The following is a 57,186-nucleotide window of genomic DNA, read 5'->3' as shown; positions in this document are numbered from 1 at the left end:
TGGTCGTAGTCCGCCTTGACCGCCGCGAGATCGTCCGGATGCACGCCGGCGTCCAGGGTCTGGGCGAGCCGCGACCCATGGCCCTCGTCGAGAACCTCGAGGGGGTAGCCGAGAAACTCGCGAAGCTGCTGGCTGCGGTAGACCGGTTCCCCATCCGGGGCGGCGCAGTCGATCATCGCAGGCAACGTTTCGACGAGCTGCCAGAGGAACTTCTCGCGTTCACGAAGCGCCTGGTGGGCCGTCGTCAGCTCATCGACATCGTGGCACACGCCGTACCATTGGACGATCGCGCCCATGGCGTCGAAAAGCGGCTCGGCGCGGCTGGACATCCAGTGGTAGGCGCCGTCGTGCCGGCGCATCCGGTACCGCAGCGAAAATGGTTCGCCCGTCGCCAGGCTGTCGCCGAGACCTTCTCGGAATGCCTGCCGGTCGTCGGGATGGACGGCGGCGATCAAGCCCTCCAGTCCTCCCGCGGTCAGCGCCTCTCCATCGCCGGCGCGGCCCAGATAGTCCGCCATCCGCTTGTTGAAGAAGGTGGGCTCGCCGGCGGGCGTCAGCCGCCAGACGTGGCTCGGGACGAGATCGACGAGCTGCGACAACTCCTGTTCGCGGGCCCGCAGCGCCTCCTCGTTCTTCTTGTAGACGTCGGTGGTGATCGACGTCCCGTACCAGCCCGCGATGCGCCCTTGTCGGTCCCGGATCGGCTGGGCGACGCTGCGGTTCCAAGCGTAGCCATACGCAAGCCTGACCCGGTGTTCGTAGAAGAACTTGTCGCCGGTCGCGAGGCAGTGGCGCCAGGCTGCGGCCAGGCCGTCGTAGTCATCGGGGTGAGTGTGGGGCTTCCAGACCGTGTGGCCGGCGTCCGCCGCCGCGTTCACGTCCCCGATCGTCTGATCGATGTTCACCTGGGAGAAGGTGGTGAGATAGGTCACCTTGCCGCGAGGATCGATGGCCCAGGCGTTGCCGAAGAGACCCTCGATCACCTGGATCGCCCGGGCCGCTTCGGCCTCGGTGTCGAAGGACGCGGTGAGCGCCCGGGTTCCAAAGGGGCTGGGTCCCGGCCCTGACTCGGGCGGGTCGATCGGGACGCTGTCGCCCTTCCATTGAAGGCGGCCGTCGGACGCGTACCGGGGCGGTTCCAGCGTAACCTCCGCCCAGTGGAAGTCCCCCTCGGGCTCGCGGAGACGCAGGGCGGCGGGCTGTGGCCGGCCGGTCCAGAAGGCGTGGGTGATGCCGTGCAGGGCGCCGCTGCGGTCGTCGGGGTGGACGAGCGTGAGGGCCGACGGCGTGTCGCCTGCCGGGTCGTCACGATCCGCCCTCACGGCGGCCGGCTCCGCCGCCCCCGGCGCAGCGCTCCGCTCCAGCACCGTCCCGTACCAGCCGAGGATGCGGCCGCGCGTATCGCGCACAGGCTGGCCGGAGCACCGGCTCCAACGGTAGCTCCCGTCCGCGTCGCGCAGGCGATGGGCCACATGATAATGCTCGCCCGTCCGCAGGCAGCGGCGCCAGGCCGCGGCGGCGTCGGGGTAGTCGTCGGGATGCGTCAGTCGCTCCCAGCCGGCGGCGGGATCGTCGGACGGCGGGTTGAGGTCGTCCTGCGCGACGCCCAAGAGGTCCAGCACGCTCGGGGTGACATACACGAACCGGCCTCCGGCGTCGGTCGCCCAGGCGTTGCCGACCACCTGTTCGACGACCTTCGCCGCTCGAACGACCGCCGATGGTTCGGCGTCAGTCGCGATGGCCGACATGGCTCTGCCCTCCCGTCGGAGTCGCAATCCGCCGCCACGACCCTGTCGCCAATCTAGCATTCCTTCCGACAGGGCGTGTCCCGGTCGGCCGCAGACTAGAGCCCGCCGCGCCGAGCGGCATCCTATGGAAACCCATCGGTCGCCGACGCCGTCCCACCCCCCGCGCGCCGGGGCGCAGCGCGCCGGCCGCCGGTGCGCGCGAACCTTGCGCGGACCTGTGCGCGATCCGCTCAGGCCGCCGCGACGGAGGTGCGCAGCCAGTCGGCGAGCGTGATCGTTCCGAGACGTGCGCCAGGGCCCGGGGTCAGGGAGCGTTCCTCGAGCACCGCCCCGAAATAGGGCGCCTGCGGATCGGCGACGACGCGGCGCGGATCCGACGTCGCGGCGAGGTACGCCTCGGCGAACGCATTGATGGGCATGGCCTCGGGGCCGCCGATCTCGATCGTGCCGTTCAGCGGCGCGCCGACGGCGACGGCGGCCAGGGCCTCCACCACGTCGTCGGGGTGGATGGGCTGCATCAGGGCCGTCGACAGACGGATCCGGCCGTCGACCTGGGCCGACGCGATGATCCCCTCAATGAAGGGGAGGAACTGCGTGGACCGCACCAGGCTGTACGGGATCCCGCTGGCCTTGATCAGGGTCTCCTGCGCCACCTTGGCGCGCAGGTAGCCGCTGTCGGGGAGCCGGTCGGCGCCGACGATGGACAGGGCGATGTGATGGCGCACGCCCGCAGCCGCCTCGGCGGCGAGCAGGTTGCGGCCGGCGGTCTGGAAGAACGCCATCACCGCGTCGTCGGCGAACGAGGGGGAATTGGCGAGATCGACCACGACGTCGGCGCCGGCCAGGACTTCGGCGAGACCCTCGCCGGTCACGGTGTTGACGCCGGTTTCCGGCGCGGCGGGGACGGCCTCGTGGCCGAGATGGTTCAGGCTGGCGACAAGGCGCGATCCGATCCGGCCGGTGCCGCCGATGATGACGTACTTCATCCTGCTTCTCCTCGGTGAAGGGCGGGTGTGTTGAGACCGCCGCATGCTAGGCCGACGCCAGGCGCCCGCGTATCGACCGAAGGGTTAGGCCAAGGCCTGCGTGGGTGGCCGAAGGCGCTGCAGAGCCTCGCCCAGGGTCGAGGCCCCGGGTCGAGGCGCCTCGATCTCAGTCGCCATACCGAACGGCGCGCGCGTCGGCGCTCGACCTACGGCGGAGATGACCTGGACCCCGGGCGTGGCGCCGCGCCGCCCATGGGTGATGGTCGCCATGCCGCCGCGCCCCGCACTCTGGGCTGGTCATCGCAACGCCCCCGAAGGACACGCCCATGAGCCCGCGCTTCAATGCATTCAAGGTCGCTCCCGACCTGATCAAGGCCCTGATGGCCGTCGAGACCGTCCTCGCCGACAGTGGCCTGGACCACGGACTGCTCGAGCTGGTGCGGCTGCGCGCCTCCCAGATCAACGGCTGCGCCTTCTGCATCCACATGCACGCCGTCGACGCCACGACGCACGGCGAGCCGCCCCTGCGGATGATCATGCTGAGCGGCTGGCGCGAGTCGCCGCTGTTCACCGACCGCGAGCGGGCCGCTCTGGGCTGGACCGAGGCCCTGACCCGCATCGCCGAAACCCACGCCCCGGACGCCGAGTTCGAGATGGTGAAAACCCATTTCGATGAACGCGAGATCGTCGCCCTGTCGGTGCTGATCGGCCAGATCAACGCCTGGAACCGGCTGCAGATCGCCGCGCGTGTCACCCATCCCGTCGCGGCGAGCAAAGCCGCCTGACGGTCCGTTCCGGAGCCCCTCCCCCGGCCAGGAACGGCGAAGACGCCCTCTCTCCCCCCGCCCCGACCCGGGAGAGAGGCGTCTTCGGATCGGCAGGGGCCCCGGCCCCAAGCCCCGAAGGATACCGCCATGCTGAAGTCCGCCTGCCTCGGCCTCGCGCTGCTGCTCTCGTTCGCCGCCGGCGCCAATGGCGCGTTCATGCTGATCTCGCCCGGCGGCTGGTACGCCGCCGTCCCCGGGGTCACCACGACGGGGCCGTTCAACCAGCATTTCATCCGCGACATCGGGCTGATCTTCCTGCTTCTCGGCCTGACCCTGTCGATCGGCGTGAAGCGGCCTGAGGTGCGGACCATATTCTGGACGGTCCCGGCGGTCTGGCTCTGCGGCCATGCGCTCTTTCACCTGTGGGAGGTCGCGGTCGGTATCTGTTCGGCCTCGGCGCTGTCGCGCGACTTCCCCGCCGTCAGCCTTCCCGCGATTCTGACCGGCCTCTTGGCGCTGTGGTCGTGGCGCCAGGATCGCCGCGCCTGACCTGCGCGCCGTGGGTCCGCTCTCGCGGATCGGCGACCCGCGGCCGGCGCGTCTGCGCCGGCCGCGAGGCTGTTCACGTCCCGACGTCAGATCCGCGGGGGCAGGAAGTCGTCGGCGTCGTCCGCCCGCGGAAACGCCACCACGGTCTCGCCCGCGACCTGCCAACCCTTGGGATCCTTGCGCAACCGCAGCTCATAGAGCGCCGGCGGCCTGGCGGGACTCATGCGCCGATAGAGCAGGGCTGTGGCGTGGTCGCCCTGCTGCTCGACGTGGAGCACGCGATGCTCGGTGGACAGCGGCGGATCGCCGGCCGCCCCGCGCGCCGCGAACTCCGCCATCATGGCCGCGCGTGGGACACGCTCGACCCGCCCTTCGCCGCTGACGAACAGGATCGACTGGTCGGGCGCGTAGAGGGGCTCCATCTGATCCATCCGGTAGTGGCTACCGTGCTCGACGACGCGCCGGATGAAGGCGTCGATGGCGGGGTCATATGTGTCGGTCATTGGGAATACTCCTGGGATCAATGGGGGTCAGGCCAGGGTCGCGCCGCCATCGACGGCGATGTCGACGCCCGTGACGAAGGCGCTGTCCGTGGAGGCGAGGAACACCGCGGCCTGGGCCAGCTCCTCGGCCTCGGCCAGGCGTCCGAAGGGGATCGCGCGCGCCATTTCGACGTCGAAGGCCGCCCGGCGATCCCCCTCCACGCCGAGCTTGCCGATGATCGGCGTGTCCGTCGGACCGGGTCTGAGGACGTTCACGCGGATGCGGCGATCCTTCAGCTCCAACGCCCAACTGCGCGCGAAGGCCTCGATCGCCGCCTTGCTTCCGGCATAGACCGCATGCCCCTCGAGCACCTTCCGCGCCGCGATCGAGCTGACGAGCAGGATCGAACCGCCGTCGCGCAGCCGCGGGACGATCTTCTGAACGCCGAAGAACGTTCCGCGCGTGTTGGTGAGGAACTGCCGATCGTAGTCCGCCGGGGTGACGTCGGCGCTGTGCTGGATGTCGATGACGCCCGCGTTCGCCACATAGATGTCGGCGGCGCCGAACCGCTGCGACACGACGTCGGCCACCTTGTCATGGGTTGCGAGATCCGCCACGTCGCCCACGACCCCGGTCGCCGAGGCGCCCAGCGCCGCCACGGCGGCCTCCACGGCTTCGGCGCGGCGGCCGACCAGGACGACCTGGGCGCCCTGCGCGATGAAGGCGCGGGCGGTGGCGAAGCCGATGCCGCTATTGCCGCCGGTGATCACCGCCACCTTGTTTGAAAGTCTTGTCATTGGATGCCTCCTTGGGGATGGCCTCCAATTGATGGGCGCCGGTCTGGCCTTACAGGCCTTCGCCTGGCGCATCATTCATTCCGAGATGTCCGCAATGCAGGCCCTGAACATCTTCATTCGCGTCGTTGAGGCCGGGTCGTTTACCGGCGCCGCCCGGGCGATCGGCACGACGCCGTCCGCGGTGTCCAAGAGCATGGCGCGGCTGGAGCGCCGACTGGGCGCGCGGCTGTTCGTGCGATCGACGCGGGCCTTCGCCCTGACGCCGGAAGGCGAGGCCTATTTCGAGCGCATTGCGCCCTTGGTGCGGGCCGTCGAAGAGGCGACGGAAGTGCTCCACCCGACGGGCGCGGCCACTGGCCGCCTGCGGCTCAGCATGCCGGCCGATTTCGGCCGCGTGCTCGTCGACGCCCTGACGACGCGCTTTCACCAGGCGCATCCAGGCCTTCAGCTCGACGTGACCATGACTGACCGGCGGGTCGATCTCATCCGTGAAGGCTACGACGCGGTGATCCGGGTCGGCCGCGTCCCCGACACCGGCTTGATCGCCCGGCCGCTCGGCGCGCTCTCCATGGTCCTGGTGGCCTCCCCGCGCTACCTGGTCGTTCGCGGCGCACCCCGCAGCGTCGAAGCGCTCGCCGATCACACCCACGTCCGCTACCTGCTTGGCGGCCGGCCCTACCCGATCAGCATCGAAGGGCGTGAGGTCACGCCGCCGCCGGGTCCGTTCGACGCCGACAGCGGCGAGGCGATGCGAATCGCCGCGCGCAACGGGCTCGGCGTCGCCCAATTGCTGCGGGCCTCGGTCGCGGACGAGTTGGCGTCGGGCGAACTGGTCGTCGTCCTGCCCGATCATCCGCTCCCGCCAGCGCCGGTTCAGATCCTGCACGCCTTCGGGCGCGCCGTCCCGTCGCGGGCGCAGGCGTTGTTCGGATTTCTCGAGGCCGAGATGCCGCGCTGGCGCTAAGGCCCCATTCAGCGTCTTGCCGCCGACATGGCGCCATCCGTCTCGCCGTAAGGCGAGAGCGGCCACGCCCCGAGGATAGATGATCGCCCCGCGACCGGGCCCTAGGTTCGCATGGCCCTTCAAGCAGCCCTCGAGCGGAACATGACTCTCAGCGTCGTCGCGCGGATCCGGGACGCGGTCCTTCCCAACCGCCCATCGGCAGCCGAGACCGCCGTCCAGGTCAGCGGCCTGGACGTGGACGCATATGGCGCGCCGGTCACCTTCGGCCCGGCGCGCTGGCTGGTCTGCTTCGTGCCGGGACTTCGCCACCAGGCCTGGCATCGCCTGGTTCATCGCACCCACAAGCACGTGCTGATGCTGCGGCGGAACGCCGACGACACCTGGACGCTGTTCGAGCCGTGGTGGACCCGGTTGCTTGTGCGGTCGATCCGCGCCGACCAGGCGGTGAAGTACCTGCGCTGGGCCGCCTTGGGGGACGCGCTCCTCGTCGAGGAGGACGTGCCGGGCCACGGCAGCCAGCTCCGCGGCTGGGCCAACTGCGCCAGTCTCGCGGCCTTTGTCCTCGGCCGACCCTATCGGGTCTGGTCGCCGAACGGCCTGTTCCGGCGCCTGCTCGCCGAAGAGGGCGTGAAGCGGGTGGACGTCCGGGCGATGCTTGGCCGCCTGACCGCTCCAGAGTCGCAAGATGGTCGCCGCCGGGCGCCGGGGCCTGACCTGACGTCCAGCGGTCCTACCTCCTGGGGATAGGACGTCCTGCGCCCCGGGCCGGATCGTCACTCGGAGGCGAGGTTCCTAGGTCTGGATGGAGCTTCCGACAGCCGCGCGTGAAGCCCCAGCAGAATGGAATCACCATGACCTCTCCCAAGACCCAGACCTCAAGGCGCGGGGTGATGACCGCCAGCCTCGGGATCGCCGCCGTCGGCGCCGCGACCGCCGCCACAACACAGGGCGCCAGCGCCGCCCCCGGTCGTCCGGCGACCCGCGGAAGCAACATCCTGGCGGTGCGCGACGGCACGCAGATCTTCTACAAGGACTGGGGCCCCTCTTCCGCCCAGCCTGTCGTGTTCCACCACGGATGGCCGCTCAGCGCCGACGACTGGGACAACCAGATGCTCTTCTTCCTGGAGAAGGGCTATCGGGTCATCGCCCACGACCGGCGCGGGCATGGTCGCTCGACCCAGACCGACACCGGCAACGACATGGACACCTATGTCGCCGACCTGTTCGACCTCACCGATCATCTGGACCTGAGGAACGCCATCCACGTGGGGCACTCCACCGGCGGCGGCGAGGCGGCCCACTACGCCGCGCGCGCGAAGCCGGGGCGCGTGGCCAAGGTGGCTCTGCTCGGAGCGGTGCCGCCGATCATGGTGAAGTCCGCGAAGAACCCCGGCGGCCTGCCGCTGGAGGTGTTCGACGGCTTCCGCGCCGGCCTGGCGGCCAACCGGGCCCAGAACTACCGCGAGATCGCCTCGGGACCGTTCTACGGTTTCAACCGCCCCGGCGCGAAGGTCGTTCCCGCCATGGTCGACAACTGGTGGCGCCAGGGGATGATGGGCGGCGCCAAGGCGCAGTACGACTGCATCAAGGCGTTCTCGGAGACCGACTTCACCGACGACCTGAAGGCGATCGAGGTCCCGGTGCTGCTGATGCACGGCGACGACGATCAGGTCGTGCCGATCGCCGACGCCGCCCTGATCGGCATCAAGCTCCTCAAGCACGGGACGCTGAAGGTCTACCCGGGCCTGCCGCACGGCATGGCGACGACCCACGCCGACATCATCAACGCGGACCTGCTGGCCTTCTTCAAGGCCTGAGGTCCGCGCGCAAGCGCCGCGGGCGCATTTCCGGCCGCGCCGACCTCGCCCCTGGAGGCGGCCCTGTCGGAGCCGAACCTCGAACCCCCGGCGCTTGCGCCGGGGGCTTGTCTGTCGACTCGGCCGTGACGCCGATCGGCCGGCAAGACGGCAGGGCAGGCCCCTCGTCGGTCTCGCCGCATCCCGTCCGACAGGTCGACCTTCCGAAACTTCAGGCGGGCCTCGCCCCCAGGATGGGTCGCGCACGGCGCGACGATCTCCGTAACCTGGGCCGGTCGGCAATCCCGGTCCTTGGGGCCGACCTTCACCCGAGGTGGCAACATGCAAACTGGCTTCAAGCCTGAGCCGACGGACGCGCCAAGCGATGGGTTACGCGGCGAACGGGACGCCCTGCGCCGCGAAGCGCTTGGGCTGATGACCGCCGGAATGACGCACGATCTGGATCAGATGATGCGGGTGCTCTCCAGCGCGACGCGCGTCCTCGACGGACAATCCGAACCGCGAAACATGGAAAGCCATCAACCGCTCGTGGCCGCCGCCCTCCGATCGCTGGACCGCGCGGCGGCGCTGATCGGACTCTTCGCTGGCGCGCGCCGGACGGATGGCGCAGGCGTCGAAGACCTGGATGTCGCGCTCTGCCTGGCGGCTCTGGAACCGCTCCTGCAATGGATGGCCGGAGAGACGATCCGCGTGGACCTGCGGGTCAGCCCGGCCTGCGCTCGGGTCGCCTGTCGCCGCCGCGATTTCGAGACCGCGCTGCTCCATCTGGTTCTCAACGCCCGGGACGCCATGCCGGACGGCGGAATCCTGACGATCGAGGCCGCGGATCGGGATGGCGCCGGAGCGTCGAGACGGGTCGTCCTGAGCATCACCGACACCGGCTCGGGCATGGACGCTGCAACCTTGTCGTGCGCGTTCGAGCCCTTCTTCACCACAAAGGGCGGCGACCGCGGCGAAGGTCTCGGCCTTGCGATGGTGCGTCGCTTCGCCCAGGCCGCGGGCGGCGGTGCGACCGCTTGCAGCGCCCCGCGCAAGGGAACCAAGGTTACGCTGAGCCTGCCCGGGACGACATGACCGTACGCCTCCCAATGAGCCGGCCGGCCAGGCGCCTCCCGCGCCAGGTCCGAAGCGGCTTCGCCGTTTGCGCCCCGGCGATCGGCCCGCCCGCCTACAGGTCGGCTCGCCATGCCTATGCGCACGTATGGCCCGTTCTGGTCCTGAGACCAGTCGAACCTCGCCGCGGCCGGACACTAGATTCCCGCCTGCCGCGTCTGAAGCGGTGACCGGAAGGACAAAGACCATGAAACTCGACGATATCTCGCGCGCCCTGGGCGCTCATGCCGACGAGCTGGTCCCGTCGCGCTACGCGCTCAAGATCGGCGACATCGACGTCCTGGTGGTCAGCGACGGGGTTCTCCCGCTGCCCACCAGCACGATGTCCACCAACGTCGATCCGGCCACACGTACGGCCTGGTTCAAGGACCAATTCCTCGGCCCCGACAAGTTCGACTGGGCCCTGAACGTCATGGTCGTCCGGAGCGGCGACCAGACCATCCTCATCGACGCCGGTCTGGGCGGACAGTTCTCCGGCTTCCCGCGCGCCGGCCAGTTCCCCCAACGCCTGGAAGCGGGCGGGATCGATCTCGGATCGATCACTGACGTCGTCGTGACCCACATGCACATGGACCACGTCGGCGGCCTGCTCGTGGACGACGTCAAATCCCGCCTGCGCCCGAACGTGCGAATCCATGTCGCCGCGGCCGAGGTCGAGTTCTGGAAGGCGCCCGACTTCACCCATGCCGTCATGCCGGAGCCCATCCCCGACGTGCTCCGCTCGACGGCAGCGCGGTTCGTGGAGCTGTACGGCGACAACCTCCTCACCTTCGATGAGACCTTCGAGGTGGCGCCGGGCGTGACCGTGCAGCGCACGGGCGGCCACACGCCGGGCCACAGTATTGTCCACGTCCTGTCCGGCGATCAGCGCCTGATCTTCGCCGGCGACGCCCTTTTCCCCGTCGCCTTCGACCACCCGGACTGGCAGAACGGCTTCGAGCACGACCCGGAGGAGGCTACCCAGGTTCGCATCCGCCTCATGAAGGACGCCGCAGCGAGCGGCGATCTGCTCGTCGCCAGCCATCTGCCGTTCCCGTCCGTCGGCCGCATCGCCGCCATTGGCGACCACTTCCGCTGGATCGCCGGCTTCTGGGACTACTGATCGGGACATGTTCTGCACCTGACCAATGAGCTGGCTCATCGGCAAAATGAGCCAGCTCTCCGGCGCCCAAAGCCGTGACAGTTCGGGCCAGGAGCGGAAGTTGGGACCATGCCGGCAAGCGGACCTTGAATCGGCCTTCCCGGCGACGCCCGCGCCGCCTGTCCTGCCGCGCGTCAGGCTGCGATCTTCAGGCGTCCTGCGAGAACACCTCGTCGTACGCACACGGGATGCGGCGCCAATCGGCGCGCAGCGCCTCGGCGGCTGCGCGCTCGGTCACGGACATCCGGGCGGCCAGATCGTCGGCGCGCGCGGCGGCTTCCGCGTGGCCGTTCGCACCCGCCAGCGCGAACCAGGCCTGCGCCTGCGACAGGTCCTGATTGGCGGCGACCGTGCGCATCAGTTTCCGGCCCCGCGAAGGCGAACGCGGGTTCTCGCCAGCATAGATGCGGCCGAGCTCGTATTGCGCGGCGGGATGACCTTGCCGCGCCGCGCGGCAGAGCCATTCGGTCGCCATCTGCGTAGACGACTCCGCTCCCGTCAGACAGCAGTACGAAAGCCCAAGCCGGTACTGCGCGTCGGCGTCGCCGCTCACGGCCGTCGGCAGAAGCTCGGCGCGCTCTGACGCGCGCGCTGCGTATGTCGCGCCGCTGAGTGTTGCGCCGACGCAGCCCGACAGTCCGACGACGAGCGCCGCCGATAGAAGGCGCCTTGCGCGCCGCCATTCCGTTCGCATCTTTTTTCGCTTTGTTGATCGCGTCGCTCGACGCCACTGCACGCGACCGACGATCGCCGCCGTCGCGCCCTTCCATCCGCTCGCCGTCAGTCCAGCACGGCGATCTCGCTTTGACTGTCCCGCGTCAGCAGGAGGTAGAGGCAAGGCACGATGACGAGCGAAAGCAGTGTCGAGGCGACCAGCCCGAAGATGATGGCGTAGCACAGGGGCGCGTACATCGAGCTGCCCGTCGCCAGCGGGATGAGGCCGACCACCGTCGTGATCGAGGTGGTCAGGATCGGCCGGAGCCGCGCGGCGGCGCCGTCGGCGGCCGCTTCGGTGATCGTCGCGCCTTCCTGCAGGCGCTCGTTCATGGTCGCGACCATGACGATGCCGTTGTTGGCGACAATGCCGATCAGCGAGATGACGCCCACCATAGCAAAGAAGCTGAGCGACATGCCGGTGATCCAGAAGCCCAGGAATGTGCCGACGAGCGCCAGCGGCATGGTCGTCATCAGGATCACCGCCTGGCTGAAGGAGCCGAACACGATGACCAACACGGCGAACACCATGACCAGCGCGACCACGAGCATGACGCCGGCCGAGCCGAAGGTCTGGGCGGTCTCGTCGGACTCGCCGCCGATCGACCAGGCGTAGCCCGCCGGCCAATCGGCGCTGGCGGCTTCAAGCCGCGTCCTCAACTCCGAGTCCACATCGCCGACATTGGCGCCGCTGACCTTGGACAGGACCGTGATGGCGCGTTCGCCGTCACGATGCAGGATGGAGGACGGCGCTTCCGAAAGTTGCGGATCCACCAGCGACAGCAGCCCGACCGTGTATCCGCCCGGGATGAAGGCGCGCACCAGGGCCAGGTCCTGCATCCGGGTGGGTCCGCCCGCCTCGCCGCCGCGTCCCTCCCAGTCGAGCCCGAGATGGATGTCGAGATCCTTCTGCGGGCCACCGGTGGCGAACACGCCGACCTTGTCGTTCGACAGGGCGTAGCGGATCTGCGCGGCGAGATCCTTCTGGGTCAGACCGAAGAAATCGGCCGCCTCGCGCCTGGGATGCAGCGAGAGCTCGGCTTTGACGCTGCCGAGATTGTCCCGGACGTCGGTGGCGCCGGCGATGCCGCCCAGGATGTCCTGAACCTGCGCGGAAAGCCGTTGCAACTCGCCCATGTCGTCACCCGTGATGTCGACGGAGATCGGATCGTCTGTGGACGGCCCGCCGCTTTCGCTGGTGACCAGCAGCCGCGCGCCCGCGACATTGGCGTCGAGCCAGCGCCTCAGGTCCTCGCGGATCTCGCCTTCAAGGGCGTAGCTCGGCTTGGTCCGGTCGCCGCGTTCGACCAGCGTTATGGAAAGCCCGATGAAGTTCTCCGCGTCCGAGGGCTCCAGCGCCGACAGGATCGAGCCGGACGCGAAGGGGCTCTTTCGGCCGACCAGCTTGCTGACGCGTTCGACATATGGCTGCTTGCGCAGCATCTCTCCGACATCGTCGGCGACGCGCTGCGAGGCGCTCAGCGTCGTCGACGGCGGCAGTTCGATATTTACGCCGACATTGATCCCGTCCTTGGGCGGATACATCGTGACGGGGACCTGGGTGGCGGCGACCAGCGAGATCAGGAACACGCCCAGCGCGCCGGCGGTCCAGAGCATCGCGCGCCGCTTGCTCGCCAGCGTAGCGGCCAGACTCCAGGCTTTCAGCCGCGCCGACATCGCGCCCATGATCCGGTCGGCCTTGGTCTCCTTCACCTCGGCGCCCTGCTTGGCGACGCGGCCGAGCAAATGGCGCGAGAGCGGCACGCTGACCAACAGCGCGGCGACGAACGCCACCGTCAGACAGGCGATCGCCGTGACCGGCAGAACGCGTATGAACTTGCCGGAGATGCCTGCGATCGCCATCAGCGGGGCCAGCGCCAGCACCGTGGTCAGCTGACCGGCGAACGCCGGCATGCCGTATCGTTTGATGGTGGCCAGCGCCGCCTGACCGAAGGTCTTCCGGTTTGCGTAGATCTCCTCGTGGATGCCTTCCATCATGAGGATGAACACGTCCACCAGCAGGCCGAGCGCGAGCACCATGCCGATGATCACGAGCTCATTGAGGCTGTAACCCAGAAGCCAGATGATGATCAGCGCGCCGCTGAAGGACAGCGGGATCGACAGGCCCGCGATCAGCCCTTCCCGCCAGGTCAGGATCAGGAAGAGGATGACGAACACGATGATCATGGCCTGAAGGCCGTTCACGAAGACGCCGGAAAGCGACTCCCAGATCTGCTCCGACTCATCCTGCGTGACGGTGTATTCGGCGCCCTTCGGCCAGATCGGGGTCTGCCGCCATTCTTCCAGGTCGGCCTTGATCTCCGCGATCAGCTTGACCGTGTCGGCGCCGGGCGTCTTCTTGATCGAGATTTCGATGGAACGGCCGAACGGAGCGCCGTCCTCGCTGAAGAACGCGCGCGTCGTCTCGGTTTCGAACTTGCGCTCCACGCTCGCCAGTTCGCCCAGGCGCATGGAATGTTCGTTGAGCGCGCCCCCGCGGTGGACGATCGGCAGATCGCGCAAGTCCTCGACGCTTTGGAACCGGCCCTCAAGCCGCGCGACGGCATTGATCTCCTCGCTTTCGATGTCCCCGAACGGCTGGTCGAGATTGGCGGCGGAGATCGCCTGGGTGACCTGTGTGGGCGGCACGCCAAGGGCCAGGAGCCGTTCCGGCGCCAACAGCACCTGGATGATCTCATCGCGCGCGCCGCCCAGTTCGGCGGCCTTGACGCCGCCGATGGTCGCGATGCGCGCCTGCAGTTCTTCGGCGAGCTGGTTCAGCTCGGCTTCGGACTCCGCGCCGGTCAGCGCGATGGTCATGATCGGACGGTCGTCGACCGACACCTGCTGGATATCCGGGGCGTCGGCGTCGCCGGGCAACTCGGCCTCGGCGTCGGCGACCGCGTCCCGCAGCCGCCGCATCGCCTCGCCGCTGTCCGACTCGGCGGTGAATTCGACGGCGATGACCGAAAAGGAATCGAAGGAGGCGCTCGAATACGCCTTCAAGCCCGGCAGGGTCGCGATCTCGTCCTCGACGCGCCGCGTCACCTGGTCTTCGATGGTCTGCGGATCGGCGCCGGGCCACGCGGTCGTCACGATGGCGCTCGGAATGTCGAGATCGGGCAGCGACTCCTTGGTCAGGCCCAGATAGGCGAAGACGCCGCCCACCAGGAACAGCAGGGCCAGGAGCGTCGCGAACGTGGTCTTGAGGAACAGGAAGCGCGCCAGCGGATGCGCATTGGCGACTTCCTCCGTCTCGCGCGGCGTGTCGCCGCGCGGTTCATCCTTGCGGTTGATTTCGGACATCGGGGTCTTTCGATCTATTCGATGGGCTGCGGCGCGGCGCCGATGAGGCGGACGGCATCACCGTCGGCGAGGCGGGAACGTCCGTCGGTGACGACGACGTCGCCAGGCTTGAGACCCGCGAGCACTTCAAAGCCGCTCGGGCCCTCCAATCCGGTCCGGATCGCCGCCTTCGAGACCCTGTTCGCGCTGCGATCCAAGCGGAACACGAAGGGCTTGGAGTTCTCGTACCGAAGCGCGTTGATCGGCACGACGACCGCGTCTTCGGCCACGGGGCCGGCGATCCAGACCGTCATGAACTCACCGTCCTGGATCTGCTTGGCGCCCTGGACGGTGCGGATCCGGACCGCGAACGTGCGCGTCTCGGGATCGATCGAAGGGCTGACCGCGTAGACGCGGCCCCCGATCGCCGCAGCCGGGGGCGGGCCGCCTTCCCGGGCCGACCCTGTGGAACCGGCCTGCGCCATCAGCACGTCGGCGCCGGCTCCGACGCGTCCGAAGGCGTACGACGGCAAGTTGACCCGCACCTCGTACTGGGCCGGGTTGACGATGACGACGGGAACGGTGCTCAGCGCCGCCCCCTCGTTCGCCGTCTGCACCTGCTGCGGGGAGAAGTAGTACCCCTGCTCGATGTTCAGGCGCGCCACCACGCCGTCGATGGGCGCGACGATGCGCGACTCAGCGGCCGACAGAGACGCGTTCTCGTATTGCACGCGCGCCCGCTTCAGCTGGGCCTGGGCTTCGTCGTACTCCTGCTGTGAGGCGGACCCCAGTTCGAGCAGGCGCTCGAAGCGGTCGAAGGTCCTTTGCGCCAGCTCGAGGTTGGCTTGCGCCTCGCGGACGGCCACGTGGGAAAGGCCGGAGGGCTGATCGTCCGCTCGAACGTTCTTGGCCTGATACGCGATAAGCTGGCCCTTCCGGACGCGATCGCCTTCCTTGAGGGACGGGTTGAGGTACGCGATGCGCCCGGGGCTTTCGAAGCTCAGGAATTCGCGCTGAACCGCCCGCGCGGTGCCTTCGCCGAAGATCCAACGTTGCACCTCGCCCCGCTGGATCGCGGCGACGCGGACGCTCACCTTCGCTTGGGACGCTTGCGACTTGGCCGCCGTGTCCGTCTTGGCCGTGCATCCGGCCGTGAGGCACACGACGAGCGCCGGCGCCAACAGCTTCAATTTGCTGCGCATGTTCTACTCCGAGGATGGGCTTGCCGCCGCGCCCGGGTTCGAAGCGTCGAACCCGCCGCCGAGGGCGAGATGAAGGTCAATTCTGTTCTCCAGCCGCTGACGGCGGGCGGCGATGTAGGCGCTGCGCGTGTCGAGCGCGCGCTGCTGCGACTCGAGCACCGTCAGGAACGGCGCCACCCCTTGCGCATAGCGGTGGTAGGCGATGCGTTCGGCCTCGGTGGCGGCCTTGGACGCCGTCGCGAGGGACGCCTCGCGCGCGGCGAGGAGCGCCTCCCTGGCCAGCGCCGACTCCACTTCCGCGAAGGCCGTGAGCGTCGCTTCGGCGTAGGCTTCCACCGCTTCGCGCTGACGCGCGTCCGACAGCACGACGTTGGCCCGCAGGCGGCCGCCCTGGAAGATCGGCTGCACGGCCTGATGCGCGATCGACCAGACCGAGAAGTCGCCATCCAGCAGATCCGAAAGATCGCTGGATAGCCGCCCCGCCGATCCGGTCAGGCTGATCGAGGGCAGAAGGGCGCGCTGCGCGGCGTAGGTCCGCAAGCCCGCGGCGCGCACCGCCTTTTCGGCGGCGATGAGGTCGGGGCGGCGGGCCAAGAGATCGGCCGGCGCGCCGGCGGGCGGCGGCGGCGGCGCGTCGGGCAGAACGTCGGGCGTCGCGATCTGGCCCGCCGGGTAGTCCCCGAGGAGGACCTCCAGCTGGCGGGCGGACTGCTGGTAGGCGTCCGAGCGTTGGCGCAGGCCGGCGCGCGCTGTTTCGAGGTTGGCGATCGCCAGGAACTTGTCGGTCGGCGACGCAACACCGGCGTCGGCGCGGTCGCCGACCTGGCGCGCCGTCTCCTCCAGCGCGGCGACCGTGCGCTGGGCGAACTCAAGCTGTTCCCGAGCCTCGATCGTGGCGAAATAGAGCTTGGCCGTCTGCGCCGCCATCGATTGGCGGGCCGCCCGAAGGTTCTCCGCCGAAGCGAGGAAGTCCTCTTGCGCCGCGCCGTCCAAAGCGGCGATCCGCCCCCAGAGGTCGGCCTCCCACACAACATTGAGCGAGATCCCGACGTTGTGCGTTTCCACGGATGTCGCTCGGCCGCCGGCGTCAACCAGGGGAAATCCGGCGAGCGATTGCTGTTGCTTGGCCGCGCCGAGCCCCGCCGAGAGCTGCGGCCAACGGGCCGCCCCGGCGATGCGCGCCTGGGCCTGCGCCTGATCGGCGCGGGCGGCGGCCCGCAGGACCCGCGGATTTTCCATCTGCACTTCCGCGATCAGCGCGTTCAGCCGAGCGTCGCCGAAGCTTTCCCACCAGTGATCGTCAATGGGAGCGACGGGGGTTGGCGTCCCCCATTCCTGTGCGCCGCTGTAGACGTCCACGTGTGGCGGCGCGCCGGATGCGCAGGCCGTCACGGCGAGCGCGGAGGCGATCGTCAAGACGTGCAGGCGGCGTTTCATGCGATGTTTCACCTAGAAGTTCGTCGCCGCGTCGTCGTGGTGCGGCGATGGAGCTTCTAGGGCGCGCCCATGGCGCGGATGTCCCACTCAGGAAGAGAATTGTCGCAAAGTGCATCAGTGGAAATGCAGCGCCCGCGACGCCCAGAACAGGGTGGGGTCAGATGTGAACATCTGACCGCTGAGTTGTGCTCTAGATTCCAAAGTGTGGAGCGCGTTCGAGCGGCGAAGCCGCCCACACTTTCGCCTAACGCGCTCTAGCGGTCGGCCTATTCCACCGCCGTCAAAGGCATTCTCAGCATGGCGCGCGCGCCGCCTTCAGGGCGGTTCTTGAGCGTGATTTCGCCGCCGTGACTGCGCGCGATGGTGCGGGCGATCGCCAGTCCCAGGCCGAGCCCGCCCGTCTCGCGATTGCGCGAATCCTCCAGGCGCACGAACGGCTCGAACACGGCCTCCTGCTGGGGATCGGGCACGCCCGCGCCATCGTCGTCGATCTCGACCACAACGTCTTCCCTGAGCACGCGAAGGCGAACTCTCGCGCGCTGGCCGTACTTGAGCGCGTTCTCGATCAGGTTTCGCAGCGCGCGCGAGATCTGGGCCGATCGGATGAAGACGGCGAGCTTGGCTTCTTCGCTCTCGAACACGACGTCCTGTCCGAGATCCCGATAGTCGGCGCAAAGAGCGTCAACCAGGGCTGGCAGATCGACCTTGCGGGTCTGTTCGGGCGCGACGCCTTCGCGCACGAACGACAGGACGGCGTCGATCGTGCTTTGCGCCTCTTCGACGACGGCGATCGTGCGATCGCGATTCTCGGGATCTTCGATCATCTCGGCGCGAAGGCGCAGCGTGGTGAGCGGCGTGCGCAGGTCGTGCCCGATGGCGCCGATCATGCGCCTCTGCAGGTCGATCAGCCGTGCGCGCCCGTCGTTCAACGCGTTGAACGCCGCGATCATGTGGCGCACGTCACTGGGGCCTTCCTCGGGAATGGGCGCGACCTCGCGGCCGACCCGCAAATCCTCGCATGCGTGGGCCAGACTGCGCAGCGGACGTGAGATCAGCCACGCCAACCAGAGCGTCACCGCGATCGCGGCGGTCAGCAGGAGCGCCGTGCCCGCCAGCACCCGCCCGCCCAGCTCGTGGGCGATCTGCGGCGTGCGCAGCACCGAATTGAGCCAACGCCCGTCCGGGAGCGGCGCGGAAATCACCGTCAGCTGGAACTGCGCCTTGTCGTTGGCGCCCGGCGCTTCACGCAGCGCGGCGCCGAGCCCGAGTTCGCCCAGGACCATCCCGGACTGGGTGACCACGCGGGACATCTGCGTCGAGTTCACCACATAGGTCCGCGCCGCGGCGCGGTCTGCGGCAGCCTCCAGGCCGGCGCTCCGCAGGCGGCGGTCAAGCACGCGCTGGAACTGGCGCGGTTGGTCGCCGTCGGGAAAGCGGGCGACGGCGGAAAGCTTACCGACGTCGAAGAACTGCAGTTGACCCTGATCGTTGACCACCAGGGGCGCGGCCGACCCGCCGTGATGCAGCGCCTCGGCGCGCTGCACGAATTGGCCGATCGCCGCGGAATGCTGGGCCAGCGCGAAGGACAGCCGCCGTTCGCCGACGATCAGCGCGACATTCGCGCATTGCGCAATGAGGAGGGTCGCCGCGACCGCTACCGCCATGCGCATTGCGAGGCTGTCGAGCGGGCGCTTCACTTGCGGCGCTCGACGTCGCCGACGAACTGATAGCCGCCGCCCCACACCGTCTTGATGAAACGCGGATTGGCGGGGTCTTCTTCGATCTTCTTGCGCAGGCGCGAGACCTGATTGTCGATGCTGCGGTCGAACGCCTCTGCGTCGCGCCCCTGGGTGATGTCGAGCAGCTGCTCGCGCGACAGCACCAGACGCGGCCGCTCCAGGAAACTCACGAGCAGGCGGAACTCGCCGGTCGACAAGGGCACGACCACGCCGTCGGCGCCCACGAGCTCGCGCTGACCCACCTGCAGCGTCCAGGGGCCGAACAGGACGCGCTCGCCAAGCTTGGCGGCTTCAGGCCTCTGCGCCCCTTCGAGCCGGCGCAGCACGGCGCGAATGCGAGCCAGCAATTCCCGTGGATTGAAGGGCTTGGGGAGGTAGTCATCGGCACCCAGTTCGAGGCCGACGATCCGATCGGCGTCGTCGCTGCGCGCCGTCAGCAGTATGACCGGCGGCCCGTCGGTTTCGCGCAGGTGGCGGCAAAGGGACAGGCCGTCCTCGCCGGGCATCATCACGTCGAGGACGATGAGATCGACGCGCTCGACGCCCAGAAGGCGACGCGCCGCCGCGGCGCTCTCGGCCAGCGTCACGCGCAGGTCTGCGCCCTTGAGGTATTCGCCGACCAGGCGGCGAATCTCGTGCTCGTCGTCGACAACCAGGATGTGGGGCGGACGCGACTCGGGTTCGCTCATGTTCAAAGTCTCCCTGGCCTTGGGCGACAAATCTGCGTCCGTCGCGAGAGTCGCTTGGGCGCCACCTGCGCGCGCCTGGACCGACCTTCTAGGCCCAAAATGTCCCCCATAGACGGCGGTGGAAGCCTGAATTGTCGCAAATTGTATCGATCAGGCGCGCGGACCTCCGGCCCGCGACGGCGCATGAAGCCCAGATGGCGCGCCGACCGGCCAGCGATCGGACGCCCTGCGCGCAAAGCCGCCGACCCTGCGCCATGCGGCTGAAGGGTCGGCGGCATCCGCCGGCGGGAGGGGGGAGGTGCGCCGGCGGTGGTGGCCACGCGCGGCTGGCGCCGGACGCGGCGAGCCTTGGATCAGCGCCTCGACGCCAACCTGGCGCGCGCCTGCGCGCGCATTTCGTCTTCCATCGTGTTCAGCTCGGCGAGCTGGGTGGGCGTCAGCACGCCGTCGAGGTCGCGCATCATGCGCTCCGTCTCGCCTTGAAGCGCGCTGCGCAGCGACCGCGCCTCGCGCATGCTGATCGAACCGTCGGCCCGCGCCTTTTCGACGAGCGCCTGGCGGCGTTGGAAGCTGGCGCGCATGATGGGTTCGGCGCGCGTGCGCTGTTCGGCGGTGAGGTGAAGGCGCTCGACGGCGCCCTCAAGGCGTTGAGTCACCTCCGCCCGATCCGGCGGCGAAGCCGGCTGCGCGCTTGCGCCGCCGATGGAGACGAGGGTCGCCGCGGCGGCGACGGCCATTAGAGTGCTGATCGTTGTGGTGTTCATGGGGTTGGTTCCAAAGCAATGAAGGCCGCGGCGTCGCGCGGCGGTGTGTGGCTTTGTGAAGCGCACCTGTGCCGGGGATGTCCCCGCGAACAGGAAAGTTGTCGCAATTGGCGCCAACGCTCACGCGCCCAGCTCGGTGTCGGGGAAGAGACACCATTCGTAGCCAACTCGGGCGGGACCGTCGCCGTCCTTCCTCGTCACATCTCAAGCGCCCCGTGTGTCGCCCCTGCGCCACCTCCGGTCCTTCTCCTTCCCAAGCGACCTCCCGCGCATCTGCGCGTTCGCCAACTTCAGCTGTCTCGCGAGCGCCAGCAGCTCCGTATCCGGCGCCGGCAGGGTCCCCACGAACCGCTTCACCTGCGCGCCGAGCTCGCGATCGCCGGCGTCCCCCGACGCCTGCAGGAGCTTCGCCTGCGCCAGATAGAGTCGGCGGATCGCGGCCTGTCGCCTGGCGATCTGTCGGTCCCACGCCGTCGCCTCCACCCCGCCGCCGAACGCGGCCCGCGCGGCGTCCCGAAGCTTGCCGGCCGCGACACAGCCCATCCGTCCGCGACCCTGCGCGTGGCGCTCGCGCAGCCGCCGGATCGCGCCGCGCTCGGCGCGGCGGGTGACCCCGCGCGCCCGTCGCGGGGTGGCCTCGGCCTCCACGCCCCGCTCGCGGAGCGCCCGCGCGAAGCCCTGCCGCCAGGTTTCGAGGTCGGCCTTCTTCGGCGAAAGGCGGGTCCCGTCGTCCGCGAGCGCCCGGACCGTCAGGTGCGCATGCGGATGCGGCGTGTCGGTGTGCAGCACGAGCAGATACTCGTGGCGCCCCGCGAACGTCTCCCCCGCGAAGGCCCGCGCCGCGTCGTAGAACGCCAGCGGGTCCGTCCCCGCCGGCATGGAGAGGATCAGGCTCACGCTGAAGGGCGAGGTCGCGCGCCGGCGGCTGTCCAGGAGCGCCGCCGCCGACCAGTCGCGCGCCAGGTCCGAGAGCTCGCGCCGGCCCTCGATCGGCCAGCCGTCGCGATCCTCGGCGCGCAGCTGTCCGTTGCGGGTGACGTAGCTCAGGTGCGCCGCCAGATGCGCCGGATCGCGGGTCCGCCCCGTCACCTTCACCATCACCTCCGGCGCGCGGCCCGCCACGCGCCGGAGGCGGTCCCGGACCGCCCGGCCCGCGTCCAACCCGGCCAGGACGGACTCCGGGCGGCGCACGCGCGGGCGCACGGGCGGCCGCCACACCTCCTCGAACCCGGCGACCGTCCGGAACGCGCTCACAGGTCCGCCGCCCAGTAGGCCAGGTTGCCGGCGAAGGCCTCGCCCAGGCCGGCGATGTGGGCGGCCAGCTCGCCGCGCAGGTCGTCGACGGCGCCCAGTTCCAGCTCGAGCACGCGACCCTCCATCACCGCCGTGTTCAGGGCGCGGGCGATCTGGTTGACGTTGACCCCGATGCGCCGGACCTCGCCATGGATGGCGATCAGCGCGAGCTCGTCGGGCCGGGCGAAGCGCGGCGCCCCGGACGCGTGGCGCCGGACGAGGGCCGCCACCCACGCCGCCCGCGGCAGGCTGAGGGCCGCGGCCTGGTCGCGCACGTGGCGCGCCTCGGGCGCGGCCAGCCGCACCATCAGGCGCATGGCGTCCCGTCGCCCAGGCGCCGTCGGCGAGGCGGCCGGCGGGCCGGCGCCCGCGGCCGACTCGACGAGCCGCCGCAGCAGGGCCGAGCGCCCGCCCACGGGCGCCGCCGCGGCGTCGAAGCGCGCCGCCAGGTCGCGCGTCACACGGGCGCTGAGCACGGGGATGACGGGGACTCCTGTCTACAAAGCTGCCGGCAAGGCTATCCTGCCCTAGACCGCCGCGAGGCAGCTTGGCCCCTCCCCTCGGCCGCCACGAGGGCGCAAGCCCCTCCCCCATGCGCGAGGCCGGCTGGCGACAAGCCGGCGCCGCCCGACCGCTCAGCCGAATTCGACGACGAGCTTGCCGGTCGCATGGCCCCGCTGGCTGACGATCTGGGCCGCGATCGCCTGGTCGAACGGGAACCGCCGGTCGATGTGCATCGCGAACGCGCCCCGCGCGCACAGCCCGGCCATGGCGGCCAGCAGCCCGGCCGGGTCGACCGGCGGCCCATGGCAGAACCTCGCCCCGTACCGTTCGGCGGAGACATCGGCGACCGAGAGCACCCGCGAGGGCCGGCCGACGATCGCGATCAGTTCGGGAATGATCCCCGAGCCCGCCACGTCGATGGCCGCGTCCACCCCGCCGGGCGCCAGCCCGCGGACCCGCGCCGCCAGCCCGGGCCCATAGGCGGTGGGGACGGCGCCGAGCGCGCGGAGATAGTCGTGGTTGGCCGGGCTCGCCGTGCCGATCACCGCGATCTCGCGCAACCGCGCCAGCTGCAGGATCGCGCTGCCGACGCCGCCGGCGGCGCCGCTCACCAGAAGCGTCTGGCCGGGTTCGACGCCGACCTGGTCGAGCGCCCGCGTGGCGGTGTCGCAGACCACGGGCAGCGCGGCGGCGCCCGCGAACGACAGCGCCTCGGGCTTCCGCGCCCAAAGGGTGAGGATCGCCTGCCCGGCCATGGTGGCCTCGCCGAACCCGAACACGGCGTCGCCGACCGCGACGTCCGTCACGCCGGGTCCCAGTTGGTCGACGACGCCGGCCCCCTCCACCCCGAGGCCGGCGGGGAAACGGACGTCCTCGAACGCGCGGTATCGCCCCTCGCGACGTTTCCAGTCGGAGGGGTTCACGCCGGCGGCGCGAACCACGATCCGCACCTCGCCGGGGCCGGCGCGGGGCGGGTCGACCTCCACGATCTGGAGAACCTCGGGGCCGCCGTGTTCGTCGTATCGGATCGCCTTCATCACTGCGCTCCAGCCGTGACGCCCTGGGCGGCCGCCGCGGTCCCACGAGCCCCAAGGGCTGGTGGTGGTTGTCTTGGAGACGCTGATCGGGCCCCGCCCTCCGCGGGGGCCGACGTGTGCTCGACCGACCGGAACCGACGCGCGGCCTGGTCGATCGCTTTTCGCGACGGCGGCCCTATAGCCCGGACGGTCGCGCGACGCCATCGTCGTGACGCGGCCGCGCCGACGCCCCAGGGTCGCGCGGCCTCGAAAGGCGGGCGGCGGCTCCCCGGAAGGAGCCGCCGCCCGGGGGCTCAGTGGGTGGTGGCCCGGTTGCGGGACCAGACCAGGGCGTAGCCGTCGTCCGCGTCCACCAGGTTGGCGTAGATCGGGGCCGGGAAGCTGGGATCGTCGAGCTTGACCGAGAGATAGTCGCGGTTCTCGCGCGAGGTCTTCTTCCAGGCCGCCCCGAACTCGGTGCCGCCCGCGAAGATCCGGTAGTCGGGGGCGTTCTCGCTCTCCCGGTCGACGGGCCGCAGCTGCGCCTGCTTGACGTTGAGGCTGAGGGTGCGGATCGAGCCCGCGTAGGAGCCGTCGCCGCTCTTGGTGAAGGTGCCGATGGTCGCCATGGGAAGTCTCCTGTTCGATCGGGCCGCGCCTGCCGCGGCCTCGATGGCGCGCGAGAGTCGAGGTCCGCCAAGGCCCGCCGCAGCCGCCAGGCCCGCAGCGCGAGCGGAGGACGGCGAGGCGCGGGCTTTCCTGCCCCGCGAGGAATGGGCGAAGCCCAGGGGACGAAAGCCCAAGCCGCCGTTGCGGCGGGACGAGGACCTTGACCCCCTCACGCCAGGAGAGGCCGCGCGGGCGCCGGCCGGACCCGGAGACCCCCACGCCCTGGCCGACCGCGCCTCGCCCGCGGCGCCCGACGCTCCGCCGAACCCCCCGCCGCCGCATCGCCGGGCCGGCGCCCGTCCGCACGACGACGCCGCGACCGCTCCCGCCGAAACGCTACGCACGCACGCCGACCCGGCCTGAAGGATCTCCCGCCCGGGCGCCGCGGCGCCATCGGCTCGAGCGCGGCCGGGACCGGCCAAGCGGCGACCGCTGCGCCGTCCTGCGCTCCGCTGCGGACCAAGGCTCCCGCCCGGCCGTCCGGCCCGGACCGAAACGTTCGATGGTGAAACGAGGCGCCTGCCCGAAGCCCGCGCCGACAGGCCGCGGCGCTCGACGCCCTGTGGGCGGGCTCGCGGCGCCGATGGCGTTCCGCGCGCGCGGACGTCGGACGCCTAGCTCTGCCAGCTCTTGACCCGGTCCGCGTCGGCGTGGCGCCGCGCGTACAGCTTGCGGGGGCCTTCCTCCCTCCACCCGTGGGCGAGGTCGCGGCCGAGGAGGCCCGCCAGCACATTGTCCTCGTCGCCCCGCAGATAGCCGTCGGGGACGTGGTGACGGTCCTCCTGCGGCTGGATGTACTCCCGGCAGAAGAAGGCGGCCAGGTTGACCCGCAGGCCGGGGACCTTGCGCGGGAACGAGCCGTGCCAGGTGTTCCCGTGGAACACCACGGCGGTTCCGGCCGGCACCTCGATGGCAATCGCGTGCGGATTTCGCGCGTTTCCGTCGAGCCCCTTCTCCCAATCCGTCGTCTGGCGCGCGTGCCGGTGGCTGCCCGGCACCATCGCCAGCGCGCCGGCGGCCTCGGTGTAGTCGGTCATGGCGTAGTTGACGTTGGCGACCTGGGAATAGGGCGGGAACGGGTCGGGAAAGCCGTTGCCCATGTCCGAGTGAAGCAGCAGGCCCGGGCCGCCGGGCCCCTTCACGTGGCTGCCCAGGCTGGACAGGATGCAGCGTTTGCCGAGCAGATAGCGGACCAGGGCGAGCGGCCGCGGATTGACGACCGCGTCCTTGAACATCGGATCCTCGAACAGCAGGTACTGGGCGTACTTGGTCTCCTGGTGCGCGGTCTCGTTGGCGAGGTCCAGGGAGCGTCCGAGCCGCTTCTCCGAGAGCTCGACGATCCGGTCGCGCATCGCCCCCGTCTGCTCGGGCGTCAGGGCGTTCTCGACGATCGTGTAGCCGAAGGCCTCGAGCTCCGCGAGGTTCCGCTCGAGCCCCAGTTCGCGGATCTCCCGATAGACGTCCACCAGGTCGGGGCACGCCGTCCAGTCGCCGATTTCCATCCCGCCTCTCCTTGTTGTGGCTCGATCCGATCAGAAAATGTCACTGAGTGTCAAGTGACTTCCGGTGGCATATTTTACGCACGCATTGATCCGGATCAATTCCGTTGACAAGCGCCACAGGTGCGCTTTTGCTACTCAGTGACATAAGCGCCCAAGCGCCACAAATGGGGAGGACGACGGATGCAGGACATTCCTGAGCAAAGGCGCGTGCTTGCCGCGCTTCTGTGCGGCGGCGCGGCGCTCGCCTTCGGGCCGCCGGCCCTCGCCCAGGCTGTTCCGCAGGCCGCCGACCTCGACGAGGTGGTGGTGACCGCCCGGCGGGTCGAGGAGGACATCCAGAAGGTCCCCGTGGCGGTCACCGCGATCGGCGCCGAGGCGATCAAGGAGCGGGGCATCGTCACGACCACGGACGTGATGTTCGCGGCGCCCTCGGTGCAGATGACCACCACCTTCGGCCGCCTGTCCGGCGGCTTCTCCATCCGCGGCCTCGCGGGGGGCACCCAGGTCTATTTCGCCGAAACGCCGGGCGGACCCACCGAGAGCGCCGCGCCCTTCTACGACATCGCCTCGGTCCAGGTGCTGAACGGCCCGCAGGGGACGCTCTTCGGCCGCGCCAACACGGCCGGCGCCGTGCTCGTCGAGCCGGCCAAGCCGACGTTCGACGCGCTGTACGGCTCGGCCGAGGCCGCCTACGGCAACCTCGGCCTGCTGCGGGCCACGGCGATCCTCAACCTCCCGGTCGTCGACGACATGCTCGCCGTGCGCCTGGCGGTGCACAAGGACCATCGCGACGGATACGTCCATGTCATCGGGACCGGCGAGCGCCTGTCGGAGGACAACAGCGAGGAAGGTCGCTTCAGCGTCAACTTCAAGGCGCTGGACGGGCGGCTGACCAACTACGCCGTCCTCGACTACTACAACGTCCACCAGGCCTCGTCGGGGGCCACGGTGGGCGCGATCAACACCAACCTCGCGATCCTCAACCTGCCGGTCAGCATCGACGCGCCGGACGGGCTGGCGGTCGGGACGCAGCGGTTCGGCGCGGTCTGCGGCCAGGCGGTCGCCGCCGGGCTCTCGCCCGACCTCAACGCCTGCATCGACCAGCGCCTGAGGATCGCCGCCACGCTGAGGCCGGCGCTGGAGGCGGAATACGCCCGCCTGCAGGCCGGCGGCCACGACGCCATCCGCTACACGCCCGCCGACACCCTGCTCGACCAGCGCGAGACCCTGCGCAAGTGGACCTTCGTCAACCAGACGGAGCTCGATTTCGGCAAGCTCTTCGACGTCACCACCCTGCAGGTGCGCAACATCTTCGGCTATCAGGCCGCCAGGGGCGTCACCGGATGGGACGTGGACGGTCTCGGCGGGCTGATCCAGTCGTCCGTCTCGGTCAGCCAGACCTCGTCCTACGCCTTCTCGGTGGCGGCCCAGCAGTCGGGCAATCGCCCGATCCTGGGAACCGGGCCGTATCAGAAGGTCTACACCAACGAGACCCAGGTCCGCGGCGTGGTCGGCGACGACCGCCTGGTCTGGAGCGTCGGCGGCTACTACCAGAAGAACCCCAACCCCGTGAGCCTCGGCGGGATCCGCAACCTCAGCCGGGTCAACTCGGGCGTGACCCTGGCCACTTTGGGCTACAACCCGTCCTTCCCGTTCTCGGACGGCGGCGACACCACCCAGAAGGCCCTCTACGGGCAGGGGACCCTCGACATCTCCTTCGCGGCCCCGTTCATCGAGGCCCTGCACGCCACCTACGGCTACCGCAAGTCGTGGGACCGTTCGGAGATCTTCACCCGCGGCGTCACCACCGACCTGAGCACCGGCATGTACGTGCCGACCGCGACGCGCACCCGCAGCTTCACCAAGAGCGACGGGTCCAACACCACCCTGTCCCTGGACGCCCAGGTCACGCCCGACCTGCTGGTCTACGGCGCCACGCGCAAGGGCTACCGGCCCGGCGGCCTGAACCTGGTGCTGAACTCGACGGGCTTGCCGAACTTCCGGCCGGTCTACGATCCCGAGACCGTGCGCGACTACGAGCTCGGCGCGAAATGGGACCTGCGGCTGGGCGAGGCCCGCGCGCGGCTGAACGGGGCGCTCTATCGCACCGAATACTCGAACATCCAGCGGACCTTCTCGGCGGCCGTGGCCGGGGTGACCACGACCTATGTGGTCAACGCCTCCGCCGCGGTCATCGAGGGCGCCGAACTGCAGGGCCAGCTCGTGTTCGGCGACTGGAACATCTCGGCGAACTACGCCTATTCCGACCCGCGCTTCACCGAATGGGTGGGCGCCGACCCGCTCGCCCAGATCCGGCCGGGCGACGCCCGGTGCGTGGCGCCCTCGACCGCCGCCATCTGCCTGATCGACCTGACGTCGAACCCGTTCCCGAACATCTCGAAGCACCAGGGCAGCGTCACCGCCAAATACACGCTGCCGCTGTCGCAGGACCTGGGCGAGGCCAGCGTCCAGGCCACGCTCTACGCCCAGTCGCGGCGGTACTTCACCGACGCGGCGCAGCGGAACATCGAGGTGTTCGGCGCCGCGGTGAAGGACGCCGTCTCCCAGAAGGCCTTCGAGCGCATCAATGTCCGCGCCGACTGGAAGCACATCCGCGGCTCGAACTGGAGCGCCGGCGCCTTCGTCAACAACCTGACCGACGTGAACTACAAGCTCACCACGGTCACCCAGCTCCACTCCCTGGGCACCGGCACGGTGATCTACGCCGAGCCGCGGACCTACGGCGTCGAGGTGCGCTTCGAGTTCGGCGGCCGATGAGCGGCGTCCGCTACCCCTTCGCCAGCCCCGGCTGGATGGCGTTCATGCACGGCATGATCCGCGAACGGGCGAGCCGGCTGTTCGCGGAGGCGCCGGGCGTCGGCTGGTCGATCTGCGAGGTGTTCACCGATCCTCCCCCCGAACTCTCGCCGACCGGCCGGCCGATCGCCTGGCACGTCATCGTCCGCGACGGCGAGGTGAGCTTCGGCGACACCGAGACCGACGCGGCCGAGATCAAGATCGTCGCCGACTACGCCGCGGTGCTGCCGCTCGGCCGCTTCGACACCCGGGGAGATCCCGCGCGGGCGGCCGAACTGGGCGCCATGAGCCGCGACCTGATCGCCCGGGGCCTCATGACTGTGGTCGGCGACCGCAGCCGGCGGGATCCCCGCATCGGCGATTTCCACGACGCGATCGCCCGGGTCACGGCCTGACGGATGGCCGCCGCCCTCCGCCCGCCGTCACATTCCGCCGAGCAGGGACGTCCGGACCAGCCGGACGACCTCCAGTTCGGCCCGCTCGAGATCGGCGTAGCTGCCGCGGCTGGCCACCATCGCGCCGACCGCGTAGTTGCCGCCGGCCAGCGCCGCGGCCGCGACCTTCGACAGGATCGCCCCGTCCGGACGCCCGCCCAGGTCGGCGGCCAGGCCCTCGGCGAGAAGGTCCTGATAGGCGGCCTGGATCGCAAGGTAGGCGGGGCCGACGGCGGGCTCGCCGCGGGCGATCTGCCGCGTGTTGGCGAGCTGGCCGCGTTCCATCATGCGCCGGGCGTGGAACACCACATGGCCCGTCCAGACCTCGAGCGTCGAACGCTCGCCGCGGCCGGCCATCAGCTCGCGGAACTCGTCGAGGGCGGCGTACTGGTAGTGCAAGACCAGGTGCGCCTTGGTCGGGAAATACCGCAGCAGCGTGCGCTTGTGGACGTCGGCGCGCTCGGCCACCTCCTCGAGGGTGGTGGCGTCGTAGCCCCGCTCGCCGAACAGGGTGACGGCGGCGTCCGCGATCTGGGCCCGCGTCCGGGCCATCTTTCGCGTCCTCAGTCCCACGTCGCTGATCCCCCTGGCGTCCCTTGAGAACAACCACCTTGCCCCGGCGAGCGCAACCCTGCCCGAAGTCACCGAGCGGCGAATGTCACTCGGGCGGCGATCCTGCCCGCCGCGGCCGCGCCGCCGCTCCGGAAGAGGCCACGCCATGACCCGCCCGTCCGGGTCCGGCGCGCCGCGGACGGGCGAGCCCGCGCGTTCGGGCCTGCCGCTGCGCACGCGCGCGATGTACGGCCTGGGCGAGACGGCCGAGGGGATCAAGACCGCGGCGCTCGAGACCTTCCTGTTCTTCTACTACGTCCAGGTCGTGGGCCTGTCGGGGACCCTGACCGGCCTGGCCCTGTTCGTCGCGCTGCTCTTCGACGGCCTCACCGACCCGATGGTCGGCGCCTGGTCGGACCGGACCCGCACGCGCCTGGGCCGCCGCCACCCCTACCTCTACGCCGCCCCCCTCCCCCTCGCGCTCGCCCTCTTCGGCCTCTTCCAGCCGCCGGCGCTGCCGCAGGCCGGGCTGTTCCTGTGGCTGGTCGGCTTCGCGGTCGGCGCCCGCTTCGCCATGACGCTCTATTTCGTCCCGCACATGGCGCTGGGCGCGGACCTGAGCCGCGACTTCGAGGAACGGGTGGCCATCGGCGGCTGGCGGACGCTCTTCGGCTACCTCGGCCGCGTCCTCGCCCTGTTCCTGGCCTTCTCCGTGTTCTTCGCGGCCCGCGACGGCGACCCGAACGGCCAGCTCGACCGCGCCGCCTATCCGCCCTTCGCCTTGACCCTCGGCGTGCTGGTGATCGTCTTCGTGCTCGCCTCGGCGCTCGGGACCCAGCGGGCGGCGCTCGCCCGGTCCGGCGCCGCGGTTCCGGACCACGCCTCGGGCGGCGTCTGGCGCACGCTCCAGCGCGCGGCCGCGATCCCGTCGATCCGGGCGCTCTGGATCGCGCTCCTGATCATGTACCTCTACAACGGCGTGCAGTTCGCCCTCGCCCTGCACATGAACACCTACTTCTGGCGGCTCCCGCCCCAGCAGCTGCAGTTCGTCTTCTACGCCACGACCGTGGGCTTCATCCTCGGCATCCCGCTGGCCCGGCCGCTCGCCAACCGCTGGGACAAGAAGCCCGTCTACATGGCCGGCGTGGCCGGCTCCTGCGTGCTGGGCTCGCTGCCCACCCTGCTCAGGCTCTGCGGCGCCGCGCCGCCGAACGGCGCGCCGGAGCTGTTCCACCTGCTGGTCGGCTGCGCGTTCGGCCTGGGCTTCGTGGGCGCCCTCCCCGTCGTGCTCTCCGCGGCGATGCTCGCCGACGCGAGCGACGAATACGACGTGGTCCACGGCGGCCGCACGGAAGGGCTGTTCTTCGGCGTCAACGCGTTCTGCCGCAAGGCGTCGCTCGGGCTGGGCGGCGCCGTCGCCGGCCTCATCGTCGACCTGGTCCGCTTCCCGGCCCACGCCGACCCCGCCGCCGTCCCGCCCGAGGCCATGACCCGCCTCGGGATCGCCTACGCGCCGGTGATGCTGGCCGTGCTGTTCACGGGCCTGGCCTGCATGATCCCCTACGACCTGAGCCGGCGGCGGCACGCCGACATCGTCCATGCGCTGGCCCGCCGGCGCACAACCTCGGCCTCAATCGACGCGGACCTCGCCGTCGACGGCCCGCCCCTCGAACACGCTCGGAGCTCGCCACGCCCTCAGGCAAGGCTGAACGCCTCTGAGTGACTCCAAGGCGAAGTTCGGAGGGTTCGGTCGTCGGCGCGATGCTCAGCGCCGATGGCTGACGCGTCGATTTGACTCATTGCTGACGTTCAAGTCTCGCTCTGGGGAATACGAAGCGAAGAGATGCGCCCCAGCGCTAGGTTGGTTCGAGTCGGCCAAACGCCTCAGGGGGCCGCGCCGAGTTGCGCCTGAAGATGGTCACGGTAGCTCGCCAGGGACGGGCTGACGATCTGGATCTCGGCCACCAAAGCGTCGAATTCCTGAAGCGCGGTGGCGTAGCTTCGGCCCGGTGCGTCGGGCTCATTTCCCCGCAAACGCCCCCAGATCGCCCGGTCTATCTGTCCGCGAATTTCGGGGTCGAGAAGATCAGGCCGCTCGAAATAGATCAGTCGTCGGGCCAGCCTCTTCAGCCGCGGGTCCTGGAAGCGGTCGATCAGCGCTGGTCGATCCTTCCAAGCGGCGGCATGGAATCGCCGGCACACATCCTCGTCCCAGTCTTGGATGAAGCCCTCGTAGATCTGGAACTCGACGTACTTTGACTTCGGCCAGACCCTCTCGGAGGCGATGGCCGCAGTGACGAGGCGCTGAACAAAAGCCGTGTCGCCGCGCACATTAGCAGCTGTCGTCTCCAGGTCGGCCTCGGTGAAGTCGCCGAGGAGGGCTTGGTCAAGCTCCCAAAGCTCAGCGAGGATGGGCGAGCCGTTGGCCTTCATGCGCAGGATCGGCCCATCGGGCTTTCCGATCTCGATCATCAACTCCGCCGGCGACATCCGGCGCAGCGCGGCGAGGTCCGCCGTCAGGTCCAGGCAGTAGCGCACGTTCTTGTCGGCGGGCTTGAAGCCGATCGCGGTCACGGGATGAACGTCCTGGACCCCCCTCTTGAACTCGAAGACCGCGAACGCGTCCCGTTCGGCGATGAAGCTCAAAACCTCGGCCTTGTTCGAAAACCGCATAAAGCTCGACCAGATGATCGGCGCCTCGGCGGCGATCAGTCGGCACAGCGCAAGGGTGGTCGCGACATCGGCCGACGCCGTGTGTGATCGACCCGGATGGATGCCGTTGGCCTGGGCGAGGTCAGCCAGGCGGAAGACGCGCCGGCCATCTGGACCGCGGGTGGTCTTGAGAACCTCGGGCTGCAAGGTCCCGACCACTCGCGCCAGCTTGAGCAGGTCGCCGCGCGAATTGCCGTCTCTGTTGGTGACGTAGATCGGCGCCCGCAGGGACTCGTAGAAGGCTTGGCGCAGGACCTCTTCGTCGTAGCTGATGGAGTTGAAGCCAACGAACATCGACGGGGTCCAGCGCTTCATCGTCCCATAGATGTCGCCCAGCATGGCGTCGTAGGACGGCCGCAACGGATCGATCAGACTCGCGTAGTGGCCGCCCGTGACATGCAGGGCGCCGGGCGAGGGCAGGATGTGGGGGCGCAGGCGTCCCTCAAATTCGACCTGCTCCTGCACCTCAAGGTCCGCGTTGGTGTGGACCGCGGCGAACTGCAGGATCTGATCGAACCGCTTGTTGAGGCCCGTGGTCTCGAGGTCATAGATCACGAAGCCCATTGACCCGCCCGCCTAAGACCGTTGGATCCGGTAAACTAGGGCGCTGGCGCTGACGTTGAAGCGCTTGGCCAGGGCCTGCACCGCCTCGTCGTCTTCAAGGTCGAGGGTTCGCCCATCGAGCGCGGCGGCGAGCAAGGGTTCTGGGATCAAGAGCTCTGCGGCGAAGTTGTTCGCTTCGATCTCCCGGTCGTCCGTACCTTGGGACGCCAAGGTGTCGCGGCGAAGGATGCCTTTGTCGACATGGACGCCCTCCGTCTCCAGGACATGACGGTGGAGGATCACGTGGCCAAGTTCGTGCGCCAGGGTGAACCGCTTACGCGTCGGCGCATGTAGCGAGTTTATGCCGATCATCGCCTGGCCGTTCTTGATGAAGGCCATGCCGGACAGTTCGCCGTCGAACGGCGCGTATTGCACGACTGCGCCGGCAGCGCGGGCGATGCGGTCGAGCGGCACAGGCGCGGATTTGACGGCGTTGGCCTCGAAGAGCCGCAAGGCTTCCGCCCTGGCTTTCACCTTATCGGCCACGGTCAGCGCTTTCCAGCGATCTGGACGAACCGCTGCACCGCGGCGTGCTGCTGGTCGCTGAGCTGGCTTCCGTGTGTGGTGATCGGCGGTTCGTCGTCGGCGAAGACGAACGTCTCTGGAATGAGATCGAGGACAGACGGGCATTCGAGCGCGTTGGCCAGCCGAAAGACGTGGTGCATCAGGACCTTCTGGCGGCCGGTTTCGATATTGGCCAGCGACGCGCGAGTCAGGCCGATATGCGCGGCGATTTCGGCCTGGGTCTTGCCGAGCTTGCCGCGCACACGCGCGACATTCTGGCCAAGCTGCCGGTAAATTTCCATGTCGTCCATAGGAACATACTGACAACGGTTATCGCGTCGTGTCAATGGGGCTGACACAAAGTGTGCTTATCATAAACATAAGAGTTCATATTAGTGCTTGGTATTGACTCTCCTACGGGTCGCTGTCATCCCTATTGTCGCGGGTCGGCATCGCGGCCCTTTCACACCAAGACCGAGGTAACCACCCCATGACCCAGCTCATTCCCCAGGAGGAGAGCGCCCTCGACCGAGACGCCGCCGGCGTTTTCTCGGTCGAGCTCGGCGACGAAACCTTCGCGTTCCGCCGCGTGCGCTTCGACGACAGCAAGGTCGTCGGCCTCCAGATCGCTGAAGCCGCCGGCGCCCATCCGATCGAAGCGTTCGCGATCCTGCGCCATTTGCGCTCGGGCGAGCTGGAGTCGATCCGCCCCACCGAGACCGTCGATCTGGGCGAAGAGGGGGTCGAGCGGTTCTTCGTGATCCGCGGCGACGACCTCCACCGCTTCACGGTGGAGGGCCTGTCGATGGAGTGGCCGAAGGCGAAGCTGGCCGCCAAGAACATCAAGTTCCTGGCCAAGGCCGCCGAAGGCCAGATGCTGGTCCTCGACAGCGAGGACGGCGACGTTGTCCTCGACGACGACGATCTGGTGGACCTGGCCGCCAAGGGTGTGGAGCGGCTGATGCTGCGCCGCCCGCCTAAGACGGTGACGGTCTACTACAAGGAAGCGCCGTTCGAACTGGAGCGCGGCGCCTACACCACCGAGCAGCTCATCGCGGTGTTCTCGGCGCCGGCCGGCTACCTGCTCGACCTGATCGAGCGGGACGGTGAGTTCCGCGAACTGAAGCCCGGCGAGTCGATCAAGATCCGCGAGGGTCTGGAGTTCTCGTCGCACCCTCCGGCGGGGCACTCGTCGTGAGGGACCCGGCGTCGGAACTGCGCAAGCTGCGTCGGATCTGCCGCCGGGCCGAACTCCACGAAGATGGCGGGCAACCGCTCGTCCATCTTCCGGAGTTGCGGGTCCAGTATGCGGGCGGGGTGGAGACGGTCGACGGCCTTCTCTGCCCTGGCCAACACGGCGGCTACGTTTCGCGGCTCTTCCTGTCGAAGCCCCTTCCCGCCCGCGGCCAGAACTGGACCACGCACAACATCCTCGGCGCGCCCTGGCACGCCATGTCGTGGAATGGTGTCGATCCTAGCCTCGGCTGGGACGAAATCCTGGGCGCCCATTTGAGGCCTCTGCAATGACCGTACACCTGAAGATCGACGGCCGGCTGTTGGACGATGTCCGCAAGGACCTGCACCTGCCGCATGCCTTCGCCCACGAACGCGTGGGCTTCTTTACCGCCGGCGCCGCCGACCTGGGCGACCGGCTGCTGCTGACGATCCGCGACTACATGCCGGTCGCCGACGAGGACTATGAGATCGACCACAAGGTGGGGGCCAAGATCGGCGCGCCGGCGATGCGCAAGGCGGTGCAGTCGGCCTACAGGCCGGCGGCGGCGCTCCTGCACGTCCACACCCACGGCGGCCGCGGCAAGCCGGGCTTCAGCCGGGTGGACCTGAACAGCGCCGATGACTTCGTACCCGGCTTTTTCGAAACCACGCCGCGCATGCCGCACGGCCTGCTCGTCCTCAGCAACGACGCGGCCCACGGCCTGTTGTGGCTCGCCAACGACCGGGCACCGGTCGCCATCGACCAATTCCAACGCATCGACGCGCCCCTGCAGCGCGAATGGGGGTCCCATGCCCTGGCTTGATCGACAAAGCTTCCTTGGCGCGGACAGCGACGCCACCTTGGCGGGGGCGACCGTCGGCCTGGTGGGGCTCGGCGGCGGCAATTCCCACGTGGTCCAGCAGTTGGCCCACCTGGGGGTCGGCGGCTTCGTTCTGCTCGACGACGACATCATCACCCTGACCAATCTCAACCGGCTGGTCGGCGGGACCCTGGATGACGTCAAGGCGGAGCGGCCGAAGGTCGACATCGCAGCGCGCGTGATCCGGGCGGTCAATCCGGACGCCCGGATCGTGGTGCGCAAGGCCAAATGGCAGGAGGTCGGAGACCTCTTGAAGGGCTGCGACATCATCGTCGGCGGCCTCGACCACATCGGCTCGAAGGACGAACTGGAGGCTTTCTGCCGCCGCTTCATGATCCCCTACATCGACATGGGCATGGACGTGACGCCTTTGCCCGGCGCTGGCCAAAGCCTGGTCAGCGGGCAGGTGGTGCTGTCAATGCCGGGGGAGCCCTGCCTGCGGTGCCTGCAGCTTGTCACCGATGAGCGGCTGAAGGCGGAGGCGCAACGCTATGGCGTTGCCGGCAGCCGACCGCAGGTGGTCTGGCCGAATGGTCTGCTGGCGTCGACCGCCGTTGGGCTGGTGGTCCAGTTGCTGACGCCCTGGATGTCTGATCCGCCCCGAAGCGCCTATTTCGCCTACGACGCCAACCTGGGCACGGTGGCCCCCTCGGACCGCCTGGCGCGGCGGCGCGGCAAGCCCTGCCTGCACTACCCGGCCAAGGCGGTCGGAGATCCGATGTTCGACGTTCGCCGCTATCTTGAACGCCTCGACCAGCCCGCGTCCGTCGAACCGCCGGTCAGCGTCCCGGCTTCTCGCGTGGCGCTTTTGTTCGACTGGATCCGCAAGCGTTTTGGTCGCGGATAGCTTGAAGGGAACGGGCGCCGTCGCGCTCGCTCCTGGGGCGGATCAAGCCGCCTGAGGTGCAGGCTGCCGCTCGTGCATGAAATCGGCCGGAGGCTGGGCATGAGCACGAGCGGTGAAGATCATTCGCTTGTCGTCCTTCAACACCTGCGGTCGTCTCCTACCCAAAGGTCGAGCGAGACGACGTCGGCTCAACGCAGGGAAGGCTTTCCCTGCCGAGGCCGCGCTCGAGCTTGAGCGTAGAGCGAAAGGGGGATAGCCCTTGATTTCTCGCTCAACCTCACGCTGTGGCGATGGGTGATCGCATCTGAGGTCTACCCATGGCGCGCCCGCCTATTCCGTATAGGACACTTGAGAATCTGCTGGCCGCTGGCGCCGGACGCTTGGTGTTCGACATTCCGCAAGTCGCGCGTGAGGAGGTCGACAAAAGGTATCGAGAGCGGATCGCGACCTTAGGCCGACATGTGTTCTGGACGGAGGGTGCGGCAGACTACCGACCCGCGCGTGGACTGAGGGCGCCGCAGCGCCGCGCGGTCGCCTTCGTGCAAGCCTACCTAGCCGCCCGCGCGACGCCGATGGCGGAAGCGGAGAATGAGTCTGCTCTGATCAAGATGCCGACGGGCAGCGGCAAGACGGGGATCATCGCCGCCTTAGCCTGTGCCCCCGGCCGGCCATTCAAGACGCTCATCCTGACCCCCCGAAAGGCCCTGGTGCGCCAGATGGCTCAGGACCTCTCCACGCGGTTTTGGCGCAATCTCGGCGCCGCCTATACCGCCGATGGGTTGCGGGAGGGCCTGTCCGTCGCCGAACTTGACGTGATCGCCAGTAGCCAGCGCGGACGGGGCAACCCCGTGCGGATACTCGGCGCCGAGCAGTACGACGCCATCTGGCAGGCGCGTCACGAGGATCAGCAGATCTGGGTCGGGACCTTCAACGCCCTGCACCGGCTGCTTCAGGTCGCCCCGCCGGCGCACCGCGATTTCTATGGCCGCGAAGCCCAGGCGGCGGCGACCAGTCTCTCGAGTCTAGAGGCCGAGGATGGGGCCGACACGAGCGAGGAGTTCCGCGATCTGATCCGCAGCGCGGACCTGGTGATCGTAGACGAGGGGCATCACGAGCCGGCCTACTCCTGGGCGCAGGCGGTGCGAAGCCTCGGCAAGCCCACGGTCGTCCTTTCGGCGACGCCCTACCGCAACGACTACAAATATTTCGCGCTCTCCGGCCGTTTCGTTTTCAACCTCTCCTGGGACGAAGCCGTCGCCCAGGAATTGATCCGGGACGTGGCCGTGCAGCCGCCCCGCGGCGGGGTGCTGCAGCTCGGAGACGACGGCCGCTATGGCGCGGCCCAGTTCGTCCAGGAATTTGCGGAGGATCTCGCCCACCTGCCGCCGGGCAAGAAGGCGATCGTTCACGCGGGAAGCCTAGCGGACCTGAAGGCGATCCAGCGGGAGTTCTTTGCGCGAACCGGCGAGCGCACGGTGCTGATCCACGACCGGATGATCGGACCCGCCCGCGAAAATCCTTCAGACCTGAAGGGTGAAGCTTTGGCCGCGCTCAAGCCTCTGCGCTTCCCGGAGGTCTTTCAAGCGGCGGCCGACCAGGCCGCCAAGGACGCCCGGGTCTGGCTGCACCAGTACAAGCTCCTCGAGGGGATCGACGATCCGGCCTTCATCGAGGTCTGGCTCTACGACGGGTTTGGCGGCGCGCGCCAGCTCATCCAGCAGATCGGACGCGCGATCCGCCGACCCGACCTCAATGATCAGGCCGGACGGCAGGCGATCATACGCGGCAGCAGCCAGCGGCTTCGCACCATCGACGGGGCGCCCACCGTCGCGGAGCTGACCCAGCGTCGGTGGGAGGCCTACCTGGAGTTCGAGCGGTACGCGGCCGCGCGACCCGATATCGCCTTCACGGCCGAGACCCAGCTCTTGCCGGTCCTGAAGCGTTCCTCGCCCGCGGTTCAGTATGTGGCCGGGGAATTCCGCGGCGCGCACTGGCTGGAGCAGACACCGTCGATGGAGGCGTTCGTGCTCCCGCAGCGTGGGGTCTTCACGCGCCGGCTCAACGCTGACCCCGACAACCCCCAGCCGATCTCCGACGCTTTCATGGACCAGCTGGCCAGCCATGCCGCTGAAGCGATGCAGCTGGAGGATCGGTTCGACATTTCGCCCGTGGCCGCCACGGAGATTCGCGCGCCGTTCAACGACGTGCGGATGATCCGCTATCTGTTGTGGCGAAATTCGCCCCTGCTGCGCGCCCATCAGATTCCCGAGTGGCGCCTCGGCGTCCTGACCCTGGTGCGAGCCGGACCCTATGTCGTTTCCCTAGACACTGAGGGAAACTGTCTCGACTTCAACCGGCTGGGGCTTGTCGCGCCGGCTGCGGTAGAGCTGCGCCGGCTGTTCGCGCGGTCGCAAGCTGGCGAGCCGAGCCGCGTTCGGATCGTGGAGACCACCGCGCGCGGCCTCGACATCAGCGAACTTGGCCTGAGGTCCATCAGCGTGCGGCGACACGCGCTCGACGCCGGCTACTTCGACCTGGCTGAGGCTAGCCAGACGCCGACCTCGGTCGAGGGCTATACGCCCATCGGCTCCGCCGTGGCGCGCCGCCGGCTGTCGCTGGCGCGGTCCAGCGTCGCCGACACCGCGAACCAACTGGTGTCGGTGGAGGCTTACGCGACCTGGGCCCAGGGCCTCGCCAGGGTGATGGCCGATGAGACCGTGGTCCCGCATGAGTACTTCGACCGGTTCGCGCGGGAGGTTGCGCCTCTCGAGCCCGCCGCGGCGGCCCCGCTCTCGATCCTGCTCGACGTGCGCGACCTCGTGCCCGAGCCCGGCTCACCCCGGGACTTCGGATGGAACCGCGCCGCCCTCGACGAGATGCTCGAAGCGGACACCTGCCTGGCGGTGACGGATGACCATGACGAGGACACGGACACCCACCGCTACAGCTTCATCTTCGACGGCCATGAGGTCGAGATCGCCTACAACTTCCGCAATGCGATCCCGGCCTACGGCAAGTACGCCCTGAGTTCGGAGACCCTGAACCAGGACCTGACACGGGCGGAAGAGGGCGAGGCCGCCGACGCCGAAGCTGGCGAGCCTGAGATCGACACCTTCGGTCAGAAACTCGCACCCTCGCTCACCCGACTGATCAATGGCGAGCAGGCCTTCCAGATAATCACCAGCCAGGACGGGGTGATCTATTCCCACGGTCACTTCTACCGCCCCGACCTCGGAGAGAATCTCCTCAGCCTTCTCGAGGGCGATGCTTCGATGCCGGCGGTCGTCAGCGAGAAGGGCGATACTCGGCTCGCCGCGCCTGGCGAGTGGGGAACCAAGACCCTGTTCGGGCTGGTCGAGACTTGGATGAACGCCCAAGGGGCCGCTGTAGGTTCGTTGGCGGCCGACATCGCCGCTTGCGACACCGTGATCTGCGATGACAGCACAGTCGAGACCGCCGACTTCTATTGCATCGACGCCGCGACGCGACGGGTGCTCGTTGTCCACGCCAAGGCGGACAACGTCGCCAACCCGCAGGCGGCGGCCGGAAAGCTGCAGATCGTCGCCCGGCAGGCGCTGGCCAGCCTGGCTCTTGCCGGATCGGCCAGACAGGCGTTCGTCATGCCGGGAGGGTGGGAGGACGCTTGGTCGGTGAAGCTGCAGGCTGCCGGCGGCTACGAAATCTCGCGGCCGCGGCTCTGGAAAGCGCCCGCAGGCGACATCAAGGCGGCCCATGGTCGACTGGCCGAAGCGCTTGCGAACCCGCTGTTCAAGACCGAGGTCGTCGTCCTCAGCGCCGGCCTTCTGAGCCACGCCGCTGCGCAGCAAGCTTTCCAGACCCGCAGCGTCGCCGACCTGCAGTTCCTCTACTACCTCGCCACCGTGCGCTCTGCCTTCGATCGCGCGGGGGTGCGGTTTCGGCTGGTCTGTAACCCCTAGCGGGCCCGCACAAGCTTCTGAAAGTATATTCCGCCCCAATCCGGCGCGGGCGCGAGGGGGCCTGGGAGCCGCGGGTGGTCAGATCCCGCCCCAGCCATCGGGACAGGAAAGACGCCAGGTCATAGTTCTTCAGTTTGAAACGTGCCGTCCCGACGCCAGAGCGTCCCGTTGCTCATCCGGACCTCATGGAAGTCCCCGAGTAGCGCTCCTCCGGTCGCGTCCGCCCAGCGCTTCTCCCACCCGGCGTCGCGTACATCGTCCGCGAAGAGCCGGACCCGGCGTTCGTGGCGGAAGCCCGCCCGCTCTCTGAATTGGCGCAGATCGAAGTACGCGTCGCCGGACTCCGCCAGAGGCGGCTGGCGATATGTCCGCACTTGGGCCAAGTCCCAATGTCTCCGGTTGGCGCCACGCAGGCCCTCTACCCGCCGCTCAGGGGGACGAAGGTCGGGCACCCGTAGCGGCACGTTGTCCAAATCCCACCGCTCTCCACAAAGCGCACGCGCGACCGGAATCGATGGTGCACGCACTCCCCGATAGGTAGCTTGACCGTGGCGGAGGCAAAGGCGGGCTACAATGAGCGAAGTACCGACTGTTGATCCTTCTGCAGAGGCGCAGGTGGATGCCGCCTACCAGCGGCTCCTATGGACGGGGGCCGCCGTTAACGGCGCGCTCCTTCTGGCCCTGATTGGCTTCGCCGGGAACGCCGACGACCCTATGGCTGCGCTGCGTACCATCACCATCCCCGCCATCTGCGGGATCACCGGGTTCAACTTCGGCGGCGTCGCTATCAGCTACGCGATTGCCCGGCTCACACAACGCCCACTTGAGGCCATCGCCCGGACCCGGATCGCAATGGCGCACCGCCAGATGGAGGGCTTCAAGGATGTCCTGACCAGCCCGTCTATGGACGAGAGTGTGGCCCAGCTGGTGTGGGGCGACCAGGCCGACGATCAGATGCGCGGCTTGCTGAAGGCCCGCCTGGAGAGGGCGCAGAGCGAGTGGGAGAATTCACCGGCCGTTTTCGATGCAGCCATGAAGGACCTGAACACTTCGGCCCAGGCGGGGCTGAAGCTCCAGCTAACAGCACAGAAGTGGCTTGTCGCCTCGTTCGTGGCGGCGGCGCTGGGCGTCGTGGTCCTGGTAGGGCAGGCCTGGATCACCAAGCCTAGCGACCCCAAGGTTTCTGCGGTCGCAGTGGCGGTCCCAACGGCGCAACCTAAAACCACCACCCGAGTCGTTCCGCCCGCGGCGAAGGCCACGTCGACCCCGCAGCTTCCGGCATGCCCGGGTGGGGCGCCGGACTGCCAACCGTGGGAGCGGGCCTGGAAAGAACCGCCGCCGGTCGGCACTGTGGTCCCCGGTCGCGCTGAACCGGTGACGAAATAGGATGGCAGACGAACCCAGCGATAGGTTGCCGACCGAGCTCCACGCGGCCCGCGCTCTCATCGACCCGAGCGCCGCAGATTGGGGTCCAGAGGCCTTCAAGGCGGCTATAGGTATGATCCCTGTGGTGGGGTCCCTTGCCGGCTTCGCTATCGACCAGTTGCCAGCTCGGCGGATGAACAGGGTGGTGACCTACCTGCACCTCCTGCACGAGCGCGTCGCTGCGATGGCGGCCGATCTCAACACCCTGAGGCAGCAGTGGGACCAGCGGCCGGAAGCCAGCGGCTTGTTCGAAGCCGGCATCAGCGCGGCGGCCGAGGCAACCAGCGACCCGCGCATGGAACGGCTTGCGTCGGTCGTTGCGAGCGGCCTCACGGCCAATGAGGTGACGGCGATGAATGCCGCTCGCCGCATTCGCCTCCTGCGCGAGATGGACGACGGCGAATTCGCCCTTCTAGTCATCGTGGAGCGCGAGCGGCGGATCACCCTGCGCTATGCCGACGACTATGGTTGGCTTGACGACAACACGGTCACCTTCATTTCGGCGGGGGGAGAACAGCCGCCGCCGGCCCTTCCAGCCGAGCTAGCCGACTGGTCCACGTCCGACCTATCCACAGCACTGAACCACCTCGCCGGGCTGGGCGTGATTGAGGCCAACCTCGCGCAGCACAGCAAGGAGCATGGCGCGATCCGCTCCTACGTCGCCACGCCGGCCGGGCAGGAGCTTGTCCGCATAGTCTCGGGCGAGCCGGCCTAGTGGCAAAGGGTCCAAAGTTCACTGAGGCCGAGTGCAAAGCGTTCGCTGAAGCCGCCAACCCGCAACAGTGGGTGCTTACGGCAGACAGCCTGCATGAGCAGGCAGTGAGCCTGCATCGCCGGCGATGGGAAGGCGGGAAGCTGACCCGCCGCAGTCGGAACGAACCAACCGTCTCATGGGACAACACCAACAAAGCGACGTTTCTGCTGTGCGCCTTGGCCCTGGAGAACGCGATCAAGGCCTTCTTGGTATACGAGCATCCCACGTGGATTTCTGACGGATACCTCCACCCAGAGATATGCTCCCACAAGCTGGTTTCGCTGATCGAGCTTTCGTCGCTGATCCCCTATGCCAAGCGTGATCGGGCTGTTCTCGCGGCGTTTGAGGAAGGGAACGAAAGCTGGATGCGCTACCCCTGTGGCCGCAGGGCAAACGACGTGGAGCCCGAGAAGGCGATGCCCGAGAAACTTTGGACGGGGTACACGCGCGTCATGAGCGGCTACGGGAACAAGCTCATGCGCCTACTCGGTGCAGGTTGGGTTGGCCCGCACGGTAGCGGAGGGGGTCGTTGGGACATGGTGGGCGAATGGCTTGGCGGGGGCACGCCGCTCCCGCGGGGCTACCAGCCGCCGGCGCTCGGCCGCGAACCTATAGACCCAATGCGATGGCCTCCTCGTAGGTAAGCGAGCCGTTGCCTACCCGCTCGTGAAGGTCCGCATAGTGCCGACGAACGAAGTCGGGGTTGCGTCGGATGATGGCCGTGCTGTGAGCGGGGAAGACGCCGTTGCGACGCATCCACCGGCCGTCGAAGCAGTAGGCCGGGTCCGGGCAGAACTGGAAGCAACCTTCGTCGCCGAGTTCATCTGTGTGGCCGGGCGTGATGCACTGGAGGCCACCGTCCGGCATTCGCATGACGGAGTGCGAGAGATAGACGTGCCGCGTGATCGTCCAGCCGAAGACCTGCTCCCCAACGCCAGCTGCCGCGGCGGCTATGCAATTGCGGTGGCACTCGCCCACCCTGAACCCTTCTTGCTCCAGCCGGGCGCTGTCTCCGGCCTTCACCCTCGCAGGCGTCAGGGCATCGATTTCCATGCGTAGGGCGTCTTCTTCAGGGCTCGGGGGCCGCAGGTAGTAGACGAACTTTTCGAAGAAGCGGTCGGCGTCGGTCATCGCAGACGCGCTTCAACTGGCCGATTATCGACAATCCATTTGTTCACCGCGACGGCGAACTCGGTTGTCCGGTCTTCGAGGGCTTTGAAGGATGATGGCCAGGAGGTGACCTGCTGGAACCCATACACCTCATCCTTGCTGGAGAAGAACGGCGCGCGCAGGAAGCTGGCACCTTCGCCTGAGTCGGTCCCACTTCCCCACACGCCGCAGTGCGCGAGGACGTTCCGCTTCTTGTAGAGCGTCCCGACCTTGTTCTTCAGCGTCTTCCATTCGCCCAGGAGCGCGGGGTCGCTCACTTCGCGCTGTACCATGTCGTCGATCATCCCGAGCCGAGCCGGCAGATTGGTAATCGAGTTGAAAATGTTCCCGACGAGCCACAGGTTCTGATGCGTCCCGGCCTTCATGCCGCCGCCGATGCAGCAGATCAGGATGCGAGAGAACACGTCGCACAGCGCGTTCTCGACCCCCGACCAGGCGGTCATGCCCCGGCCGATAGCCTCGTAGAACTCTTCCCAGGTAACGTCGGCACCTTCGCTCATAGCTCCCCCTCGAGCAAAGGGTAGCAGAAGATGCGCGCACCTTGCGTATTCCACCCGACTGCGAGCGATGAGCACCTGCCGCAATCGCTCGGCGCGCTGTGCCTACGAAAATGGCCACGAAGGTCCGCTCTACGCACCGAACCCAATGTCCGGTGATGGCGCAATGCCGACGCCGCACTCGTCGGTGGACGCCCCCGTCCCTGCGCCGTGTCACGAGTGACCAAGGACGCTCCGGTCGCCAAGCCACCCCAAACTGGAAGGCGGCCCTCACAACCGCGGCCCGCTGACGGACTACGGCTTCAGCAGCTCCCACGCCTGAACATCCAGAGCTCGCGCGAGACGCTCAAGAATGTCGATCGTAGCCGCGTAGACGCCTCGCTCGAGCGCGCTGACATAGGTGCGATCAATGTCTGCGCGATAGGCGAGCTCTTCCTGCGACAGGCCCTGACGTCGCCGGAGCGCGCGAAGATTCGCGGCGAGGATGTCGCGGACGCCCATCCCCAGGATACGGCGTCGTCTCGGAGGATTCCTCCACGGAGTATCCTCGACATCGCGCTAGGAAGAGGCGCTAGCCGCCAGACCGAAGCAGATCCGACGGATCGACTCCCAGTGCTCGCGCGACCTTCTCGATCACATCCACCGATACGGCCGCCTTCGAGGTTTCCAGCCTGCTGATCCAAGTCCGATCAACCTCGGCATCATGGGCGAGCGCCTCCTGCGAGAGGCCGCGCGCCTTGCGCGTCCTCAACACGTTCCTCGCGAGGGTTCGCCGGAGCTCCATCGCCAGTAGACGATGGGATTGTTGAGTATTCCTCCACGGAGTATCCTCTACAATCCGCCGACGATATGGAGCGGCCCCGCCCGGCAGGCGTCCAAGCGGCGCTGCCGATGTTTGAGATTGTTTCTTGGCGAAGCTCGATCCGGCCCGCGAACGCGAGGCGACGCCCCCGTCCCTCCCCCCCGACGTCGCCGGGCTCTACCGCGCCTACGGCGCCTGGCTCACCGCCTTCCTCGCCCGCCGCTTCGGCCGCGAGATCGCCGAGGACCTCGCCCAGGAGACCTTCCTGCGCCTGGCCCAGCGCCCCCTCGACTGGCGCAGCCCCAAGGCGCTCCTGGCCCGCATCGCCCTCAACGCCGGCCAGGACCACCTGCGCCGCGAGCAGGCCCAGAAGCGCCCCCGCCTGGTCGCCAGCGACGAGGCCCCCGAAGCGGTCACCCTGCCCGACCAGCACGAAGCGCTGCTTCACCGCGAGGTGGTCTCCAAGCTCCCCCGCAACCTGCGCGACGTATATGTCTTGAGCCGCTTCGGCGGCCTGACCTATGCTGAGATCGCCACGCACCTCGGAATCTCGGTCAAGACCGTCGAGAAGCGGATGACCCAGGCGCTCAAGCTGTGCATGGCGCGGTACCGCGGCTAGGCGACGACGGATGAGCGATCCACGACCCAGGCCCACGCGCGCGCAGGAAGAGGCCGCCGCGTGGCTGGCCCGCCTCGGCCACCAGTCGATCAGCACCCGGACCGTCCGCGAGTTCCGCGACTGGCGCGACGACCCGGCCAACGACGCCGCCTACGCCGAGGCCGAGGCCTTCTGGGAGGCCTCGGGCGACCACGCCGCCGACCCGGGCATCCTGAAGATGACCGAACAGGCCCTGGACCGCGGCCGCCGCCGCCCCTGGCGCATCCTCCCCGGCGGCCCGCGGCTCGCCGGCGCCCTGGTCCTGGCCTCGCTCGCCGCCGTCGGCGGCGTCTACCTCCTGCTCGGCCGGATCGCTCCCACCTACGGCACGGCGCACATCGAGCAGAAGGTCGTGCGCCTCGAGGACGGCAGCCGCGTCCACCTCAACGTCGACAGCCAGGTCCGGGTGGCCTTCCGCCCGCACGAGCGCCGCCTCGTCCTGACCCGCGGCGAGGCCTTCTTCGACGTCGCCCACGACGCCGCCCGCCCCTTCGTGGTCGAGGCCGGCCCGGTCCGCGTCCGCGCGCTCGGCACCCGCTTCGACGTCCGCCGCCAGGACGGCGGCGTCCAGGTCACCCTGCTGCAGGGCGCCGTGCGGGTCGCGCCCGGCCCCGGCGAGGGCCCGGCCGTGGTCCTGCGCCCCAACCAGGCCGCCCGGCTCGCGCGCGGCGGCCCGGTCAGCACCGCCGCCGTCGACGCCGCCCGCGCCACCAGCTGGACGACGGGGCGGCTGGTGTTCCGCGACACCCCGCTGGCGGCGGCGGTCGCCGAGGTCAACCGCTACAGCGCCCGCAAGGTCGAGCTCGCCGGCCCCGGCCTGGCCGCCCGCCCGGTCAGCGGCTTCTTCGACGTGGGCGACGCCGAATCCTTCGCCCGCGGCGTCGCCGACTTCCACGACCTCAGCCTCACCCGCACCGCCGACGGCGACTGGCGCCTCGCCGCCGCGCCGGCCCCCGCCTCCACTTCCCGTCCGGCCCTCGCCCCAAGCCAGCCCCCGACTCCCACGCCGGCGACGCCCCGCCCCACGCCCGGACCGGCGTCCGGCCCGCCGGCATGACAGATTTTTTTCAACCCCCCGTAGGGCGCCGCGGCCCCGTTTGCGTCTGCAGCGCCTGACGGATCGCGACGTCGGAACGCCCGGTCGAAGGGACCGGCTCGGCCGCGACCCGCGGGGGAAGCGTTCATGCGACGGATGGGTCCGGGTCTGAGTCTGCGTCACGTACTGATGGGGTCCCTGGCGGGCGGCGTCCTCGCCGCGGCCGCCCCGGCCCTGGCGGCCGGCGAGAAGGCGATCGACATCCCCGCCGGGGCGCTGGAGCAGTCGCTGGCGGCCCTCTCCGCCCAGACCGGCGACCAGCTGATCTACCCCCTCGAGCTGGTGGAAGGCCGCCCGGCCCCCGCGCTCGCCGGCCGCTACACCACCGAACAGGCCCTGCGCCGGCTCATCGGCGCCGGGGCCATCGAGGCGCGCCGCACCGCGCCCCGCGTCGTCGTCCTCAAGCCGCGCAAGTCCGGCGGGGGCGCGGCGGCGCCGCTCGCCCATTCGGGGCCGGCCGGGCTCCCCACGCCCGAACGCCCTTTCGGCGATGACGGCGCCGCCGCTGCCCCGCCGCCGGCGCCCGCCGCCGCGGATCCGGTCGCGGCGCCGGCCCGCCGGGCGCCGAAGACCGTCGAGGGCGTCGAGGTCACCGGCAGCCACATCCGCGGCGGCAGCCCCGCCGCGCCGCTCATCGCGATCGACCGGGCGCAACTCGAGGCGACGGGCCACGCCAATGTCGCCGCCGCGCTCCAGGCGCTGCCGCAGACCTTCGGCGGCGAGGCGGCCGAAGGCACGGTCACCACCCGCGCCGACCGTCTCGGCACCAACTCGAGCTATGCGACCAGCGTCAACCTGCGCGGCCTGGGCGCCGACGCGACCCTGGTGCTGATCAACGGGCGGCGTCTGGCGGGCTCCGGCAACAAGGGCGACTTCGCGGACCTCTCGAACATCCCGATCATGGCCGTCGAGCGCATCGAGGTGCTGCTGGACGGGGCCTCGGCCCTCTATGGCGCGGACGCCGTCGGCGGGGTGGTCAACGTCATCCTTCGCCGCCGCTTCGAAGGCGGCGAGGTCCGGGTCCGCGGCGGCGTCGGCGCCGGCGGGACGCCGATCGAGAGCGGCGTCGGGGCCGTGATCGGCCACATCTGGGAGAGCGGCAGCGTGATGCTGGCGTTCGAGGCGTCGCGGCGCGAGGCCCTGGCGGCGGCCGACCGGAAGTTCACGCGCTCGGCGGACCTGCGCCCGCTGGGCGGATCGGACCAGCGCGACACCTTCAGCTTTCCGGGCAACATCCTGCGCCTGGACCCGGCGACCGGCCTCACCGCGCCCTACTGGGCGATCCCGGCGGGCCAGCCCGGGACGGGCCTGACGCCCGCGGACTTCCAGGCGAACACGGTCAACCGCTACAGCCAGACCACCGGCGTCGACCTGTTGCCTGACCAACGCCGCCAGAGCGCGTACCTGGCCTGGCGGCAGACGCTCTCACCGCGGATCGAGCTCTCCGGCGACCTCCGATACGGCTTCCGCATCGCGAAGCTGCAAGGCTCGGGGACGATCTCGACCCTGACGGTCGGACCCAGCAATCCGTTCTTCGTCTCGCCGAGCGGCGTCTCGAGCCACCAGATCCAGTACGCGTTCAGCGCCGAGGGCGGCAACCTGCGGACCCGGGCGAGCGCGGAGGCGCTGACCGCGTCGCTGGGGGCCGACGCGGACCTCGGACGCGGCTGGCGCCTGCAGAGCTATGCGGCCTTCGCCCAGGAGATCGTCGAGAGCCGGCAGGAAGGCGCCGCCCACCTGCTGATCCTCAACGAAGCCCTGGGCAATACGCCGGACAATCCGGCGACCGCGTACAACCCTCAGCGGGACGGCTATTTCAACCCGTTCAGCGGCGAGCCCGGCGCCAACAGCCCCGCCGTGCTGGCGGCGATCCTCTCCGGAGCCCAGCACGCCCGCAACCGCAGCCGCGTGTATACGGCGAACGCCCAGGCCGACGGGGACCTCTTCGACGGGCCCGGCGGACAGGTGAAGATGGCGCTCGGCGCCCAGGCGCGACGCGAGGTCTTCTCGCGGGTGAGTTCGAGCTACGTGAGCCAGCCCGGATTCGTCGCCGGGAAACCGGCGGGCGGGCGCCGGGACGTCCTGTCCGCCTATGGCGAGCTCCGGGCGCCGCTCGTCGATCCGGAGCGTGGCCGCCCGGGCCTGCGGTCCCTCGAACTCTCCGCCGCTCTTCGCGGCGAACGCTACAGCGACTTCGGCTACACCCTGAACCCCCGGTTCGGCGTCCTCTGGTCGCCCATCGGCGGTCTCGTGGTGCGCGGAACCTACGGGGAGTCCTTCCGCGCGCCGGCGCTGACCGAACTCGCCGACCAGCCGACCATCGCATCGATCGTCCTGAACCAGGGCTCGGCGCGCGTTCGGGTGCTGGCGTTGCAGGGCGGCAATCCCGACCTCGACCCCGAGACGGCGAAGTCGTGGACCTTCGGCTTCGAGGCCCACCCCGCCGCCCTGCCCGGCGCGCGCCTGTCCGTGAACTGGTTCCGGACCGAGTTCGACGGCCGCATCGACCGGCCCTTGACGTCGAGCCGTACGACCGCGCTGACCGATCCGCGCCTGCAGGTGTTCGTGCGGCGGGTCTCGCCGGCCACCGATCCGCAGGACCTGGCGCTGGTGAACGCCCTGCTCGCCGACCCGACCTCGAACGTGGCGCCGGGAACCTTCCCGCCCAGCGACGTGGGGGCGATCATCGACCAGCGCTGGGTGAACACCGCCGGCCTGCGGGTCAGCGGCCTGGACGTCCAGGCCAGCGTCCGCTTCGGCCTGGCGGGCGGCGCGATGACGCTCGGCGCGAACGCCTCCCGGCTCCTGGACTACAAGGAGGCGATCACGCCCACCGACAGCTTCGCCGAGCTCCTGGGCCGGGTGGGGTATCCCGCGAAGTTCCGCGCGCGGCTGACCATGGACTGGACCCGCGACGGCCTCGGGCTCGGCGCGGCGCTCAACCGCCTCGGCGCCTTCCACGATCCCGTGGCCGGGCGAGTCGGGACGCAGACCACGGTCGACGCGAACGCCCGCCTGACCTTCGGGCGGGGCACGGCGATCGGGCCGGTGACCGCGACCCTGAACGTCCGCAACCTCTTCAACAGCGACCCGCCGCTCTACGACAACCCCTTCGGCTACGGCTACGACGCCGCCAGCGCCGACCCGATCGGCCGGTTCATCTCCCTGCAGCTCACCCGGAGCTGGTGATGCCGCCCCGTTCGCCGCGCCTGGGCGCGCGGGCGGCGGGCGTCCTCGTCGGGGTCCTGGCCCTGGCGGGAAGCCTCGCCGAGGCGCGCGGGCTGCAGCCGGCCGACTTCCTGCGGCAGGAGGGGTTCGGCCGCATCGACGTGACGCCGGACGGCCGCTGGGCCCTGGTCGAGCGGCGCGGGCCGCGCGCCTCGGCCTCGCGCTTCGACTACGATCGCTTCACGCCGATCCTGCGCACCCGCCTGCAGGTCGCCGACCTGGCGCGGCCGGGACCGCTGCGGGATCTGGTCCCCGCCGAGCCGGGGGTGGGCTACGCCCTGGGGCCCGCCGCGCCCGACGGGACGCGGGTCGCGGTCATGCGGCTCAAGGCGGACGTCTGGGAGCTGGGCGTCGCGACCCCTGGCCAGGGCGTGCGATGGCTGGGGATCACGCCCGACATCGTCGAGCGCGGCCGCTCCGTCGCCTGGCTGTCGCCCACCACCCTGGCGGTTCTCGCGCCCCCGGCCGGCCTGGGGCCGCACGCCCTGCGGGCCGTCCGCGCGCAGGCGGGACTGGCCGCCCTGCACGCCGCGGCGGCCCGGGGCGAAGCGGCGGTCACGGTGCTGGGCAGCGGGGCCTATCTGGGCGCGTCCCGGGACGATCCGCCGTCGACCCTGCTGGCCGTGGATTCGGTCACGGGCGCGCGAAGGCCGCTCGCGACCGGCGAATTCACCGACCTGGAGGCCTCCCCCGACGGGCGGCGGATCGCCCTGCTGGAGGCCGGCGCGCCGATCGTCACGCGATCCGGACGTCCCGTTCATGGCGTCCAGGGCACGGAACTGCGACGCGCCCGGCTTCGGCTGGTGGACGTCGCCCAGGCGCGTGTGACGGCGCCGTGCCCGGGCTGGGACATGCTCGGCCAGCTCCTGCGCTGGTCACCCGACGGCCGCAGCCTCCTGGTCTACGCCCGCGCGGACGACACAGCCTGGACGAAGGGCGCCCTGCGCCGGGTCGAGGCGGCGACGGGCGCATGTCCCGCCGTGACGGCGCGCGGATTCCAGCCGCTCGCGGAGGGCCGGCCGATGACCGTCCGCGCCGGCTGGCTCGGCGACGAGGTCGTGGCCTATGGCCGGATCGCCGGCGCCCCGGCCTGGCGGCGCCTCGCGCACGGCGAGGCCGAGCCGCTCGCGCCCGGGACGCCGCCGCTCCCGCGCGACGGCCTGCTGTCCGACGGAGCCCAGGTGATGGCCCTGGCCGGGGGACGCTTCTGGCGCATCCGCGCGGACCGGGCGGAGCCGATCGGGCCGGCCGGGCTCGGCGAGGCCGACCGCCTGACGGCCGGCTTCACGCCCCGTTTCGCCCGCGGGGTCGCGTCCCTCGACGCCTTGATCGCCCGCGGCCGGGCCGCGGACGGCGGCGACACCGCCGTGGCGCTCCGCCGCGACGGCTCGATCGGCGTTTGGCGCCTGCCCGGACGGGCGCGGGTCGCGGGGGTCTCGAACGCCCGCCATGGCCTGGTCGCGCGGCAGGTGCTGGGCGGCGGCCGGCAGCGGCTGCTCTGGCTCCCGCGCCGAGGGGCGCCGGTGACGCTGGCCGACCTGAACCCCGGGATGGAGCCGATCGAGCCGCCCCGGGTCGTCGCCGTCCGCCATGCCGGGCCCCGCGGCGAACCCTTGACCAGCTGGGTGCTCCTGCCCGCGGCCGACCCGGCGTCGCCGCCGCCGCCGCTCGTCGTCTGGCCTTATCCGGGAAGCGTCTTCCCGAAGCTTCCCGACAGTGTGGACGTGCCCGCGGGCGGCGAGGTCGAGGAACCCGCGATGCTGGTCGGACATGGCTACGCCGTCCTGATCCCGAGCCTGCCGACCCTCGCCGGCCGGGGTCCGGCCGAGGGCCTCGCGGCCAGGCTGCTTGGGATCGTCGACGCGGCCGCCGCCACGCCGGCGTTGCGCGGCGCCTTCGACGCCCGCCGGGTCGGCCTCTGGGGCGCCAGCTTCGGCGGCTACGCCGTTCTTGCGGCGGCGGAACAGACGGACCGATTCGGGGCCGGCGTCGCCCGGGCGTCCATCGCCGACCTCTTCAGCCGCCACGGGGACACCTACGCCGCGCAGCTCGTATGGCCGCGCGGCGCGGTCGGCTTCCCCTGGGCGGCGGGATGGACCGAGGATCTCCAGGGCGGGATGGGCGCGCCGCCTTGGGCGGCGCCCGGGCGGTACCTGGCCAACAGCCCCGCGCTGCAGGCCGACCGTATCCGCACGCCGCTGATGATCGTCCACGGCGACCTCGACAGCATTCCAATGGCCCAGAGCGCGGAAATGTTCGCCGCGCTGTTTCGACAGGCCAAGGACGCCGTGTTCGTGGTCTACTTCGGCGAGGGTCACGGCCTGCTGAGCCCGGGGAACCTGTCGGACTACTATCGGCGGGCCTTCGGCTTTCTCGACGAACATCTCGGATTCAGCGATCCGGCTCCCGCCGGTCCCGCGTCCGGGCCTGCCAGTGACGGACCCAGGACTCGATGAGCGCGGCGCGGATGAGGCGGACCCCGGCGTTGTCGCGGATGAGGCGATCCGGCTGCAGGGCGGCGTCGACCGCGTCCCGGTCGAGCAGCCCGGCGCGGACCAGCGCGCCGTCGAGGAGATGGGGGCGCATGACGTCGAGGCTCGCCGCCATGCCGCGGGTGTAGGCGGAGGTCAGGGCGCCCTTCGAACGGCGCTGGACCACCACCTCCGGCACTAGGTCCCCGAACAGCTGTCGGGCCAGCCCGCGCTCGCCGCCGCCCGCCGCGAGCTGCGCCGCCGGCGTGGGGAGCCAGGCCTCGAGGACGGGTTGCGCCAGGAGCGGCCGGACGAGGGGTCCGACGCCGCCGCGCGCACAGCGGCGGGTCGCGCCTTGGCTGGTGGTCAGATACTGCAGCTGCAGCTGCTTGGCGGGATGCAGCCCGTCGAGGTCGCGCAACCACGGATGGGGCGCCAGCGGCGTGCTCTCCCGCGCCGTCGGCCCCCAGAAGCGCGCCGTGCGCGGCGGCGCGCCGACCGGCGCCTGCGCCGCCTGGCGGGCTCCGGCCATCACGCTCCAGACCGAGCGGCGCAGGCGTCGGGCGAGGCCGACGACGTCTGGATCGAGCGCGGCGGCGAGTCCGCGCGAGGCGACGACATCGCCGACGATCGTCGGCGACGGCATCTGAAAGAAGACCGCGTCGCCGCCATGACCGCCGAACAGGGCCCGCGCGCCGGCCTCCCGAAGCACGGCGGCGGTGTGCCGATCCCGGGCGAAGTCGACGGACGCGAACGCCGGTCCGGCGCTGCCCGCGAACGCCGCCAGGTCGTGGGCCGTGATGAGGTCCGTGAAGCTTCGCCGGGTGACCAGCGGCGCGTCCAGCCGCGCGCAGACCGCTTCGGCGTACGCGCGTTCGTCGCCTTCGCGCTGCGGCGCATGAAAGTTCAGGCCGGCCCGGACCCGGCCGCGGTGGCCGGTGGCCACGAGGGCGCCGGCGACGATGGCCGAGTCCAGTCCTCCGGAGACTTCCGCGATCAGCGCGTCATGGACGCCCGCCAGGTCCGAGACGGTGTCCAGCACGACTTGTCGAAGGGCGGCGGGCGACGCCGCCAGCTTCGGGTCCGCGTACCGCGCGGGCCGCCAGATCGGCTGCGCGGTGTCCGCTCCGGCTCCGGCGGTCTGCAGGTCGCCCGGAGCAACCACATGCACGCCGCCAAGGGGCGACAGGTGAGATGTCGCCAGCGGACGGCAGATGATCTCGGTGATCACGCGCCAGTCCAGATCGAGGTCGGCTGGCAACAGACCGCACGGCGATGCGGTCAGGTCGTCCGCCACGACGGCGACGCCGTCGCGACGCCAGGTTATGGCGTCCAGCGCCCCGCTCGGGTCTCGGAAGACCGACCAGACCTGCATCGCGGAATCCGGCAGGAGCGCGACGTAGCCGCCCCAGGCGTCGGCGGAGAGGCGCCGTGCGACGCCTTCGGTCGAGGACGGCCCGGCGTCGTCCGCTCCGGCCATCCACCTTCCGCCGCCTCGGCGCGGGAAGACATCGCCCAGAACGACTCCGCCGGCGATCGGTCGGATCGCCGGCCCGCCCGACCGCGGCGTCCAGACCTGAAGCCCGGGCCGGCGCACCACGGCGCGCCACGTCGCCATCCCGTCCGGCGCGGCGCCCCAGGACCCGACGAACCGGGCCGCCTCGAGATCGGCGGACGGCCAGCAGAGGGCGAGAAAGGTCTGCATTCAGGCGGTCATGATCGTCGTGTAGCGGTCAAGCCGCTCCACGGCGTCGTCCAGCGCCGTGTCGCCCACCTGCAGCCAGCAATGCGCGACGAAGGGCCAGGTCGCGACGCCGAACACCCAGTCGGCGTCGCCGCCGCTGCGCTGGAGGAACCGCAGGAAGCAGAAGCTGCGCTCCAGGCACTTGCCGGAGATCGGCACCCAGGGAGCCGCGGTGTGGAACACGGCGCAGAGGCGCGCCAGGTCCGCCGGGTCCCGCTTGCGGCCCATGCGCCCTCGCCGGGCGCGATCGAGGATGTGGGAGAAGCTGCGCCCGCGATAGTGAAGGAGGACGTCCGCATAGGCGGCCGCCAGACGCAGGATGTCCCCGAAGCCCGGTCGTAGGCCGGCCGCGCGCAGCACGTCACGGGTCGGCAGCGGTCTCGTCGCGGGATGCCCCGGGAGCCGCGACGTCGCGCGGGCCAGTCCCCGAGCGACCAGCGCCTCGCCCAACGCCGCCTGGCGCGACGGGCCCGTGGCGAATTCGGCCGCCGCGCCGGGCAGGCAGAGATAGGCGTCGGCCGTCACGTCGAGCAGGACGAGGTCGTCCTCGATCACGGCGGCGAACACGTCAGGGCGAAGGGTGACGAACATGGGGCGCGGTGCGGCGCCGGTGGCCCGGCGCCGCGTTCGGCGACTTAGTCGTAGTAGGTCGCCTCGCCTTCGTCGTTGTCGCCCTCGTCGAAGCCGTGGGTCGACGCCTTGGCGCCGCCCAAGGTGAGGAGCCGGAGGCTCCGCAGGCTGAGGAGCTTGATCATTTCGACCTCCAGGGTCTGGACCGCCGCACGATTGCGACCTCGCCACTGCACAACCCAGGATGTGTGTTTTCAATCTATATTCGATCTACTTTCCCGGGCCCCGGGCCGCGGCGTCCAGCAGGCCGGCCAGGCGGTCGGATTCGCGGATGCGGACCGCGTGGAACTGGCGCAGCGCCGCCAGCCGCTCCGCCCGCGGGACCTCCGCGTCCAGAAGGCCCAGGGCCTCGGCCTCCAGGTCGCCCAGCAGGCGGGACTCCACCCGCCGCGCCGGGCCGAGCTGGATCTGGATCACCCGGAAGGCGGCGATCAGCAGGCGGCTGCCGGTCGCGCCCACCCAGCCGCGGAAGGCCTCCTCGACGGCGGCGACGGGGTCGAACGCCGCCCCGGGCGGGATTCCGGGCGGCGCGCCGGCCGGCGGCGGCAGGCGGTTCGCCCGCCGGGGCTCCAGGGCGATCAGCAGGTGCGCCAGGCTGCGCCGGTGCAGGTCGGCGATGTCGACGCTCCCCAGCCGGCGGACGAAATAGCCCTGCCCGCGCCGGTCCTCGAGCACCCCTTCTCCGGCCAGGCGCGAGAGCGCCTCGCGCACGGGCGTGGTCGACAGGCCCAGGTCGTCGGCCAGGTCGACGGCCGTCGCCCGGGCGCCCGGCGCCAGCGCGCCGCTGCGCAGGCGATCGCGGATCGCCGCGAGGGCGACATGGAAGGGCTCGGCCTGGGACGCGGCCATCGCAGGACTCCGCTGGCCTCGTGGGGCGCGACCGTCCCAGGAGGCGCGGCGGGCGCCGACCGTGACAAGGGCGATATTTCCCGCGGCGCGGCCGCGCCGGGGGCCGGCCCGCGAATATTCACAATGCGCGCCAGGAAATGGCGGGCCGCTCGCCGGATTCGACACGGCCCGCCGCGCCGGCGGCCTAGGTTGCGCCCGCGGCCTCGGCCTTGGGCGCGATGCGCACGCAGCGCACCCCCCGGCGGCGCGCCTGCTCGGCCAGGTTCATCGCCGGCCCGAACGGCGGGGCGCCGGCCTCGGCGGCCGGGCCCAGGCTCTCCGGCAGCACGAGGACGCAGACCGGCTCCAGGGCCATCAGCTGGTCGTTGGCGCGGAACGGCGCGGCCCGCCCGAACCGCTCGAAGTCGGGGCGGGCCAGGACCAGGCGCACGCCCTTCTGCTGGGCCCAGCGCCGCGCCAGCCGTTCGCCGCCCTTGGCGCCGGTGAGCGCCAGGCTCATGCCGGGATATTCCGCGCGCGCCCAGTTGAGGGCGTCGAAGATGCGGCGCGCGTCCTGCGGCGCGTCGCTGCGCGGCGAGGCGCGGAAGGCGACCACGGCCTCGCCCGGATCGGCGGCGGACCGCTTGCGCTCGGCGGCGGCCCGCAGCGCCGCCTGGGCGTCGATCTGGGCGGCGCTCGTCCCGCCGCGCACGGTTCCGCGCCAGGGACTCCAGACCTCCCCGGTGGCCACCGCATACGCCTCGGCCGCGGCGTCGCGCACCAGGGCCAGGGCCTCGCCGGCGACGTCGAGCCGGTCGGCGCTGGCCTTGGCCTCCTGCAGGTCCAGGTCGGCGACCTCGGAGCCGTCGAACGCCCGCAGCTGCTCGGCCAGCCGGTCGCGCGCGCGGTCGGCGTCGCGCTCGAGGCGATGCACCCCGGCGTGCAGGCCGCCGATCAGGGTCTCGCAGACCGTCACGGCGTGGTCCTCGAGGGCGCCGCCCAGCACCAGGTCGAGCACCTCGCCCATCAGGGCGCGGCCCAGCTGGACCAGCTGCGGCTCCGTGGGGTGCGGGCGCGGGTCCTGCAAGGCCGCGGTCCGGGCGTCGAAGGCGTCGAGGTCGGCGGTGTTGAAGAAGGTGGGATGCGGTCGCATGGCGGTCTCCTGAGGGCTGCGAGCCGAAGCTCGCGACCTCCGGCCGCCGGAGCCGGGCCGCAGGCCAGGGCGCCGCCAGGCGGCGAGAGCGCACCCTTGCCGGCGGGCCGGGCCGGCGGCGCTCCGTCGCGATCCTCCGCTTCGGCCGCGCCGCGGAGCCCGCCGCCGGTCCGCGCCCCCGCTTCGCGCCGCCCCGGCCGTCGACGCCCGCCGGCGCGGGCCCGCCGCCGGCAAGGGCGCACGCCCCCGTCGGACGACGGAGGCGTGCGAGGGTCTCGGCGCCGGCGCGCTATTCGGCGGCGACCGCCGCGGGCTCGGGCGCGAGGGCCGCATCCGCCCGCCTGAGAAGCGGCGCCACGGCGCGGGCCCGCCGGGCCGGCGCGAAGGGCCGGCGCGTGTAGGCCTGAGCCGGGAAGCCCAGCCACTTCGGCGTCCACCCCTCGACCTTGGCCCGGCCGTTCGCGCCGTCGAGGAAGTCGCGCAGGATGCCGGTCTGCGTCTTCACCTTCTCGGTGAGGTTGCCGTCGGCGACCTTCTTGCCGCCGACCTCCTTCAGCATGGCGTTCGCGATCTCCCGGTCGCGCATCAGCTCGAAGAAGGCGCCGTCCGGCGCCCAGAAGCGGCGGACGTCGACCTTGAGCCAGGCGCCCGCGGCCTCCACAGCGTCGCTTCCGGCCTCCAGGCTCTCGGCCATCACCGCCGCGGCCACGGCCAGGACGGCGGCGTCGGACAGGCCCAGCAGCCGCGCGAAGACCGCCGCCGCGCCGCCGCCGTCGCGCCGCCCGAGCAGCGCCTCGGCGCCCTGGCCGAGGCCCAGCAGGGCCGCCGCCTCCCGGCGGCGTTCGGCGAAGGCCGCCTCGGCGGGACTCGCCGCCAGGCTCGCGGCCACCGCCGGGTCGTGCGGCGCCCGCGGCTCGGCCTTCACCTGCCAGTGGGGCGACCCCGCCACCGCGTGGGCGACGAGCATCCGCAGCGCCACGGCGGGATGCTCGGTCAGGGCTACGCGCACGGCGGCGTGGCGATGCAGGTCGATGTAGGCGCCCTGGGC

The 57,186-nt window shown here is 70.3% G+C and carries 50 protein-coding genes (2 of these 50 cut by a window edge); 21 read left to right on the top strand and 29 right to left on the bottom strand.

Features of this window, described 5'->3' with window-relative positions; all coding sequences use genetic code 11:
- Nucleotides 1–1,748 carry the 5' portion of a PAS domain-containing protein gene (locus GC203_RS12130; protein WP_293454647.1) on the bottom strand. 898 nt of this gene lie to the left of the window's left edge, so only the first 1,748 of its 2,646 coding nucleotides appear in the window; it begins with the start codon at nt 1,746–1,748; the stop codon falls past the left edge of the window.
- Nucleotides 1,749–1,978: 230 nt separating this feature from the next.
- Nucleotides 1,979–2,734, bottom strand: a complete 756-nt coding sequence (locus GC203_RS12125) for an SDR family oxidoreductase (RefSeq protein ID WP_293454645.1) — start codon at nt 2,732–2,734, stop codon at nt 1,979–1,981.
- Nucleotides 2,735–3,060: 326 nt separating this feature from the next.
- On the opposite strand from GC203_RS12125, the gene GC203_RS12120 reads away from it, so the two are divergent.
- Complete coding sequence (locus GC203_RS12120) at nt 3,061–3,519, top strand: carboxymuconolactone decarboxylase family protein (protein WP_293454642.1); 459 nt, start codon at nt 3,061–3,063, stop codon at nt 3,517–3,519.
- Between the two features lie 129 nt (nt 3,520–3,648).
- On the top strand, nt 3,649–4,050 hold the full coding sequence (locus GC203_RS12115; protein ID WP_293454639.1) for a hypothetical protein: 402 nt from the start codon (nt 3,649–3,651) through the stop codon (nt 4,048–4,050).
- An 86-nt stretch (nt 4,051–4,136) separates the two neighbouring features.
- Here the strand turns inward: GC203_RS12115 and GC203_RS12110 are convergent, their stop codons facing one another.
- Complete coding sequence (locus tag GC203_RS12110; protein WP_293454637.1) at nt 4,137–4,553, bottom strand: hypothetical protein; 417 nt, start codon at nt 4,551–4,553, stop codon at nt 4,137–4,139.
- A 27-nt stretch (nt 4,554–4,580) separates the two neighbouring features.
- Nucleotides 4,581–5,330: an SDR family oxidoreductase gene (locus GC203_RS12105; RefSeq protein ID WP_293454635.1), complete on the bottom strand. Its 750-nt coding sequence runs from the start codon at nt 5,328–5,330 to the stop codon at nt 4,581–4,583.
- Nucleotides 5,331–5,361: 31 nt separating this feature from the next.
- On the opposite strand from GC203_RS12105, the gene GC203_RS12100 reads away from it, so the two are divergent.
- The 5 genes from GC203_RS12100 to GC203_RS12080 all read left to right on the top strand — a co-directional run bounded on the left by GC203_RS12100 (nt 5,362) and on the right by GC203_RS12080 (nt 10,326).
- Nucleotides 5,362–6,294 (top strand): LysR family transcriptional regulator, encoded by a 933-nt coding sequence (locus GC203_RS12100; protein ID WP_293454634.1) that lies wholly within the window; start codon nt 5,362–5,364, stop codon nt 6,292–6,294.
- Between the two features lie 141 nt (nt 6,295–6,435).
- Nucleotides 6,436–7,041 carry a hypothetical protein gene (locus tag GC203_RS12095; RefSeq protein ID WP_293454632.1) on the top strand — a complete coding sequence of 202 codons (606 nt, stop codon included), beginning with the start codon at nt 6,436–6,438 and terminating at the stop codon, nt 7,039–7,041.
- A 104-nt stretch (nt 7,042–7,145) separates the two neighbouring features.
- Nucleotides 7,146–8,111, top strand: coding sequence for an alpha/beta hydrolase (locus tag GC203_RS12090; RefSeq protein WP_293454629.1), 966 nt, complete (start codon nt 7,146–7,148; stop codon nt 8,109–8,111).
- Between the two features lie 321 nt (nt 8,112–8,432).
- A complete protein-coding gene (locus GC203_RS12085) occupies nt 8,433–9,185 on the top strand; it encodes an ATP-binding protein (protein ID WP_293454626.1) in 753 nt (250 codons plus the stop codon).
- 226 nt (nt 9,186–9,411) lie between these two features.
- Nucleotides 9,412–10,326 (top strand): MBL fold metallo-hydrolase, encoded by a 915-nt coding sequence (locus tag GC203_RS12080; RefSeq protein WP_293454624.1) that lies wholly within the window; start codon nt 9,412–9,414, stop codon nt 10,324–10,326.
- Nucleotides 10,327–10,513: 187 nt separating this feature from the next.
- On the opposite strand, the gene GC203_RS12075 is transcribed toward GC203_RS12080, so the two are convergent.
- The 12 genes from GC203_RS12075 to GC203_RS12020 form a co-directional block, all read right to left on the bottom strand.
- Entirely contained in the window at nt 10,514–10,918 is a 405-nt protein-coding gene (locus tag GC203_RS12075; RefSeq protein ID WP_293454623.1) for a hypothetical protein, read from the bottom strand.
- Between the two features lie 227 nt (nt 10,919–11,145).
- On the bottom strand, nt 11,146–14,385 hold the full coding sequence (locus tag GC203_RS12070; RefSeq protein ID WP_293454621.1) for an efflux RND transporter permease subunit: 3,240 nt from the start codon (nt 14,383–14,385) through the stop codon (nt 11,146–11,148).
- Between the two features lie 14 nt (nt 14,386–14,399).
- Nucleotides 14,400–15,566, bottom strand: a complete 1,167-nt coding sequence (locus GC203_RS12065) for an efflux RND transporter periplasmic adaptor subunit (RefSeq protein ID WP_293454618.1) — start codon at nt 15,564–15,566, stop codon at nt 14,400–14,402.
- A 3-nt stretch (nt 15,567–15,569) separates the two neighbouring features.
- A complete protein-coding gene (locus GC203_RS12060) occupies nt 15,570–17,003 on the bottom strand; it encodes a TolC family protein (RefSeq protein WP_293454615.1) in 1,434 nt (477 codons plus the stop codon).
- 266 nt (nt 17,004–17,269) lie between these two features.
- The gene (locus GC203_RS12055; RefSeq protein ID WP_293454612.1) at nt 17,270–18,700 is read right to left on the bottom strand and encodes an ATP-binding protein; all 1,431 of its coding nucleotides are present in this window, start codon (nt 18,698–18,700) and stop codon (nt 17,270–17,272) included.
- The gene (locus GC203_RS12050) at nt 18,697–19,461 is read right to left on the bottom strand and encodes a response regulator (RefSeq protein WP_293454609.1); all 765 of its coding nucleotides are present in this window, start codon (nt 19,459–19,461) and stop codon (nt 18,697–18,699) included. The genes GC203_RS12055 and GC203_RS12050 overlap by 4 nt, the downstream gene beginning before the upstream one ends.
- Nucleotides 19,462–19,784: 323 nt before the next feature.
- Nucleotides 19,785–20,195 (bottom strand): hypothetical protein, encoded by a 411-nt coding sequence (locus GC203_RS12045; RefSeq protein WP_293454606.1) that lies wholly within the window; start codon nt 20,193–20,195, stop codon nt 19,785–19,787.
- A gap of 204 nt (nt 20,196–20,399) precedes the next feature.
- Entirely contained in the window at nt 20,400–21,449 is a 1,050-nt protein-coding gene (locus tag GC203_RS12040) for a relaxase/mobilization nuclease domain-containing protein (protein WP_293454603.1), read from the bottom strand.
- Nucleotides 21,446–21,964: a plasmid mobilization relaxosome protein MobC gene (gene mobC, locus GC203_RS12035; protein ID WP_293454601.1), complete on the bottom strand. Its 519-nt coding sequence runs from the start codon at nt 21,962–21,964 to the stop codon at nt 21,446–21,448. The genes GC203_RS12040 and mobC overlap by 4 nt, the downstream gene beginning before the upstream one ends.
- Nucleotides 21,965–22,123: 159 nt before the next feature.
- Complete coding sequence (locus tag GC203_RS12030) at nt 22,124–23,029, bottom strand: NADP-dependent oxidoreductase (protein WP_293454598.1); 906 nt, start codon at nt 23,027–23,029, stop codon at nt 22,124–22,126.
- Nucleotides 23,030–23,322: 293 nt separating this feature from the next.
- Nucleotides 23,323–23,637 (bottom strand): DUF736 domain-containing protein, encoded by a 315-nt coding sequence (locus tag GC203_RS12025; protein WP_293454595.1) that lies wholly within the window; start codon nt 23,635–23,637, stop codon nt 23,323–23,325.
- A 654-nt stretch (nt 23,638–24,291) separates the two neighbouring features.
- Nucleotides 24,292–25,179 (bottom strand): phytanoyl-CoA dioxygenase family protein, encoded by an 888-nt coding sequence (locus GC203_RS12020; protein ID WP_293454592.1) that lies wholly within the window; start codon nt 25,177–25,179, stop codon nt 24,292–24,294.
- Nucleotides 25,180–25,386: 207 nt separating this feature from the next.
- Between GC203_RS12020 and GC203_RS12015 the strand changes: the two genes are divergently transcribed.
- Nucleotides 25,387–27,957 carry a TonB-dependent receptor gene (locus GC203_RS12015; RefSeq protein ID WP_293454589.1) on the top strand — a complete coding sequence of 857 codons (2,571 nt, stop codon included), beginning with the start codon at nt 25,387–25,389 and terminating at the stop codon, nt 27,955–27,957.
- Nucleotides 27,954–28,391 carry a hypothetical protein gene (locus tag GC203_RS12010; protein WP_293454586.1) on the top strand — a complete coding sequence of 146 codons (438 nt, stop codon included), beginning with the start codon at nt 27,954–27,956 and terminating at the stop codon, nt 28,389–28,391. The genes GC203_RS12015 and GC203_RS12010 overlap by 4 nt, the downstream gene beginning before the upstream one ends.
- Nucleotides 28,392–28,418: 27 nt before the next feature.
- Here GC203_RS12010 and GC203_RS12005 read toward each other — a convergent pair whose 3' ends face one another.
- The gene (locus GC203_RS12005; RefSeq protein WP_293454584.1) at nt 28,419–28,982 is read right to left on the bottom strand and encodes a TetR/AcrR family transcriptional regulator; all 564 of its coding nucleotides are present in this window, start codon (nt 28,980–28,982) and stop codon (nt 28,419–28,421) included.
- Between the two features lie 166 nt (nt 28,983–29,148).
- Here GC203_RS12005 and GC203_RS12000 point away from each other — a divergent pair, with 166 nt between their 5' ends.
- Nucleotides 29,149–30,705, top strand: a complete 1,557-nt coding sequence (locus tag GC203_RS12000) for an MFS transporter (RefSeq protein WP_293454582.1) — start codon at nt 29,149–29,151, stop codon at nt 30,703–30,705.
- 161 nt (nt 30,706–30,866) lie between these two features.
- Here the strand turns inward: GC203_RS12000 and GC203_RS11995 are convergent, their stop codons facing one another.
- The 3 genes from GC203_RS11995 to GC203_RS11985 are packed head-to-tail and all read right to left on the bottom strand — an operon-like array spanning nt 30,867 to nt 33,112.
- A complete protein-coding gene (locus GC203_RS11995) occupies nt 30,867–32,258 on the bottom strand; it encodes an exonuclease domain-containing protein (protein ID WP_293454580.1) in 1,392 nt (463 codons plus the stop codon).
- Between the two features lie 12 nt (nt 32,259–32,270).
- Nucleotides 32,271–32,783 carry an ImmA/IrrE family metallo-endopeptidase gene (locus GC203_RS11990; RefSeq protein WP_293454578.1) on the bottom strand — a complete coding sequence of 171 codons (513 nt, stop codon included), beginning with the start codon at nt 32,781–32,783 and terminating at the stop codon, nt 32,271–32,273.
- A 2-nt stretch (nt 32,784–32,785) separates the two neighbouring features.
- The gene (locus GC203_RS11985) at nt 32,786–33,112 is read right to left on the bottom strand and encodes a helix-turn-helix transcriptional regulator (RefSeq protein WP_293454577.1); all 327 of its coding nucleotides are present in this window, start codon (nt 33,110–33,112) and stop codon (nt 32,786–32,788) included.
- Nucleotides 33,113–33,291: 179 nt separating this feature from the next.
- Between GC203_RS11985 and GC203_RS11980 the strand changes: the two genes are divergently transcribed.
- From GC203_RS11980 to GC203_RS11950, 7 genes are all read left to right on the top strand, one after another.
- A complete protein-coding gene (locus GC203_RS11980; protein ID WP_293454576.1) occupies nt 33,292–33,999 on the top strand; it encodes a multiubiquitin domain-containing protein in 708 nt (235 codons plus the stop codon).
- Nucleotides 33,996–34,328: a hypothetical protein gene (locus GC203_RS11975; RefSeq protein ID WP_293454574.1), complete on the top strand. Its 333-nt coding sequence runs from the start codon at nt 33,996–33,998 to the stop codon at nt 34,326–34,328. The genes GC203_RS11980 and GC203_RS11975 overlap by 4 nt, the downstream gene beginning before the upstream one ends.
- Nucleotides 34,325–34,840, top strand: coding sequence for a hypothetical protein (locus GC203_RS11970; protein WP_293454572.1), 516 nt, complete (start codon nt 34,325–34,327; stop codon nt 34,838–34,840). Before GC203_RS11975 ends, GC203_RS11970 begins: the two co-directional genes overlap by 4 nt.
- Entirely contained in the window at nt 34,827–35,744 is a 918-nt protein-coding gene (locus GC203_RS11965) for a ThiF family adenylyltransferase (protein ID WP_293454570.1), read from the top strand. The genes GC203_RS11970 and GC203_RS11965 overlap by 14 nt, the downstream gene beginning before the upstream one ends.
- Before the next feature lie 317 nt (nt 35,745–36,061).
- Nucleotides 36,062–39,682: a DEAD/DEAH box helicase family protein gene (locus tag GC203_RS11960; protein WP_293454568.1), complete on the top strand. Its 3,621-nt coding sequence runs from the start codon at nt 36,062–36,064 to the stop codon at nt 39,680–39,682.
- A 573-nt stretch (nt 39,683–40,255) separates the two neighbouring features.
- Complete coding sequence (locus GC203_RS11955; protein ID WP_293454565.1) at nt 40,256–41,068, top strand: hypothetical protein; 813 nt, start codon at nt 40,256–40,258, stop codon at nt 41,066–41,068.
- 112 nt (nt 41,069–41,180) lie between these two features.
- Nucleotides 41,181–41,822: a hypothetical protein gene (locus tag GC203_RS11950; RefSeq protein WP_293454563.1), complete on the top strand. Its 642-nt coding sequence runs from the start codon at nt 41,181–41,183 to the stop codon at nt 41,820–41,822.
- A gap of 648 nt (nt 41,823–42,470) precedes the next feature.
- Here the strand turns inward: GC203_RS11950 and GC203_RS11945 are convergent.
- The 4 genes from GC203_RS11945 to GC203_RS11930 form a co-directional block, all read right to left on the bottom strand.
- Nucleotides 42,471–42,992, bottom strand: a complete 522-nt coding sequence (locus tag GC203_RS11945) for a hypothetical protein (RefSeq protein WP_293454561.1) — start codon at nt 42,990–42,992, stop codon at nt 42,471–42,473.
- On the bottom strand, nt 42,989–43,531 hold the full coding sequence (locus GC203_RS11940; RefSeq protein ID WP_293454558.1) for a hypothetical protein: 543 nt from the start codon (nt 43,529–43,531) through the stop codon (nt 42,989–42,991). The genes GC203_RS11945 and GC203_RS11940 overlap by 4 nt, the downstream gene beginning before the upstream one ends.
- A gap of 291 nt (nt 43,532–43,822) precedes the next feature.
- Nucleotides 43,823–44,029: a helix-turn-helix transcriptional regulator gene (locus GC203_RS11935; protein WP_293454556.1), complete on the bottom strand. Its 207-nt coding sequence runs from the start codon at nt 44,027–44,029 to the stop codon at nt 43,823–43,825.
- Nucleotides 44,030–44,099: 70 nt separating this feature from the next.
- Nucleotides 44,100–44,279, bottom strand: coding sequence for a helix-turn-helix transcriptional regulator (locus GC203_RS11930; RefSeq protein ID WP_293454554.1), 180 nt, complete (start codon nt 44,277–44,279; stop codon nt 44,100–44,102).
- A 157-nt stretch (nt 44,280–44,436) separates the two neighbouring features.
- Here GC203_RS11930 and GC203_RS11925 point away from each other — a divergent pair, with 157 nt between their 5' ends.
- From GC203_RS11925 to GC203_RS11910, 4 genes are all read left to right on the top strand, one after another.
- Nucleotides 44,437–44,949 (top strand): sigma-70 family RNA polymerase sigma factor, encoded by a 513-nt coding sequence (locus GC203_RS11925; protein WP_293454551.1) that lies wholly within the window; start codon nt 44,437–44,439, stop codon nt 44,947–44,949.
- Between the two features lie 10 nt (nt 44,950–44,959).
- The gene (locus GC203_RS11920; protein WP_293454548.1) at nt 44,960–46,045 is read left to right on the top strand and encodes a FecR family protein; all 1,086 of its coding nucleotides are present in this window, start codon (nt 44,960–44,962) and stop codon (nt 46,043–46,045) included.
- 126 nt (nt 46,046–46,171) lie between these two features.
- On the top strand, nt 46,172–49,273 hold the full coding sequence (locus GC203_RS11915) for a TonB-dependent receptor (protein WP_293454545.1): 3,102 nt from the start codon (nt 46,172–46,174) through the stop codon (nt 49,271–49,273).
- A complete protein-coding gene (locus GC203_RS11910; RefSeq protein ID WP_293454542.1) occupies nt 49,273–51,768 on the top strand; it encodes a prolyl oligopeptidase family serine peptidase in 2,496 nt (831 codons plus the stop codon). Before GC203_RS11915 ends, GC203_RS11910 begins: the two co-directional genes overlap by 1 nt.
- Here the strand turns inward: GC203_RS11910 and GC203_RS11905 are convergent.
- The 5 genes from GC203_RS11905 to GC203_RS11885 all read right to left on the bottom strand — a co-directional run.
- Nucleotides 51,704–53,488, bottom strand: a complete 1,785-nt coding sequence (locus tag GC203_RS11905; protein ID WP_293454539.1) for an asparagine synthase-related protein — start codon at nt 53,486–53,488, stop codon at nt 51,704–51,706. The genes GC203_RS11910 and GC203_RS11905 overlap by 65 nt on opposite strands.
- Nucleotides 53,489–54,118, bottom strand: coding sequence for a lasso peptide biosynthesis B2 protein (locus GC203_RS11900; protein WP_293454537.1), 630 nt, complete (start codon nt 54,116–54,118; stop codon nt 53,489–53,491). It lies immediately after the preceding gene.
- 249 nt (nt 54,119–54,367) lie between these two features.
- Nucleotides 54,368–55,006, bottom strand: coding sequence for a winged helix-turn-helix domain-containing protein (locus GC203_RS11895; protein ID WP_293454534.1), 639 nt, complete (start codon nt 55,004–55,006; stop codon nt 54,368–54,370).
- Between the two features lie 184 nt (nt 55,007–55,190).
- Nucleotides 55,191–56,138, bottom strand: coding sequence for a DUF2493 domain-containing protein (locus tag GC203_RS11890; protein ID WP_293454532.1), 948 nt, complete (start codon nt 56,136–56,138; stop codon nt 55,191–55,193).
- 289 nt (nt 56,139–56,427) lie between these two features.
- Nucleotides 56,428–57,186, bottom strand: the final stretch of a protein-coding gene (locus GC203_RS11885) for a ParB N-terminal domain-containing protein (RefSeq protein WP_293454531.1). 1,038 nt of this gene lie beyond the right edge of the window; only the last 759 of its 1,797 coding nucleotides appear in the window; its start codon lies off the right edge, out of view; its stop codon occupies nt 56,428–56,430.

The sequence above is a fragment of the Phenylobacterium sp. genome, assembly GCF_016124325.1.
Taxonomy (GTDB): domain Bacteria; phylum Pseudomonadota; class Alphaproteobacteria; order Caulobacterales; family Caulobacteraceae; genus Phenylobacterium.
Note: the sequence above shows the minus strand (reverse complement) of the source record. Positions and strands in the feature narration are given on the sequence as shown.

Excerpts from the sequence above, each read along its gene's own strand:
- GC203_RS12125 (WP_293454645.1), bottom strand. The coding sequence starts at position 2,734 with ATGAAGTACGTCATCATCGGCGGCACCGGCCGGATCGGATCGCGCCTT.
- GC203_RS12120 (WP_293454642.1), top strand. The coding sequence starts at position 3,061 with ATGAGCCCGCGCTTCAATGCATTCAAGGTCGCTCCCGACCTGATCAAG.
- GC203_RS12115 (WP_293454639.1), top strand. The coding sequence starts at position 3,649 with ATGCTGAAGTCCGCCTGCCTCGGCCTCGCGCTGCTGCTCTCGTTCGCC.
- GC203_RS12110 (WP_293454637.1), bottom strand. The coding sequence starts at position 4,553 with ATGACCGACACATATGACCCCGCCATCGACGCCTTCATCCGGCGCGTC.
- GC203_RS12105 (WP_293454635.1), bottom strand. The coding sequence starts at position 5,330 with ATGACAAGACTTTCAAACAAGGTGGCGGTGATCACCGGCGGCAATAGC.
- GC203_RS12100 (WP_293454634.1), top strand. The coding sequence starts at position 5,362 with ATGGGCGCCGGTCTGGCCTTACAGGCCTTCGCCTGGCGCATCATTCAT.
- GC203_RS12095 (WP_293454632.1), top strand. The coding sequence starts at position 6,436 with ATGACTCTCAGCGTCGTCGCGCGGATCCGGGACGCGGTCCTTCCCAAC.
- GC203_RS12090 (WP_293454629.1), top strand. The coding sequence starts at position 7,146 with ATGACCTCTCCCAAGACCCAGACCTCAAGGCGCGGGGTGATGACCGCC.
- GC203_RS12085 (WP_293454626.1), top strand. The coding sequence starts at position 8,433 with ATGCAAACTGGCTTCAAGCCTGAGCCGACGGACGCGCCAAGCGATGGG.
- GC203_RS12080 (WP_293454624.1), top strand. The coding sequence starts at position 9,412 with ATGAAACTCGACGATATCTCGCGCGCCCTGGGCGCTCATGCCGACGAG.
- GC203_RS12070 (WP_293454621.1), bottom strand. The coding sequence starts at position 14,385 with ATGTCCGAAATCAACCGCAAGGATGAACCGCGCGGCGACACGCCGCGC.
- GC203_RS12065 (WP_293454618.1), bottom strand. The coding sequence starts at position 15,566 with ATGCGCAGCAAATTGAAGCTGTTGGCGCCGGCGCTCGTCGTGTGCCTC.
- GC203_RS12060 (WP_293454615.1), bottom strand. The coding sequence starts at position 17,003 with ATGAAACGCCGCCTGCACGTCTTGACGATCGCCTCCGCGCTCGCCGTG.
- GC203_RS12045 (WP_293454606.1), bottom strand. The coding sequence starts at position 20,195 with ATGAACACCACAACGATCAGCACTCTAATGGCCGTCGCCGCCGCGGCG.
- GC203_RS12030 (WP_293454598.1), bottom strand. The coding sequence starts at position 23,029 with ATGAAGGCGATCCGATACGACGAACACGGCGGCCCCGAGGTTCTCCAG.
- GC203_RS12025 (WP_293454595.1), bottom strand. The coding sequence starts at position 23,637 with ATGGCGACCATCGGCACCTTCACCAAGAGCGGCGACGGCTCCTACGCG.
- GC203_RS12020 (WP_293454592.1), bottom strand. The coding sequence starts at position 25,179 with ATGGAAATCGGCGACTGGACGGCGTGCCCCGACCTGGTGGACGTCTAT.
- GC203_RS12010 (WP_293454586.1), top strand. The coding sequence starts at position 27,954 with ATGAGCGGCGTCCGCTACCCCTTCGCCAGCCCCGGCTGGATGGCGTTC.
- GC203_RS12005 (WP_293454584.1), bottom strand. The coding sequence starts at position 28,982 with ATGGCCCGGACGCGGGCCCAGATCGCGGACGCCGCCGTCACCCTGTTC.
- GC203_RS12000 (WP_293454582.1), top strand. The coding sequence starts at position 29,149 with ATGACCCGCCCGTCCGGGTCCGGCGCGCCGCGGACGGGCGAGCCCGCG.
- GC203_RS11995 (WP_293454580.1), bottom strand. The coding sequence starts at position 32,258 with ATGGGCTTCGTGATCTATGACCTCGAGACCACGGGCCTCAACAAGCGG.
- GC203_RS11985 (WP_293454577.1), bottom strand. The coding sequence starts at position 33,112 with ATGGACGACATGGAAATTTACCGGCAGCTTGGCCAGAATGTCGCGCGT.
- GC203_RS11980 (WP_293454576.1), top strand. The coding sequence starts at position 33,292 with ATGACCCAGCTCATTCCCCAGGAGGAGAGCGCCCTCGACCGAGACGCC.
- GC203_RS11970 (WP_293454572.1), top strand. The coding sequence starts at position 34,325 with ATGACCGTACACCTGAAGATCGACGGCCGGCTGTTGGACGATGTCCGC.
- GC203_RS11965 (WP_293454570.1), top strand. The coding sequence starts at position 34,827 with ATGCCCTGGCTTGATCGACAAAGCTTCCTTGGCGCGGACAGCGACGCC.
- GC203_RS11960 (WP_293454568.1), top strand. The coding sequence starts at position 36,062 with ATGGCGCGCCCGCCTATTCCGTATAGGACACTTGAGAATCTGCTGGCC.
- GC203_RS11955 (WP_293454565.1), top strand. The coding sequence starts at position 40,256 with ATGAGCGAAGTACCGACTGTTGATCCTTCTGCAGAGGCGCAGGTGGAT.
- GC203_RS11950 (WP_293454563.1), top strand. The coding sequence starts at position 41,181 with ATGATCCCTGTGGTGGGGTCCCTTGCCGGCTTCGCTATCGACCAGTTG.
- GC203_RS11945 (WP_293454561.1), bottom strand. The coding sequence starts at position 42,992 with ATGACCGACGCCGACCGCTTCTTCGAAAAGTTCGTCTACTACCTGCGG.
- GC203_RS11940 (WP_293454558.1), bottom strand. The coding sequence starts at position 43,531 with ATGAGCGAAGGTGCCGACGTTACCTGGGAAGAGTTCTACGAGGCTATC.
- GC203_RS11935 (WP_293454556.1), bottom strand. The coding sequence starts at position 44,029 with ATGGGCGTCCGCGACATCCTCGCCGCGAATCTTCGCGCGCTCCGGCGA.
- GC203_RS11920 (WP_293454548.1), top strand. The coding sequence starts at position 44,960 with ATGAGCGATCCACGACCCAGGCCCACGCGCGCGCAGGAAGAGGCCGCC.
- GC203_RS11915 (WP_293454545.1), top strand. The coding sequence starts at position 46,172 with ATGCGACGGATGGGTCCGGGTCTGAGTCTGCGTCACGTACTGATGGGG.
- GC203_RS11910 (WP_293454542.1), top strand. The coding sequence starts at position 49,273 with ATGCCGCCCCGTTCGCCGCGCCTGGGCGCGCGGGCGGCGGGCGTCCTC.
- GC203_RS11905 (WP_293454539.1), bottom strand. The coding sequence starts at position 53,488 with ATGCAGACCTTTCTCGCCCTCTGCTGGCCGTCCGCCGATCTCGAGGCG.
- GC203_RS11900 (WP_293454537.1), bottom strand. The coding sequence starts at position 54,118 with ATGTTCGTCACCCTTCGCCCTGACGTGTTCGCCGCCGTGATCGAGGAC.
- GC203_RS11895 (WP_293454534.1), bottom strand. The coding sequence starts at position 55,006 with ATGGCCGCGTCCCAGGCCGAGCCCTTCCATGTCGCCCTCGCGGCGATC.
- GC203_RS11890 (WP_293454532.1), bottom strand. The coding sequence starts at position 56,138 with ATGCGACCGCATCCCACCTTCTTCAACACCGCCGACCTCGACGCCTTC.